Source organism: Streptomyces sp. NPDC021020 (assembly GCF_044333285.1).
Taxonomy (GTDB): domain Bacteria; phylum Actinomycetota; class Actinomycetes; order Streptomycetales; family Streptomycetaceae; genus Actinacidiphila.
Window position 1 is genome coordinate 285,269 of the sequence record NZ_JBIRQQ010000005.1, and the last position, 51,878, is coordinate 337,146.

Annotated in this window: 71 protein-coding genes (2 of these 71 running past the window's edge); 51 read left to right on the top strand and 20 right to left on the bottom strand. The window is 72.0% G+C overall.

The window, feature by feature from the left end:
• Positions 1-613, top strand: partial view of a MerR family transcriptional regulator gene (locus ACH4SL_RS16445; RefSeq protein WP_398445857.1) — the 3' portion only. 164 nt of this gene lie to the left of the window's left edge; 613 of the gene's 777 nt are visible here — the last part of the coding sequence; the start codon falls outside the window, past its left edge; its stop codon occupies positions 611-613.
• Positions 614-643: 30 nt separating this feature from the next.
• On the top strand, positions 644-847 hold the full coding sequence (locus tag ACH4SL_RS16450) for a hypothetical protein (protein ID WP_398445859.1): 204 nt from the start codon (positions 644-646) through the stop codon (positions 845-847).
• On the opposite strand, the gene ACH4SL_RS16455 is transcribed toward ACH4SL_RS16450, so the two are convergent.
• From ACH4SL_RS16455 to ACH4SL_RS16475, 5 genes are all read right to left on the bottom strand, one after another.
• On the bottom strand, positions 825-1,688 hold the full coding sequence (locus tag ACH4SL_RS16455; RefSeq protein WP_398445861.1) for a metallophosphoesterase family protein: 864 nt from the start codon (positions 1,686-1,688) through the stop codon (positions 825-827). The two genes, ACH4SL_RS16450 and ACH4SL_RS16455, sit on opposite strands and share 23 nt — an antisense overlap.
• Before the next feature lie 195 nt (positions 1,689-1,883).
• Positions 1,884-2,294 carry an SRPBCC family protein gene (locus ACH4SL_RS16460; protein WP_398445863.1) on the bottom strand — a complete coding sequence of 137 codons (411 nt, stop codon included), beginning with the start codon at positions 2,292-2,294 and terminating at the stop codon, positions 1,884-1,886.
• Positions 2,295-2,348: 54 nt separating this feature from the next.
• On the bottom strand, positions 2,349-2,726 hold the full coding sequence (locus ACH4SL_RS16465) for a hypothetical protein (RefSeq protein WP_398445865.1): 378 nt from the start codon (positions 2,724-2,726) through the stop codon (positions 2,349-2,351).
• Between the two features lie 8 nt (positions 2,727-2,734).
• On the bottom strand, positions 2,735-3,277 hold the full coding sequence (gene cpt / locus ACH4SL_RS16470) for a chloramphenicol phosphotransferase CPT (RefSeq protein ID WP_398445867.1): 543 nt from the start codon (positions 3,275-3,277) through the stop codon (positions 2,735-2,737).
• Between the two features lie 103 nt (positions 3,278-3,380).
• Complete coding sequence (locus tag ACH4SL_RS16475; protein WP_398445869.1) at positions 3,381-3,773, bottom strand: Uma2 family endonuclease; 393 nt, start codon at positions 3,771-3,773, stop codon at positions 3,381-3,383.
• A 428-nt stretch (positions 3,774-4,201) separates the two neighbouring features.
• On the opposite strand from ACH4SL_RS16475, the gene rpsJ reads away from it, so the two are divergent.
• From rpsJ to truA, 32 genes are all read left to right on the top strand, one after another.
• Positions 4,202-4,510, top strand: a complete 309-nt coding sequence (gene rpsJ / locus ACH4SL_RS16480) for a 30S ribosomal protein S10 (protein WP_073492397.1) — start codon at positions 4,202-4,204, stop codon at positions 4,508-4,510.
• 14 nt (positions 4,511-4,524) lie between these two features.
• Positions 4,525-5,169 carry a 50S ribosomal protein L3 gene (gene rplC / locus ACH4SL_RS16485; RefSeq protein ID WP_031524809.1) on the top strand — a complete coding sequence of 215 codons (645 nt, stop codon included), beginning with the start codon at positions 4,525-4,527 and terminating at the stop codon, positions 5,167-5,169.
• A gap of 8 nt (positions 5,170-5,177) precedes the next feature.
• Positions 5,178-5,837, top strand: a complete 660-nt coding sequence (gene rplD, locus ACH4SL_RS16490; RefSeq protein WP_398445872.1) for a 50S ribosomal protein L4 — start codon at positions 5,178-5,180, stop codon at positions 5,835-5,837.
• Positions 5,837-6,163: a 50S ribosomal protein L23 gene (gene rplW / locus ACH4SL_RS16495; RefSeq protein WP_398445874.1), complete on the top strand. Its 327-nt coding sequence runs from the start codon at positions 5,837-5,839 to the stop codon at positions 6,161-6,163. Before rplD ends, rplW begins: the two co-directional genes overlap by 1 nt.
• A 45-nt stretch (positions 6,164-6,208) precedes the next feature.
• Complete coding sequence (gene rplB, locus ACH4SL_RS16500; protein ID WP_031524803.1) at positions 6,209-7,045, top strand: 50S ribosomal protein L2; 837 nt, start codon at positions 6,209-6,211, stop codon at positions 7,043-7,045.
• A gap of 12 nt (positions 7,046-7,057) precedes the next feature.
• Positions 7,058-7,339 (top strand): 30S ribosomal protein S19, encoded by a 282-nt coding sequence (gene rpsS, locus ACH4SL_RS16505; RefSeq protein WP_014178772.1) that lies wholly within the window; start codon positions 7,058-7,060, stop codon positions 7,337-7,339.
• A gap of 45 nt (positions 7,340-7,384) precedes the next feature.
• Positions 7,385-7,732 (top strand): 50S ribosomal protein L22, encoded by a 348-nt coding sequence (gene rplV, locus ACH4SL_RS16510; protein WP_031524799.1) that lies wholly within the window; start codon positions 7,385-7,387, stop codon positions 7,730-7,732.
• A complete protein-coding gene (gene rpsC / locus ACH4SL_RS16515; RefSeq protein ID WP_398445876.1) occupies positions 7,732-8,565 on the top strand; it encodes a 30S ribosomal protein S3 in 834 nt (277 codons plus the stop codon). The genes rplV and rpsC overlap by 1 nt, the downstream gene beginning before the upstream one ends.
• 6 nt (positions 8,566-8,571) lie before the next feature.
• Positions 8,572-8,991 (top strand): 50S ribosomal protein L16, encoded by a 420-nt coding sequence (rplP, locus tag ACH4SL_RS16520; RefSeq protein ID WP_031524795.1) that lies wholly within the window; start codon positions 8,572-8,574, stop codon positions 8,989-8,991.
• Positions 8,991-9,224, top strand: coding sequence for a 50S ribosomal protein L29 (rpmC, locus tag ACH4SL_RS16525; RefSeq protein WP_031524793.1), 234 nt, complete (start codon positions 8,991-8,993; stop codon positions 9,222-9,224). Before rplP ends, rpmC begins: the two co-directional genes overlap by 1 nt.
• On the top strand, positions 9,224-9,508 hold the full coding sequence (gene rpsQ, locus ACH4SL_RS16530; RefSeq protein ID WP_031524791.1) for a 30S ribosomal protein S17: 285 nt from the start codon (positions 9,224-9,226) through the stop codon (positions 9,506-9,508). Before rpmC ends, rpsQ begins: the two co-directional genes overlap by 1 nt.
• A gap of 119 nt (positions 9,509-9,627) precedes the next feature.
• Positions 9,628-9,996 (top strand): 50S ribosomal protein L14, encoded by a 369-nt coding sequence (gene rplN, locus ACH4SL_RS16535; protein WP_031524788.1) that lies wholly within the window; start codon positions 9,628-9,630, stop codon positions 9,994-9,996.
• A 3-nt stretch (positions 9,997-9,999) separates the two neighbouring features.
• Positions 10,000-10,323: a 50S ribosomal protein L24 gene (gene rplX, locus ACH4SL_RS16540; protein WP_398445879.1), complete on the top strand. Its 324-nt coding sequence runs from the start codon at positions 10,000-10,002 to the stop codon at positions 10,321-10,323.
• Positions 10,323-10,880, top strand: coding sequence for a 50S ribosomal protein L5 (gene rplE / locus ACH4SL_RS16545; protein WP_398445881.1), 558 nt, complete (start codon positions 10,323-10,325; stop codon positions 10,878-10,880). Before rplX ends, rplE begins: the two co-directional genes overlap by 1 nt.
• 2 nt (positions 10,881-10,882) lie before the next feature.
• Entirely contained in the window at positions 10,883-11,068 is a 186-nt protein-coding gene (locus tag ACH4SL_RS16550; protein WP_031524782.1) for a type Z 30S ribosomal protein S14, read from the top strand.
• A 211-nt stretch (positions 11,069-11,279) separates the two neighbouring features.
• On the top strand, positions 11,280-11,678 hold the full coding sequence (rpsH, locus tag ACH4SL_RS16555; protein WP_031524780.1) for a 30S ribosomal protein S8: 399 nt from the start codon (positions 11,280-11,282) through the stop codon (positions 11,676-11,678).
• A gap of 21 nt (positions 11,679-11,699) precedes the next feature.
• Positions 11,700-12,239, top strand: a complete 540-nt coding sequence (gene rplF, locus ACH4SL_RS16560) for a 50S ribosomal protein L6 (protein ID WP_398445883.1) — start codon at positions 11,700-11,702, stop codon at positions 12,237-12,239.
• 2 nt (positions 12,240-12,241) lie between these two features.
• Entirely contained in the window at positions 12,242-12,625 is a 384-nt protein-coding gene (gene rplR, locus ACH4SL_RS16565) for a 50S ribosomal protein L18 (protein ID WP_398445885.1), read from the top strand.
• Between the two features lie 49 nt (positions 12,626-12,674).
• The gene (gene rpsE, locus ACH4SL_RS16570; RefSeq protein WP_031524774.1) at positions 12,675-13,280 is read left to right on the top strand and encodes a 30S ribosomal protein S5; all 606 of its coding nucleotides are present in this window, start codon (positions 12,675-12,677) and stop codon (positions 13,278-13,280) included.
• On the top strand, positions 13,280-13,462 hold the full coding sequence (rpmD, locus tag ACH4SL_RS16575) for a 50S ribosomal protein L30 (RefSeq protein ID WP_031524772.1): 183 nt from the start codon (positions 13,280-13,282) through the stop codon (positions 13,460-13,462). Before rpsE ends, rpmD begins: the two co-directional genes overlap by 1 nt.
• Positions 13,463-13,464: 2 nt before the next feature.
• The gene (gene rplO, locus ACH4SL_RS16580) at positions 13,465-13,917 is read left to right on the top strand and encodes a 50S ribosomal protein L15 (protein ID WP_398445888.1); all 453 of its coding nucleotides are present in this window, start codon (positions 13,465-13,467) and stop codon (positions 13,915-13,917) included.
• A 223-nt stretch (positions 13,918-14,140) separates the two neighbouring features.
• Positions 14,141-15,457 (top strand): preprotein translocase subunit SecY, encoded by a 1,317-nt coding sequence (gene secY / locus ACH4SL_RS16585; protein ID WP_398445890.1) that lies wholly within the window; start codon positions 14,141-14,143, stop codon positions 15,455-15,457.
• Positions 15,457-16,125, top strand: coding sequence for an adenylate kinase (locus ACH4SL_RS16590; protein ID WP_398445892.1), 669 nt, complete (start codon positions 15,457-15,459; stop codon positions 16,123-16,125). Before secY ends, ACH4SL_RS16590 begins: the two co-directional genes overlap by 1 nt.
• 139 nt (positions 16,126-16,264) lie before the next feature.
• A complete protein-coding gene (map, locus tag ACH4SL_RS16595; protein WP_398445894.1) occupies positions 16,265-17,101 on the top strand; it encodes a type I methionyl aminopeptidase in 837 nt (278 codons plus the stop codon).
• Between the two features lie 131 nt (positions 17,102-17,232).
• Positions 17,233-17,454 carry a translation initiation factor IF-1 gene (gene infA, locus ACH4SL_RS16600; RefSeq protein ID WP_003956442.1) on the top strand — a complete coding sequence of 74 codons (222 nt, stop codon included), beginning with the start codon at positions 17,233-17,235 and terminating at the stop codon, positions 17,452-17,454.
• A gap of 27 nt (positions 17,455-17,481) precedes the next feature.
• Positions 17,482-17,595 (top strand): 50S ribosomal protein L36, encoded by a 114-nt coding sequence (gene rpmJ / locus ACH4SL_RS16605; protein ID WP_003956441.1) that lies wholly within the window; start codon positions 17,482-17,484, stop codon positions 17,593-17,595.
• A 186-nt stretch (positions 17,596-17,781) separates the two neighbouring features.
• The gene (gene rpsM, locus ACH4SL_RS16610; RefSeq protein ID WP_398445896.1) at positions 17,782-18,162 is read left to right on the top strand and encodes a 30S ribosomal protein S13; all 381 of its coding nucleotides are present in this window, start codon (positions 17,782-17,784) and stop codon (positions 18,160-18,162) included.
• A 68-nt stretch (positions 18,163-18,230) separates the two neighbouring features.
• Positions 18,231-18,635 (top strand): 30S ribosomal protein S11, encoded by a 405-nt coding sequence (gene rpsK / locus ACH4SL_RS16615; protein WP_006376016.1) that lies wholly within the window; start codon positions 18,231-18,233, stop codon positions 18,633-18,635.
• Positions 18,636-18,661: 26 nt separating this feature from the next.
• Positions 18,662-19,288, top strand: coding sequence for a 30S ribosomal protein S4 (gene rpsD / locus ACH4SL_RS16620; protein ID WP_398445899.1), 627 nt, complete (start codon positions 18,662-18,664; stop codon positions 19,286-19,288).
• A gap of 155 nt (positions 19,289-19,443) precedes the next feature.
• Positions 19,444-20,466, top strand: coding sequence for a DNA-directed RNA polymerase subunit alpha (locus ACH4SL_RS16625; RefSeq protein WP_031524756.1), 1,023 nt, complete (start codon positions 19,444-19,446; stop codon positions 20,464-20,466).
• 402 nt (positions 20,467-20,868) lie between these two features.
• Complete coding sequence (rplQ, locus tag ACH4SL_RS16630) at positions 20,869-21,399, top strand: 50S ribosomal protein L17 (protein WP_398445902.1); 531 nt, start codon at positions 20,869-20,871, stop codon at positions 21,397-21,399.
• A gap of 79 nt (positions 21,400-21,478) precedes the next feature.
• The gene (truA, locus tag ACH4SL_RS16635) at positions 21,479-22,336 is read left to right on the top strand and encodes a tRNA pseudouridine(38-40) synthase TruA (protein ID WP_398445904.1); all 858 of its coding nucleotides are present in this window, start codon (positions 21,479-21,481) and stop codon (positions 22,334-22,336) included.
• Between the two features lie 123 nt (positions 22,337-22,459).
• On the opposite strand, the gene ACH4SL_RS16640 is transcribed toward truA, so the two are convergent.
• Positions 22,460-24,037 carry a hypothetical protein gene (locus ACH4SL_RS16640; RefSeq protein ID WP_398445906.1) on the bottom strand — a complete coding sequence of 526 codons (1,578 nt, stop codon included), beginning with the start codon at positions 24,035-24,037 and terminating at the stop codon, positions 22,460-22,462.
• A gap of 190 nt (positions 24,038-24,227) precedes the next feature.
• Between ACH4SL_RS16640 and ACH4SL_RS16645 the strand changes: the two genes are divergently transcribed.
• The 4 genes from ACH4SL_RS16645 (at position 24,228) to glmM (ending at position 28,830) form a co-directional block, all read left to right on the top strand.
• Positions 24,228-25,850, top strand: a complete 1,623-nt coding sequence (locus tag ACH4SL_RS16645) for an ABC-F family ATP-binding cassette domain-containing protein (RefSeq protein WP_398445908.1) — start codon at positions 24,228-24,230, stop codon at positions 25,848-25,850.
• Positions 25,851-26,120: 270 nt separating this feature from the next.
• Positions 26,121-26,564, top strand: coding sequence for a 50S ribosomal protein L13 (gene rplM, locus ACH4SL_RS16650; protein WP_031524745.1), 444 nt, complete (start codon positions 26,121-26,123; stop codon positions 26,562-26,564).
• 39 nt (positions 26,565-26,603) lie between these two features.
• Complete coding sequence (rpsI, locus tag ACH4SL_RS16655; protein WP_398445911.1) at positions 26,604-27,119, top strand: 30S ribosomal protein S9; 516 nt, start codon at positions 26,604-26,606, stop codon at positions 27,117-27,119.
• A 352-nt stretch (positions 27,120-27,471) separates the two neighbouring features.
• Positions 27,472-28,830: a phosphoglucosamine mutase gene (gene glmM, locus ACH4SL_RS16660; protein ID WP_398445913.1), complete on the top strand. Its 1,359-nt coding sequence runs from the start codon at positions 27,472-27,474 to the stop codon at positions 28,828-28,830.
• Positions 28,831-28,975: 145 nt separating this feature from the next.
• Here glmM and coaA read toward each other — a convergent pair whose 3' ends face one another.
• Together coaA and ACH4SL_RS16670 are read right to left on the bottom strand one after the other, a co-directional pair.
• Positions 28,976-29,956 (bottom strand): type I pantothenate kinase, encoded by a 981-nt coding sequence (coaA, locus tag ACH4SL_RS16665; RefSeq protein ID WP_398445915.1) that lies wholly within the window; start codon positions 29,954-29,956, stop codon positions 28,976-28,978.
• Between the two features lie 462 nt (positions 29,957-30,418).
• Positions 30,419-30,787: a holo-ACP synthase gene (locus ACH4SL_RS16670; RefSeq protein ID WP_398445917.1), complete on the bottom strand. Its 369-nt coding sequence runs from the start codon at positions 30,785-30,787 to the stop codon at positions 30,419-30,421.
• A gap of 75 nt (positions 30,788-30,862) precedes the next feature.
• Between ACH4SL_RS16670 and ACH4SL_RS16675 the strand changes: the two genes are divergently transcribed.
• The gene (locus ACH4SL_RS16675) at positions 30,863-32,275 is read left to right on the top strand and encodes an NAD(P)H-hydrate dehydratase (protein ID WP_398445919.1); all 1,413 of its coding nucleotides are present in this window, start codon (positions 30,863-30,865) and stop codon (positions 32,273-32,275) included.
• A gap of 141 nt (positions 32,276-32,416) precedes the next feature.
• Positions 32,417-34,375 carry a YncE family protein gene (locus ACH4SL_RS16680; RefSeq protein WP_398445921.1) on the top strand — a complete coding sequence of 653 codons (1,959 nt, stop codon included), beginning with the start codon at positions 32,417-32,419 and terminating at the stop codon, positions 34,373-34,375.
• Between the two features lie 38 nt (positions 34,376-34,413).
• Here the strand turns inward: ACH4SL_RS16680 and ACH4SL_RS16685 are convergent, their stop codons facing one another.
• Positions 34,414-34,893 (bottom strand): MarR family winged helix-turn-helix transcriptional regulator, encoded by a 480-nt coding sequence (locus ACH4SL_RS16685; protein ID WP_398445923.1) that lies wholly within the window; start codon positions 34,891-34,893, stop codon positions 34,414-34,416.
• On the bottom strand, positions 34,890-35,312 hold the full coding sequence (locus tag ACH4SL_RS16690) for an SRPBCC family protein (protein ID WP_398445925.1): 423 nt from the start codon (positions 35,310-35,312) through the stop codon (positions 34,890-34,892). Before ACH4SL_RS16690 ends, ACH4SL_RS16685 begins: the two co-directional genes overlap by 4 nt.
• A 71-nt stretch (positions 35,313-35,383) precedes the next feature.
• Here ACH4SL_RS16690 and alr point away from each other — a divergent pair, with 71 nt between their 5' ends.
• From alr to ACH4SL_RS16710, 4 genes are all read left to right on the top strand, one after another.
• Positions 35,384-36,535, top strand: coding sequence for an alanine racemase (gene alr / locus ACH4SL_RS16695; protein WP_398445927.1), 1,152 nt, complete (start codon positions 35,384-35,386; stop codon positions 36,533-36,535).
• Positions 36,528-37,745 carry an alpha/beta fold hydrolase gene (locus ACH4SL_RS16700; protein WP_398445930.1) on the top strand — a complete coding sequence of 406 codons (1,218 nt, stop codon included), beginning with the start codon at positions 36,528-36,530 and terminating at the stop codon, positions 37,743-37,745. The genes alr and ACH4SL_RS16700 overlap by 8 nt, the downstream gene beginning before the upstream one ends.
• Positions 37,746-37,788: 43 nt before the next feature.
• The gene (gene tsaE / locus ACH4SL_RS16705) at positions 37,789-38,334 is read left to right on the top strand and encodes a tRNA (adenosine(37)-N6)-threonylcarbamoyltransferase complex ATPase subunit type 1 TsaE (RefSeq protein ID WP_398445932.1); all 546 of its coding nucleotides are present in this window, start codon (positions 37,789-37,791) and stop codon (positions 38,332-38,334) included.
• Between the two features lie 231 nt (positions 38,335-38,565).
• Positions 38,566-38,712 (top strand): hypothetical protein, encoded by a 147-nt coding sequence (locus ACH4SL_RS16710; protein WP_398445934.1) that lies wholly within the window; start codon positions 38,566-38,568, stop codon positions 38,710-38,712.
• 310 nt (positions 38,713-39,022) lie between these two features.
• Here the strand turns inward: ACH4SL_RS16710 and ACH4SL_RS16715 are convergent, their stop codons facing one another.
• The gene (locus tag ACH4SL_RS16715) at positions 39,023-39,562 is read right to left on the bottom strand and encodes a hypothetical protein (protein WP_398445936.1); all 540 of its coding nucleotides are present in this window, start codon (positions 39,560-39,562) and stop codon (positions 39,023-39,025) included.
• A 101-nt stretch (positions 39,563-39,663) separates the two neighbouring features.
• Here ACH4SL_RS16715 and tsaB point away from each other — a divergent pair, with 101 nt between their 5' ends.
• The 6 genes from tsaB to ACH4SL_RS16745 all read left to right on the top strand — a co-directional run bounded on the left by tsaB (position 39,664) and on the right by ACH4SL_RS16745 (position 43,416).
• A complete protein-coding gene (gene tsaB, locus ACH4SL_RS16720; RefSeq protein ID WP_398445938.1) occupies positions 39,664-40,329 on the top strand; it encodes a tRNA (adenosine(37)-N6)-threonylcarbamoyltransferase complex dimerization subunit type 1 TsaB in 666 nt (221 codons plus the stop codon).
• 50 nt (positions 40,330-40,379) lie between these two features.
• A complete protein-coding gene (rimI, locus tag ACH4SL_RS16725; RefSeq protein WP_398446644.1) occupies positions 40,380-40,844 on the top strand; it encodes a ribosomal protein S18-alanine N-acetyltransferase in 465 nt (154 codons plus the stop codon).
• A gap of 11 nt (positions 40,845-40,855) precedes the next feature.
• A complete protein-coding gene (gene tsaD, locus ACH4SL_RS16730) occupies positions 40,856-41,947 on the top strand; it encodes a tRNA (adenosine(37)-N6)-threonylcarbamoyltransferase complex transferase subunit TsaD (RefSeq protein WP_398445940.1) in 1,092 nt (363 codons plus the stop codon).
• A 2-nt stretch (positions 41,948-41,949) separates the two neighbouring features.
• Positions 41,950-42,207 (top strand): hypothetical protein, encoded by a 258-nt coding sequence (locus ACH4SL_RS16735; protein WP_398445942.1) that lies wholly within the window; start codon positions 41,950-41,952, stop codon positions 42,205-42,207.
• Between the two features lie 67 nt (positions 42,208-42,274).
• Complete coding sequence (locus tag ACH4SL_RS16740; protein ID WP_398445944.1) at positions 42,275-42,793, top strand: hypothetical protein; 519 nt, start codon at positions 42,275-42,277, stop codon at positions 42,791-42,793.
• On the top strand, positions 42,787-43,416 hold the full coding sequence (locus ACH4SL_RS16745) for a hypothetical protein (protein ID WP_398445947.1): 630 nt from the start codon (positions 42,787-42,789) through the stop codon (positions 43,414-43,416). The genes ACH4SL_RS16740 and ACH4SL_RS16745 overlap by 7 nt, the downstream gene beginning before the upstream one ends.
• On the opposite strand, the gene ACH4SL_RS16750 is transcribed toward ACH4SL_RS16745, so the two are convergent.
• Together ACH4SL_RS16750 and ACH4SL_RS16755 are read right to left on the bottom strand one after the other, a co-directional pair.
• Positions 43,413-44,579, bottom strand: coding sequence for a methyltransferase domain-containing protein (locus ACH4SL_RS16750; protein ID WP_398445949.1), 1,167 nt, complete (start codon positions 44,577-44,579; stop codon positions 43,413-43,415). The two genes, ACH4SL_RS16745 and ACH4SL_RS16750, sit on opposite strands and share 4 nt — an antisense overlap.
• Before the next feature lie 20 nt (positions 44,580-44,599).
• The gene (locus tag ACH4SL_RS16755) at positions 44,600-45,208 is read right to left on the bottom strand and encodes an ABATE domain-containing protein (RefSeq protein ID WP_398445951.1); all 609 of its coding nucleotides are present in this window, start codon (positions 45,206-45,208) and stop codon (positions 44,600-44,602) included.
• 96 nt (positions 45,209-45,304) lie between these two features.
• On the opposite strand from ACH4SL_RS16755, the gene ACH4SL_RS16760 reads away from it, so the two are divergent.
• On the top strand, positions 45,305-46,096 hold the full coding sequence (locus ACH4SL_RS16760; RefSeq protein WP_398445954.1) for an MBL fold metallo-hydrolase: 792 nt from the start codon (positions 45,305-45,307) through the stop codon (positions 46,094-46,096).
• A gap of 27 nt (positions 46,097-46,123) precedes the next feature.
• Here ACH4SL_RS16760 and ACH4SL_RS16765 read toward each other — a convergent pair whose 3' ends face one another.
• From ACH4SL_RS16765 to ACH4SL_RS16795, 7 genes are all read right to left on the bottom strand, one after another.
• Entirely contained in the window at positions 46,124-46,879 is a 756-nt protein-coding gene (locus ACH4SL_RS16765; RefSeq protein WP_398445956.1) for an HAD family hydrolase, read from the bottom strand.
• Positions 46,880-47,116: 237 nt separating this feature from the next.
• Positions 47,117-48,742, bottom strand: a complete 1,626-nt coding sequence (gene groL / locus ACH4SL_RS16770) for a chaperonin GroEL (RefSeq protein ID WP_398445958.1) — start codon at positions 48,740-48,742, stop codon at positions 47,117-47,119.
• A 135-nt stretch (positions 48,743-48,877) separates the two neighbouring features.
• The gene (gene groES / locus ACH4SL_RS16775; protein WP_031516465.1) at positions 48,878-49,186 is read right to left on the bottom strand and encodes a co-chaperone GroES; all 309 of its coding nucleotides are present in this window, start codon (positions 49,184-49,186) and stop codon (positions 48,878-48,880) included.
• 213 nt (positions 49,187-49,399) lie between these two features.
• On the bottom strand, positions 49,400-50,182 hold the full coding sequence (locus ACH4SL_RS16780; RefSeq protein ID WP_398445961.1) for an SDR family NAD(P)-dependent oxidoreductase: 783 nt from the start codon (positions 50,180-50,182) through the stop codon (positions 49,400-49,402).
• A gap of 30 nt (positions 50,183-50,212) precedes the next feature.
• Entirely contained in the window at positions 50,213-50,866 is a 654-nt protein-coding gene (locus tag ACH4SL_RS16785; protein ID WP_398445963.1) for an MOSC domain-containing protein, read from the bottom strand.
• Between the two features lie 72 nt (positions 50,867-50,938).
• The gene (locus tag ACH4SL_RS16790) at positions 50,939-51,742 is read right to left on the bottom strand and encodes a GNAT family N-acetyltransferase (RefSeq protein ID WP_398445966.1); all 804 of its coding nucleotides are present in this window, start codon (positions 51,740-51,742) and stop codon (positions 50,939-50,941) included.
• Positions 51,743-51,852: 110 nt separating this feature from the next.
• Positions 51,853-51,878 carry the 3' portion of a hypothetical protein gene (locus ACH4SL_RS16795; RefSeq protein ID WP_398445968.1) on the bottom strand. The gene runs 856 nt beyond the window's last position, so only the last 26 of its 882 coding nucleotides appear in the window; its start codon lies off the right edge, out of view; its stop codon occupies positions 51,853-51,855.

Here is a 51,878-nt window from a genome sequence, read left to right on the forward strand (position 1 = left end):
CCTCGGGCGGCTCTACGCGGTGCTGGCGTTGCGCAGCCTCGGGCTGGGGCTGGAGACGATCGCGGTGTGCCTGGACGCCGGGGTGGAGCCGGGGCGGCTCGTGCGGGACCACCTTGCCGGGGTGGACGCGGAGATCGCCGCGCTCGGGGCGCTGCGGGAGCGGCTGGTGCGGCTGGGGGAGGAGCTGGCCGCCGAACGGGAGCCGGACGCCGCGGATCTGCTCGGGGCGCTGCGGGCGATCGGCTCGGCGGGGCCGGAGGGGCGGGAGGTGCTGGGGCGGCACCTGGACGCCGACCAGCTGACGGTGCTGCGCGCGCGGGGAGCCGCGCTCGGGCCCGCCGCGCACTACCTGCTCGACGTCGAATGGCCCGAGCTCTACCGGCGGGCCGAGGCGCTGCGGGCGGGCGGCGTCCCGCCGGGGGATTCGCGGGTGCGGCGGATCGCGGCCCGCATGGACGAGCTGAGCGCGCTCTTCAGCGGCGGCGACGCCGGGATCTCCGCGGGGGTGCGGGCCGCGTGGCGGGACGACCCCGCCGCGATGTCCGGCGAGCCCGCCGCTCCCGTCGGCGAGTGGCGCGACCTCGCCGACTACCTCGACCGGGCCCGGTCCTGAGCACCCCTACCGCTACCGAAGGAGTACGCCGTGAACCGCACCGCCCGTACCCGTATCGCCCTCGCCCAGACCCTGCCGCTGCTCCTCACCCTCCCGCTGCTGAGCCTGCTCGCCGCTTTCGGCGCGGTGCCGTGGGATGTGCTGGTCGCGGTGCCGATCGCGCTCGCCGTGCAGGCCGCGACCGCGTACGTACGGCTGCGGCCCCGCCGCGTCACGGCCCGAGGCGGGCGATGACCTCGCTCATCTCGGGGGCGTCGGCCTCGTAGACGGTCGCGCCCATGCGCGGGTCGCGCGCGTGCAGGGTGTGCAGGAGCGGGCCGTACGGGGCCGCGAGGTCGACGAGGGTCGCGGACGGGCCGTGGACCGCGCGCTCGGTGCCGGGCGGGGCGGTGAGGTCGATACGGGTCACGACGCCGGGTGTGACCCACACGGTCGCCTGCGCGAGGCGGCCCGTGAGCTGGAGGTGGAAGTGGCCGCACAGGATCAGCCGGACGTCCGTCCCGTCGATCGCGTCGGCCAGCTCCGCGGCGTTGTGCAGCCCGAAGACGCGCTGCACCTCGACGCCGGGCAGCGCGAGGGGCGGGTGGTGGAAGGCCAGCACCGTGCCGTGCGGGGCGGGCGTGGTGAGCACGCCGCGCAGCCAGCCGAGCTGGCCCGCGGACAGGTGGCCGTAGCCCTTGCCGGGCACGAGCGAGTCGAGGGTGACCAGCCGGTGCCCGTCCACCGTGCTGGCCGCCGCGCGCTCGCCCGCCGGGCCGTCGTACACCGCGTCGGGCGCGGTGTGCCCGCTGCCCAGCACGTCCGCGAAGGCGGCGCGGTCGTCGTGGTTGCCCGTCGCGTAGAACACCCGCGCCCCGCGCGGCGCCGCGTACGCGCCGAGCAGCTCGTGCGTGCGCGCGTACGCCTCGCGCGACCCGTCGTCCGCGATGTCGCCCGTGACGACGACCGCGCCGACCCCGTCCAGGTGCTCCACCTCGCGGAGCAGCAGCCGCAACGCGGCCGTCCCGTCGGCCCCGTCGTCATCGGGGGCGCCGTGCCGGTCCAGGTGGGTGTCCGAGAGGTGCAGTATCCGCATGACGCGACGGTAGCCACGCGGGACCCCGGGCGGCGAGGGGAATTCCCGCCGCGCGGCACCCGCCGGGAGGCCGGGACCCGCGGGCGCCCGGACCCGCCGAGCGGTACACCCCCGGCGCCCCCGCGCAGCCCCGGCACGGCCCCTTCCCGGGCGCCGGCCGGGGTGGGAATTGCGCCAACTGCGCCCGTCGGCGCCTCAGTTGTCCTCCAGCAGACTCCGCAGCCGCTCCAGGTCCGCGGTCACCGTGGCGGCGTCGCGCGCGAACTCCGGCTCCGGGATGCCGGGGAGGCGGCGGAGGGTGAAGACGACCTCGCTCGCGGTGTCGCCGTCGGGGAGGACGCGGACGGGGTTGTGGACGGTCTCGCCGGAGGGGAGGGTCACGTCGTGGTCGAGGACGCCGAAGTCGTTGCGGGGGGCGAAGGCGACGGTCACCCGGCCCATGGGGGAGTCGGCGACCCACACCTCGCCCTCGCGGTGGATCGCGCCGCTGAGGCCGTGGGCCCAGGCGGGCAGGTGGGTGGGGTCGGCGGCGTACGCGTAGACGTCCGCGGCGGGGCGGGCGATGCGGACGGCGATGTGGCGGGACTCGTGCGAAGGGCTGCTCATACCGGCGACGCTAGTGCGGGCCGCCCGCGCCGGGCTTGAACGCAACGGACGTCGTCACGCCGTGCGGGCGCGGACGGCGGTGAAGAGGGTCCAGCCGTCGAGGAGCAGCGGGGACGGGGCGTCGGGGTCCCAGCCGCGGGACAGGGCCTCGTCGAGGAGGGCGCGGGCGGTGCCGGGCTCGTGGAGGTTGAGGAAGCCCTCGTCCGTGCCGACGGCGCCGGAGTGCACGATGCCGTCCGGGACGTAGCGGCCGGGGCCGCCCGCGAAGCTGACGCACGCCGCGCCGCGGGCGCCGTCGCGGCGCAGCATCACGGCCTCCGTGCAGCCCTCGTAGCCGCCCGCGTCCGGGACGCGGTGCCGGTGCCGTACCGACCAGCGGTACGCCGTCCCGCCGACCAGCAGGCGGCGGGACTTCCCGCTCCTGCGTGACATGCCTCTCCTTACGCTCCGCGCCCGGCCGCGTGCTCCGCGACGGCGCGGGCGCACTCCGCCGGGGAGGCGGACGTCGTGTCGACCTCCAGGTCGTACGGCACGCCCTCGTGGACGAGCGCGGCCTGCTTCGCCGCCATGCCGGGGACGCGGTCGCCGCGGGCGGCCTCGCGGGCGACCGCGGCCTCGGGGGAGCAGCGGACGCCGACCCACAGGACGTCGAGGCCGGTGAGGGCGCGGGACCAGCGGGAGCGGGAGCGGGGGCCGCCGAGGAAGACGTCGTCGACGACGACGTGGGCGCCCGCGCGGGCCATCGCGGCGATCCCGGCGAGCCAGGCCCCGTCCAGCTCGTCGAAGGCGGGGCCGGTGGCCACCTCGCCGTCCGGGCCGATGACCAGCCCGTCCCCGCCCTCCCGCAGCCGCGGCGGCAGCGCGTCCACGAACGTGTCGACGCTCACCCCCAGCCACGCCTCGGGCAGGATCTCCTGAAGGCACCGGGCGATGCTGGACTTCCCGGAACTGGACCCGCCGTTGAGCACGATGACCTGGGGCATGGGCCGCTTCCTCCGGTACGACACGGGCGAACCCGGCGACCCTACGACGGGGCCCGCGCACCGGCGACGGGATTTCCGCCGATGACGGCCCGTCCAGGTCCGGTCAGCGCGCGAGGTCCGCGGGGACGATGTCCACGGGGAAGGGCACGCGTGCTTTCAGCTGCTCGCGGTGGACGCCCGTGGGGACGTAGGCGCCGGTCGTGTCGTCGCGCTCGTAGGTGTGGATCACCGGCAGCCCCTGCTCGTCCTCGATACGCCACAGGTGCCGGATGCCGGCCTCGGCGTAGAGCGTGGGCTTGTAGCGCCGGTCGCGGTCCTCGGACTCGGCGGAGACCACCTCGACGACGAGTGCGACGTCCGCCGGGAGGAAGCTGGTGCGATCCGGGTCGTACGGAACGAGCGCCGCGACCACATCGGGCTCGGGGCGGGTCCTGCGGCCCAGCGTGACGGTCATCTGGGCCTCGACCGTCCATCCCGCGGGCCCGCAACGAAGCACCCTGCACATTGCAGGGTGGCCTGCCCGCCGGGGAGCGGCGTCCGCACCCGCGTTTGCGTACCGGTCACCGAGGGGTAAGCTACCCGGCCCGATTGGCGCCCCTTGTGGGGCGTATGGCAGACTACTCAAGTTGCTCGGTCGAGCGCCGATGCTGCGCGCCTCCCGTCGGGGGGACCGGAAGCGAGTCCCACGGTACTCGTCGCTCCAACTGCCCAGGTGGCAGCGCTGGGGCGGACGTACGGGAATCTTCCGGGAAGTGTCAGTGCGGAGCAGACCAGGCATCCGGTGGGTGACTTCTCCCACGCAAACCCCTTGATCAGGGATTCCGCTTGCGGAAAACCCTGTGCGAGGGGCGCGACACGCCCGACCGCGTGGGTCGGAGCAAGCGGATGCCGGAGCTGAGAAGAGACAAGGACTACGGAGTAGCCATGGCGGGACAGAAGATCCGCATTCGGCTCAAGGCCTACGACCACGAGGTCATCGACTCCTCGGCGAAGAAGATCGTCGAGACGGTGACCCGTACCGGTGCGCAGGTCGCGGGCCCGGTGCCGCTGCCCACTGAGAAGAACGTGTACTGCGTCATCAAGTCGCCGCACAAGTACAAGGACGCGCGCGAGCACTTCGAGATGCGCACGCACAAGCGCCTGATCGACATCCTCGACCCGACGCCCAAGACCGTTGACTCGTTGATGCGCCTGGACCTGCCGGCCGGCGTCGACATCGAGATCAAGCTCTGAGAGGCGCGGAGAAGATGACCAAGCAGATCAAGGGCATCCTGGGCGAAAAGCTCGGCATGACTCAGGTCTGGGACGAGAACAACCGTGTCGTCCCGGTGACCGTCGTCAAGGCCGGCCCGAACGTCGTGACCCAGGTCCGCACCAACGACACCGACGGCTACGAGTCGGTGCAGATCGCCTTCGGCGAGATCGACCCGCGCAAGGTGAACAAGCCCCTCAAGGGCCACTTCGCCAAGGCGGACGTCACCCCGCGCCGTCACCTCGTCGAGCTGCGCACGTCCGACGCCGCCGAGTACACGCTCGGCCAGGAGATCACCGCCACGGTGTTCGAGGCCGGTGTCAAGGTCGACGTGACCGGCAAGAGCAAGGGCAAGGGCTTCGCCGGTGTCATGAAGCGCCACAACTTCAAGGGCCTCGGCGCCGGCCACGGTGTGCAGCGCAAGCACCGCTCCCCGGGCTCCATCGGCGGCTGCGCCACCCCGGGTCGCGTGTTCAAGGGCCTGCGCATGGCGGGCCGCATGGGCAACGAGCGGGTCACCACCCAGAACCTGACCGTCCACGCCGTTGACGCGGAGAAGGGCCTGCTCCTGATCAAGGGCGCGGTTCCTGGTCCGAACGGCGGCCTCGTCCTGGTCCGCACCGCGGCCAAGGGGGCCTGAGGTAACCGATGAGCACCATTGACATTCTGTCGCCGTCCGGCGACACCGCCGGGACCGTAGAGCTCCCGGCCGAGATCTTCGAGGCCAAGATCAGCATCCCGCTGATCCACCAGGTCGTCGTCGCGCAGCTGGCCGCCGCCCGTCAGGGCACGCACAAGGTCAAGACGCGTGGCGAGGTCCGCGGTGGTGGCAAGAAGCCGTACCGCCAGAAGGGCACCGGCCGCGCCCGTCAGGGCTCGACCCGCGCGCCGCAGTTCGCCGGCGGTGGCGTCGTCCACGGCCCCGTGCCGCGTGACTACTCGCAGCGCACGCCCAAGAAGATGATCAAGGCCGCGCTGCGCGGGGCCCTGAGCGACCGGGCGCAGCACAACCGGATCCACGTCGTCTCCGGCGTGGTCGAGGGCGAGGCGCCGTCCACCAAGGCCGCCAGGACGCTGCTCGGCAAGATCAGCGAGCGCAAGAACGTGCTCCTGGTCATCGAGCGTTCGGACGAGGCCGCCTGGCTGTCCGCCCGCAACCTGCCCCAGGTGCACATCCTGGAGGCCGGCCAGCTGAACACGTACGACGTGCTCGTCTCGGACGACGTGGTCTTCACCAAGGGCGCGTTCGACCGCTTCACCGGTGCCGGTGCCGCGGACGAGGCCGAGCTGGAAGGGAGCGACGCCTGATGGCCGAGCAGACCGTGATCACCAGCAAGACCTTCACGGACCCCCGTGACCTGCTGATCAAGCCCGTGGTCTCCGAGAAGAGCTACGCGCTGCTGGACGACAACAAGTACACCTTCGTCGTCGACCCGCGCGCCAACAAGACCCAGATCAAGCAGGCCGTCGAGACGGTCTTCCAGGTCAAGGTCACCGGGGTCAACACGATCAACCGGCAGGGCAAGCGCAAGCGCACCCGCACCGGTTTCGGCAAGCGCGCGAACACCAAGCGCGCCATCGTGACCCTCGCCGAGGGCGACCGTATCGACATCTTCGGCGGCCCGGTCTCCTAACGGGGACCGGCCGATTGAAGTCCGGAATATTCCGAGGACTGAGAAATGGGTATCCGCAAGTACAAGCCGACGACCCCGGGCCGTCGTGGCTCCAGCGTCGCCGACTTCGTCGAGATCACGCGGTCCACGCCGGAGAAGTCGCTGGTCCGCCCGCTGCACAGCAAGGGCGGCCGTAACAACGCCGGTCGTGTGACCGTCCGCCACCAGGGCGGTGGCCACAAGCGCGCCTACCGTGTCATCGACTTCCGTCGGCACGACAAGGACGGCGTGCCCGCCAAGGTCGCGCACATCGAGTACGACCCCAACCGCACCGCGCGCATCGCGCTGCTGCACTACGCGGACGGCGAGAAGCGCTACATCCTCGCCCCCGCGAAGCTCCAGCAGGGTGACCGGGTGGAGAACGGCGCCAACGCCGACATCAAGCCCGGCAACAACCTGCCGCTGCGCAACATCCCGGTCGGTACCACGATCCACGCGATCGAGCTGCGTCCCGGTGGCGGCGCGAAGATCTCCCGCTCCGCGGGCGCTTCGGTCCAGCTGCTGGCGAAGGAGGGCACCATGGCCACCCTTCGCATGCCCTCCGGCGAGGTCCGGATGGTCGACGTCCGCTGCCGCGCCACGATCGGCGAGGTCGGCAACGCCGAGCAGTCGAACATCAACTGGGGCAAGGCCGGCCGTATGCGCTGGAAGGGCGTCCGCCCGACCGTCCGCGGTGTCGCCATGAACCCGGTGGACCACCCGCACGGTGGTGGTGAGGGCAAGACCTCCGGTGGCCGCCACCCGGTCTCGCCGTGGGGTCAGAAGGAAGGACGTACGCGTTCGCCGAAGAAGGCGAGCAGCAAGTACATCGTCCGCCGCCGCAAGACGAACAAGAAGCGCTAGGAGCGGGTTTAGATGCCGCGCAGTCTCAAGAAGGGGCCCTTCGTCGACGACCACCTGATCAAGAAGGTGGACGTCCAGAACGAAGCAGGCACCAAGAACGTCATCAAGACCTGGTCCCGCCGCTCGATGATCGTCCCGGCGATGCTGGGCCACACGATCGCGGTGCACGACGGCCGCAAGCACGTCCCGGTGTTCGTCACCGAGTCGATGGTCGGCCACAAGCTCGGCGAGTTCGCCCCGACCCGCACCTTCCGCGGGCACGAGAAGGACGACCGCAAGTCGCGGCGTCGCTGAGCGGGCTGAATCGTGACGACGAAGACAGACACTGAAGGGACGACCATGGAAGCCAGGGCCCAGGCACGGTACATCCGTGTCACGCCCATGAAGGCCCGCCGGGTGGTGGACCTGATCCGTGGCATGGATGCCACGGAGGCTCAGGCGGTCCTGCGATTCACCCCGCAGGCCGCCAGCGTGCCGGTCGGCAAGGTGCTGGACAGCGCCATCGCCAACGCCGCGCACAACTACGACCACACGGACGCGGGCTCGCTGTACATCAGCGAGGCGTATGTCGACGAGGGTCCGACCCTGAAGCGGTTCCGGCCGCGCGCCCAGGGCCGTGCCTACCGGATCCGCAAGCGCACCAGCCACATCACCGTGGTCGTCGCCAGCAAGGAAGGTTCCCGGTAATGGGCCAGAAGGTTAACCCGTACGGGTTCCGGCTCGGCATCACCACGGACTTCAAGTCCCGGTGGTACGCCGACAAGCTGTACAAGGACTACGTCAAGGAAGACGTCGCCATCCGCCGGATGATGACGCAGGGCATGGAGCGGGCCGGCATCTCCAAGGTGGAGATCGAGCGCACCCGCGACCGCGTCCGCGTCGACATCCACACCGCCCGCCCGGGCATCGTCATCGGGCGCCGCGGCGCGGAGGCCGACCGTATCCGCGGCGACCTGGAGAAGCTGACCGGCAAGCAGGTCCAGCTGAACATCCTCGAGGTCAAGAACCCGGAGATGGACGCTCAGCTGGTGGCCCAGGCCGTCGCCGAGCAGCTGTCCTCCCGCGTCTCCTTCCGCCGTGCCATGCGCAAGAGCATGCAGGGCACGCTGAAGGCCGGCGCCAAGGGCATCAAGATCCAGTGCGGTGGCCGTCTCGGCGGCGCCGAGATGTCCCGGTCCGAGTTCTACCGCGAGGGCCGTGTGCCGCTGCACACCCTGCGCGCGAACGTGGACTACGGCTTCTTCGAGGCCAAGACCACCTTCGGCCGTATCGGTGTGAAGGTCTGGATCTACAAGGGCGACGTCAAGAACATCGCCGAGGTCCGCGCCGACAACGCGGCCGCCCGTGCGGGCAACCGCCCGGCGCGCGGTGGCGGCAACGAGCGTCCGCAGCGTCGCGGTGGCGAGCGCGGTGGCCGCGGCCGTCGTCCTCAGACGGAAGGCGCCCAGTCGGCCCCCAAGGCCGCCGAGGCTCCCGTCGCTGAGGCTCCGGCGGCGGAGACCCCCGGAACGGAAGGCTGAGTAACAATGCTGATCCCCCGCAGGGTCAAGCACCGCAAGCAGCACCACCCCAAGCGTGACGGCATGGCCAAGGGCGGCACCGAGCTGGCCTTCGGCGAGTACGGCCTGCAGGCCGTGACCCCGGCCTACGTGACCAACCGGCAGATCGAGTCCGCTCGTATCTCCATCACGCGCCACATCAAGCGCGGCGGCAAGGTCTGGATCAACATCTACCCGGACCGCCCGCTGACCAAGAAGCCCGCCGAGACCCGCATGGGTTCCGGCAAGGGCTCGCCCGAGTGGTGGGTGGCGAACGTCAAGCCCGGTCGGGTGATGTTCGAGCTGTCTTTCCCGAACGAGAAGACTGCGCGCGAGGCGCTCACCCGCGCCGCGCACAAGCTTCCGATGAAGTGCCGCATCGTGCGGCGCGAGGCAGGTGAGGCGTGATGGCCGCCGGTACCAAGGTGACCGAGCTGCGCCAGCTCGGCGACGAGGAGCTCGTCGCGAAGCTGCGTGAGGCCAAGGAGGAGCTGTTCAACCTCCGCTTCCAGGCGGCCACCGGGCAGCTTGAGAACAACAGCCGGCTCAGGGTCGTTCGCAAGGACATCGCCCGGATCTACACCCTCATGCGTGAGCGCGAGCTGGGCATCGAGACGGTGGAGACGGTGGAGAGCGCCTGATGAGCGAGAAGAATGTGACTGAGAGCAGCGAGCAGCGGGGCTTCCGCAAGACCCGTGAGGGTCTGGTCGTCAGCGACAAGATGGACAAGACCGTCGTCGTCGCCGTCGAGGACCGCGTCAAGCACGCCCTGTACGGCAAGGTCATCCGCCGCACCAACAAGCTGAAGGCCCACGACGAGCAGAACGCCGCAGGCGTCGGCGACCGCGTCCTCCTGATGGAGACCCGGCCGCTGTCCGCCACCAAGCGGTGGCGCGTCGTGGAGATCCTTGAGAAGGCCAAGTAAGGCCGAGTAATCCCTGAGCGGGCGCACCCGCTCAGGACCGTTCCGTCAGGCTCGGCGGCGCCGCACGAGGCAACTCGTGCGGCCCGCCGGGAACCGACGCGACACTTCAGGAGTAAGACGTGATCCAGCAGGAGTCGCGACTGCGTGTCGCCGACAACACTGGTGCCAAGGAGATCCTTTGCATCCGTGTTCTCGGTGGCTCGGGTCGCCGCTACGCGGGAATCGGTGACGTCATCGTCGCCACCGTCAAGGACGCGATCCCCGGTGGCAACGTGAAGAAGGGCGAGGTCGTCAAGGCGGTCATCGTCCGGACCGTCAAGGAGCGCCGTCGCGCCGACGGCTCGTACATCCGGTTCGACGAGAACGCCGCCGTCATCCTCAAGAACGACGGCGACCCCCGCGGCACCCGTATCTTCGGCCCCGTCGGCCGTGAGCTGCGCGAGAAGAAGTTCATGAAGATCGTCTCGCTCGCGCCGGAGGTGCTGTAACCGATGAAGATCAAGAAGGGCGACCTGGTCCAGGTCATCACCGGTAAGGACAAGGGCAAGCAGGGCAAGGTCATCGTGGCCTACCCCGCTCAGGACCGGGTCCTCGTCGAGGGTGTCAACCGGGTCAAGAAGCACACCAAGGCCGGCCAGACCGACCGTGGTTCGCAGACCGGCGGCATCATCACCACCGAGGCCCCCATCCACGTCAGCAACGTGTCGCTGGTGGTGGAGAAGGACGGCAAGAAGGTCGTGACCCGCGTCGGCTACCGCTTCGACGACGAGGGCAACAAGATCCGCGTTGCCAAGCGGACCGGTGAGGACATCTGATGACTGCCACCACTGCGCCGCGTCTCAAGACGCGCTACCGCGAGGAGATCGCGGGCAAGCTGCGTGACGAGTTCACCTACGAGAACGTCATGCAGATCCCCGGCCTGACCAAGATCGTGGTCAACATGGGTGTGGGCGACGCCGCCCGCGACTCCAAGCTGATCGAGGGCGCCATCCGCGACCTCGCCACGATCACCGGCCAGAAGCCGCAGGTCACCAAGGCCCGCAAGTCCATCGCGCAGTTCAAGCTGCGTGAGGGCCAGCCGATCGGCGCGCACGTCACGCTGCGCGGCGACCGCATGTGGGAGTTCCTGGACCGGCTGCTGTCGCTCGCGCTGCCGCGTATCCGCGACTTCCGCGGTCTGTCGCCCAAGCAGTTCGACGGCCGCGGCAACTACACCTTCGGTCTCACGGAGCAGGTCATGTTCCACGAGATCGACCAGGACAAGATCGACCGGGTCCGGGGTATGGACATCACCGTGGTCACCACGGCGGTCAACGACGCCGAGGGCCGTGCCCTGCTGCGTCACCTCGGCTTCCCGTTCAAGGAGAACTGACCGTGGCTAAGAAGGCACTGATCTCCAAGGCCTCGCGCAAGCCCAAGTTCGCGGTGCGCGCGTACAACCGCTGCCAGCGCTGCGGCCGGCCGCACTCCGTCTACCGCAAGTTCGGCCTGTGCCGCGTGTGCCTTCGTGAGATGGCCCACCGTGGCGAGCTGCCGGGCGTGACCAAGAGCTCCTGGTAGATCCGGTTCCCCGGATCACCAGGAACTCTCGGTAAGCAGTTGGGCCGGTGAGCGCCCCGCTCTTCTTCCCGTAAGGTAGAAGGGTTGGGCGTTCGCCGCCCGCATCGACTTACTACGCCGTAGGTCCACCGCATCGCACCCGTCCCCGCACAGCCGGGGGAGAGGGACGTCGCACCAGGAAACCCCGGCGAGAGAGGCCCAGGGCCACTTCATGACCATGACCGACCCCATCGCAGACATGCTGACCCGTCTGCGTAACGCGAACTCGGCGTACCACGACGACGTCGTGATGCCGCACAGCAAGATCAAGTCGCACATCGCGGAGATCCTCCAGCAGGAGGGCTACATCACCGGCTGGAAGGTCGAGGACGCCGAGGTCGGCAAGAACCTCGTCCTGGAGCTGAAGTTCGGCCCCAACCGCGAGCGCTCGATCGCCGGCATCAAGCGGATCAGCAAGCCGGGTCTGCGGGTCTACGCAAAGTCCACCAATCTGCCGAAGGTGCTCGGCGGTCTCGGCGTGGCGATCATCTCCACGTCGCACGGGCTGCTCACCGGCCAGCAGGCTCAGAAGAAGGGCGTGGGTGGGGAAGTCCTCGCCTACGTCTGGTAACCGGGAAAGCGAGGTATAGCAATGTCGCGCATCGGCAAGCTGCCCATCTCGGTTCCCGCCGGAGTGGACGTCACCATCGACGGCCGCACGGTGCAGGTGAAGGGCCCCAAGGGCACGCTCACCCACACCGTCGCATCGCCGATCGACATCGCCAAGGGCGAGGACGGCACTCTGCTGGTCACCCGCCCCAACGACGAGCGTGTCTCGAAGGCCCTGCACGGCCTGTCCCGCACGCTGGTGGCGAACATGATCACCGGCGTGACCGCGGGCTACAGCAAGCAGCTCGAAATCAGCGGTGTCGGCTACCGCGTCCAGGCGAAGGGCTCCAACCTGGAGTTCGCGCTGGGCTACAGCCACCCGATTCTCGTCGAGGCCCCCGAGGGCATCGCCTTCAAGGTCGAGTCCCCGGTGAAGTTCTCCGTCGAGGGCATCGACAAGCAGAAGGTGGGCGAGGTCGCGGCGAACATCCGCAAGCTGCGCAAGCCCGACCCGTACAAGGCCAAGGGCGTCAAGTACGCCGGCGAGGTCATCCGCCGCAAGGTCGGAAAGGCTGGTAAGTAGCCATGGCATACGGTGTGAAGATCGCCAAGGGCAAGGCGTACAAGGGCGCTGCGATCAAGCGTCGCCACATCCGGGTCCGCAAGCGCATCTCGGGTACGCCCGAGCGCCCGCGCCTGGTGGTGACGCGTTCCAACCGCGGCATCGTCGCCCAGGTCATCGACGACCTCGCGGGCCACACGCTCGCGTCGGCGTCGACCCTCGACGCGTCCATCCGCGGCGGCGACGGCGACAAGAGCGCCAAGGCGAAGCAGGTCGGCCAGCTCGTGGCCGAGCGTGCGAAGGCCCAGGGCGTCGAGGCTGTCGTGTTCGACCGTGGCGGCAACCAGTACGCGGGGCGCATCGCCGCCCTCGCGGACGCCGCCCGTGAAGCCGGCCTGAAGTTCTAGCCGTCCGTCACCAGCGGAGAAACGCTAAAAGGATCGAGAGGTAATACCAATGGCTGGACCCCAGCGCCGCGGAAGCGGTGCCGGTGGCGGCGAGCGGCGGGACCGTAAGGACAGGCGGGACGGCGGCCAGCAGGCCGAGAAGACCGCTTACGTCGAGCGGGTCGTCGCGATCAACCGCGTCGCCAAGGTTGTGAAGGGTGGTCGTCGCTTCAGCTTCACCGCGCTGGTCGTGGTGGGCGACGGTGACGGCACCGTCGGTGTCGGCTACGGCAAGGCCAAGGAGGTGCCGGCCGCCATCGCCAAGGGTGTGGAGGAGGCCAAGAAGCACTTCTTCAAGGTCCCCCGTATCCAGGGCACCATCCCGCACCCCATCCAGGGCGAGAAGGCCGCGGGCGTCGTCCTGCTCAAGCCGGCTTCCCCCGGTACCGGTGTGATCGCCGGTGGCCCGGTGCGCGCCGTGCTGGAGTGCGCGGGCATCCACGACGTGCTGTCCAAGAGCCTCGGCTCGGACAACGCGATCAACATCGTGCACGCCACGGTGGCCGCGCTCCAGGGGCTGCAGCGCCCCGAGGAGATCGCCGCCCGCCGCGGTCTGCCGATCGAGGACGTCGCGCCCGCCGCCCTGCTGCGGGCTCGTGCCGGGGTGGGTGTCTGATGGCGCGCCTCAAGGTCACGCAGACCAAGTCCTACATCGGCAGCAAGCAGAACCACCGTGACACCCTGCGTTCGCTCGGGCTCAAGCGCCTGCACGACGTCGTGGTCAAGGAGGACCGCCCGGAGATCCGCGGCATGGTCCACACCGTCCGCCACCTCGTCACGGTCGAGGAGGTCGACTGATCATGGGTGACAACCCGATCAAGATCCACAACCTCCGTCCGGCTCCGGGCGCCAAGACCGCGAAGACCCGTGTGGGTCGCGGTGAGGCGTCCAAGGGCAAGACGGCCGGTCGTGGCACCAAGGGCACCAAGGCCCGCTACCAGGTTCCGGAGCGCTTCGAGGGCGGGCAGATGCCCCTCCACATGCGCCTCCCGAAGCTCAAGGGCTTCAAGAACCCGTTCCGTACCGAGTACCAGGTCGTCAACCTGGACAAGCTCGCGGCCCTCTACCCCGAGGGTGGCGAGGTGACGGTGGCCGGCCTGGTCGCCAAGGGTGCGGTGCGCAAGAACGAACTCGTCAAGGTGCTCGGCACCGGCGAGGTCTCCGTGGCGCTGCAGGTGACCGTGGACGCGGTCTCCGGCTCCGCCAAGGAGAAGATCGCCGCTGCCGGCGGCACGGTCACCGAGCTCGTCTGAGCCCGATGCCCACCACGACCGGGGACGCTCTGACACACCAGAGCGTCCCCGGTCGTGCGTTCCTGTGATTTTCCTTCCCCGGTTGGTCATTCCTTGCGGGGCTACGTCGCCGGTAGGCTGACCGACGCTGCTGTCATCTTCGTGCTACCGCCAGACCCCGTCAGAGTCGTCAGATACCTCAAAACCGTCCGCCCGCGCTGTCGCGGGGGGTGCAGGAGGCACCGTGCTCACCGCGTTCGCACGGGCGTTCAGGACGCCCGACCTGCGCAAGAAGCTGCTGTTCACGTTGGGCATCGTGGTGATCTATCGCCTCGGGGCACACATCCCGGTACCAGGCGTCGACTACACGATCGTCAACAAGTGTGTGAGCGAGACGAAGGGCAACAACAGCCTCTTCGGTCTCGTGAACATGTTCAGCGGTGGGGCGCTGCTCCAGCTGACGATCTTCGCGCTCGGGATCATGCCGTACATCACGGCGAGCATCATCCTGCAGCTGCTGACCGTCGTCATCCCGCGCCTTGAGGCCCTGAAGAAGGAGGGCCAGGCCGGTACCACGAAGATCACGCAGTACACGCGGTACCTGACCGTCGCCCTCGCGGTGCTCCAGGGCACCGGCCTGGTCGCCACCGCCCGCTCCGGCAGCCTGTTCTCCGGCTGCAACGAGGCCGGCGGCATCGTGCCCAACCAGTCGATCTTCACCACCATCACCATGGTCACGACGATGACCGCGGGCACCGTGGTGATCATGTGGCTGGGCGAGATGGTGACCGACCGCGGCATCGGCAACGGCATGTCGATCCTGATGTTCGTCTCCATCGCGGCGGGCTTCCCCGGCAACCTGTGGGCGATCAAGGTCTCCGGCACCATCGCCGGCGGCTGGGTCGAGTTCCTCGCCGTCATCGCGGTCGGACTGGCGATCGTCGGCCTGGTGGTCTTCGTCGAACAGGCCCAGCGCCGTATCCCGGTGCAGTACGCCAAGCGCATGATCGGCCGGCGGTCGTACGGCGGCACGTCCACGTACATCCCCCTGAAGGTCAACCAGGCCGGTGTCATCCCGGTCATCTTCGCCTCGTCGCTGCTGTACATCCCGGCGCTGATCGTGCAGTTCTCCGGATCCACGGCCGGGTGGGCGCAGTGGATCAGCCGGAACTTCACCAAGGGCGACCACCCGATCTACATGGCGGCCTACTTCCTGCTGATCGTGTTCTTCGCCTTCTTCTACGTCGCGATCTCCTTCAACCCCGAGGAAGTCGCCGACAACATGAAGAAGTATGGTGGGTTCATTCCGGGCATCCGGGCCGGTCGCCCCACCGCCGAATACCTGAGCTACGTGCTGAACCGCATCACGTGGCCGGGGTCGCTGTACCTGGGTCTCATCGCACTCGTGCCGACGGTCGCCATCGCGATCTTCAACGGGAGCAACGGCAACTTCCCCCTGGGTGGCACCAGCATCCTGATCATCGTGGGTGTGGGTCTGGAAACCGTGAAGCAGATCGAGAGCCAGCTCCAGCAGCGTAACTACGAAGGGTTCCTCCGCTGATGCGTATCGTCCTGGTCGGGCCGCCCGGCGCGGGCAAGGGGACACAGGCTGAGGTCCTCACCAAGAACCTGTCGATCCCGCACATCTCCACGGGCGACCTCTTCCGCGCCAACATCAGCCAGGGCACCGACCTCGGCAAGCAGGCGAAGGCCTACATGGACGCGGGCGACCTGGTCCCGGACGAGGTCACCATCGGCATGGCCGAGGACCGCATGGACGCGCCCGACGCCGCCGAGGGCTTCCTGCTCGACGGCTTCCCGCGCAACGAGCACCAGGCGCAGGCGCTCGACGCCTACCTCGCCGGGCACGGACTCGCGCTGGACGGCGTGCTCGACCTGGAGGTCCCCGAGGACGAGGTGGTCAAGCGCATCGCCGGCCGCCGGGTGTGCCGCAACAACAGCGCGCACGTCTTCCACGTCGAGTACAAGAAGCCCCAGGCCGAGGGCGTGTGCGACGTGTGCGGCGGCGAGCTGTACCAGCGCAGCGACGACGCCGAGGACAAGGTGCGCAACCGCCTCGACGTCTACCACCGCGAGACCGAGCCGATCATCGACTACTACAAGCGGCAGAACCTGGTGGTCACGATCTCCGCGCTCGGCTCCGTCGAGGAGGTCACCGCCCGCGCGATGGCCGCCCTGAAGGACCGCAGGACGGACGGCGCCGCCTAGGCGCGAGTCGGCAGCAGTGTGACGTACGGCCGTGGTGCCCGCCCGGGCACCACGGCCGTATCGTTGATGGAGCCCCTTTTACGCAACCGGCCCCGACGGGCCCCAGCACCCCCCACGACCCGAGGAAGGCGTCAGCCGCATGGTGGAGATCAAGACCCCCGAGCAGATCGCCACGATGCGGCGGGCCGGACTGGTCGTCGCGGCGATCCATGAGGCGACCCGCGCCGCGGCCGTGCCCGGCGCGACCACCAAGGACCTCGACGAGGTCGCGGCCAAGGTCATCGCCGACCACGGCGCCAAGCCGAACTTCCTCGGCTACGGCGGCTTCCCCGGCAACATCTGCACCTCGGTCAACGACGTCGTCGTCCACGGCATCCCGGACCGCGCGACCGTGCTCAAGGACGGCGACATCATCGCCATCGACGCCGGCGCGATCGTCGACGGCTGGCACGGCGACGCCGCCTTCACCACCCTCGTCGGCACCGGCCACGCCCCCGAGCTCGCCGAGCTGAGCCGGGTGACGGAGGAGTCGATGTGGGCCGGCATCGCGGCCTTCCGCAAGGGCAACCGGCTGGAGGACATCTCCAAGGCCGTCGAGGGCTACATCCGCCGCCAGCCGCGTCCGGCCTCCGGCAAGTACGGCATCGTCGAGGAGTACGGCGGCCACGGCATCGGCACCGCCATGCACATGGAGCCGCACGTGCTGAACTACGTGACGAAGAAGCGCGGCCGCGGCATCAAGCTCGTCCCCGGGCTGTGCCTGGCGATCGAGCCCATGGTGACGCTCGGCACACCGCGCACCCATGTGCTGGAGGACGAGTGGACGGTGAAGTCCGACGACGGCTCGTGGTCCTCGCACTGGGAGCACACCATCGCCCTCACCGAGGAGGGCCCGCTGGTGCTGACCGCCCCGGACTGCGGCCGCGCCAAGCTCGCCGAGTACGGCATCACGACCGCTCCCGACCCCGTGGCGTAATGATCACCGTGTCCGGGCATACACAGTGGATTCGTCTTTCTTCGAACCGTGTCGTAGACTGACACGTCGGCTCGCGCATGCCTTCCGGCATGCCCGCAGTCGACCAAGGTAGCCGATCCCGAAAGCAGGACATGGCCAAAAAGCAAGGCGCCATCGAAATCGAGGGCACCGTGATCGAGTCTCTGCCGAACGCGATGTTCAAGGTGGAGCTGCAGAACGGTCACAAGGTCCTCGCGCACATCAGCGGCAAGATGCGGATGCACTACATCCGTATCCTCCCGGATGACCGGGTCGTCGTGGAGCTGTCTCCCTACGACCTGACGCGCGGACGGATCGTCTACCGCTACAAGTAGATCTCACGACCCGGAGAACCTGATCCCATGAAGGTCAAGCCGAGCGTCAAGAAGATCTGCGACAAGTGCAAGGTGATCCGCCGCCACGGTCGGGTCATGGTCATCTGCGACAACCTGCGCCACAAGCAGCGCCAGGGCTGACGCACGACCTCCACCTTCTGCACCCCGCAGAAATTCGCGCGACGCACATCCGTACATACGCAGTGCCCGTCCCCTGCTCCAAGGGCGACGACACCCCCGGCGGAGGCCGGGGACCCGGTCGGTACCTGACACGGCCGCCGGGAACAGGCCCTGCGGAAGACCTCCGAATCACCAGGAGCCAGACACATGGCACGCCTTTCAGGCGTTGACCTCCCGCGCGAGAAGCGCGTGGAGATCGCCCTCACCTACGTCTTCGGCGTCGGGCGCTCCCGCGCCCAGGAGATCCTGAAGAACACCGGTGTGAGCCCCGACATCCGCGTGCGCGACCTTCCCGAGGAAGACCTCGTCAAGATCGCCAAGTACGTGGACGACAACTACACGACCGAGGGTGACCTCCGTCGTTCCATCCAGGCCGACATCCGCCGCAAGGTCGAGATCGGCTGCTACCAGGGTCTGCGCCACCGCCGCGGCCTTCCGGTCCACGGCCAGCGCACTCACACCAACGCCCGCACCCGCAAGGGCCCGCGTCGCGCGATCGCCGGCAAGAAGAAGCCGGGCAAGAAGTAGTCCGCAAGCAGGACCCCATCCGCGGTCTTCGCTTCGTAGGACCGACCACCTCACCGGAAAGATGACACATGCCTCCTAAGGGCCGTCAGGGTGCAGCCAAGAAGGTGCGCCGCAAGGAAAAGAAGAACGTCGCTCACGGTCACGCGCACATCAAGAGCACGTTCAACAACACGATCGTCTCGATCACCGACCCCGCGGGCAACGTGATCTCCTGGGCCTCCGCCGGCCACGTCGGCTTCAAGGGCTCGCGCAAGTCCACCCCCTTCGCCGCGCAGATGGCCGCCGAGTCGGCCGCGCGTCGGGCGCAGGAGCACGGCATGCGCAAGGTGGACGTCTTCGTGAAGGGTCCCGGCTCCGGCCGCGAGACCGCGATCCGCTCCCTCCAGGCCACCGGCCTCGAGGTCGGCTCGATCCAGGACGTCACCCCGACCCCGCACAACGGCTGCCGCCCGCCGAAGCGCCGCCGCGTCTGACCAGCTGACTCAGGAGATACAAGACAATGGCGCGTTACACCGGGGCCGACTGCAAGCGTTGCCGTCGGGAAAAGCAGAAGCTCTTCCTCAAGGGAGCTAAGTGCGAGAGCGCGAAGTGCCCGATCGAGATCCGTCCTTACCCCCCGGGTGAGCACGGACGCGGGCGCACCAAGGACAGCGAGTACCTGCTTCAGCTGCGTGAGAAGCAGAAGTGCGCGCGTATCTACGGTGTCCTCGAGAAGCAGTTCGTGAACTACTACAAGGAGGCGAACCAGAAGTCCGGCAAGACCGGTGAGAACCTTCTGCGCATCCTTGAGACCCGCCTCGACAACGTGGTCTACCGGGCCGGCTTCGCCAAGTCCCGCGACCACGCCCGTCAGCTGGTCCGTCACGGACACATCACCGTCAACGGCCGCAAGAACGACATCCCGTCGGCGCGCGTGGCCGTGAACGACATCGTCGAGGTCCGTGAGTCGTCCCGCTCCCTCACCCCCTTCCAGGTGGCGCAGGGCGAGGCCGGCGACAAGACCGTGCCGGCGTGGCTCCAGGCCAACGCGGGCCGGCTGCGGATCCTCGTGCACAGCCTGCCCGAGCGCCAGGTGATCGACACCCAGGTGCAGGAGCAGCTGATCGTCGAGCTGTACTCGAAGTAGTCGCCGGCTCTCACAGCCGCTCTACTTTCTTCGGGAAAGCTTGCGGTCACGGGCGGTGCGGCCGCCGTCACCCGACGGTTTCGCCGCGCCGCCCGTACCCTCGTAGTACAGGGGGCGTCAAATAGCGGGCGCCCACGACAGAAGGACCTCAGAACATGCTGATCGCTCAGCGACCCTCGTTGACCGAAGAGGTCGTCGACGAATTCCGCTCCCGGTTCGTGATCGAGCCGCTGGAGCCGGGCTTCGGCTACACCCTCGGCAACTCCCTGCGCCGTACGCTCCTCTCCTCGATCCCGGGTGCCGCGGTCACCTCGATCCGGGTCGACGGCGTCCTGCACGAGTTCACCACCGTGCCGGGTGTCAAGGAGGACGTCACCGACCTCATCCTCAACATCAAGCAGCTCGTCGTCTCCTCGGAGCACGACGAGCCCGTCGTGATGTACCTGCGCAAGCAGGGCCCGGGTGTCGTCACCGCCGCCGACATCGCGCCGCCGGCCGGTGTCGAGGTGCACAACCCGGACCTCGTCCTGGCGACGCTCAACGCCAAGGGCAAGCTGGAGATGGAGCTGACCGTCGAGCGCGGTCGCGGTTACGTCTCCGCGGTCCAGAACAAGCAGCAGGGCCAGGAGATCGGCCGTATCCCGGTCGACTCCATCTACAGCCCGGTGCTCAAGGTCACCTACAAGGTCGAGGCGACCCGAGTCGAGCAGCGCACCGACTTCGACAAGCTCATCGTCGACGTCGAGACCAAGCAGGCCATGCGCCCGCGCGACGCCATGGCGTCCGCCGGCAAGACCCTGGTCGAGCTGTTCGGCCTGGCCCGCGAGCTGAACGTCGACGCCGAGGGCATCGACATGGGCCCGTCCCCCACGGACGCCGCCCTGGCCGCGGACCTCGCCCTGCCGATCGAGGAGCTGGAACTCACCGTCCGCTCCTACAACTGCCTCAAGCGCGAGGGCATCCACTCGGTGGGCGAGCTCGTCGCCCGCTCCGAGGCGGACCTGCTCGACATCCGCAACTTCGGCGCGAAGTCGATCGACGAGGTCAAGGCGAAGCTGGCCGGCATGGGCCTGGCCCTCAAGGACAGCCCGCCCGGATTCGACCCCACCGCTGCGGCTGACGCGTTCGGCGCGGACGACGACGTGGACGCGGGCTTCGTCGAGACCGAGCAGTACTAGCCCCTGCGGGGTGCGTTTTCCGCGCCCCGTTCCGGGCGGGCGTTTCCCTGCCGCGCAGGGTGAGCGTTTCTGCCGCTGCCGCGGCGGGGCGTTCCCGCTGCCGCGGGGGGTGAGCGTTTTTGGGGGCGCGGGGAACTGCGCGCGCAACCGGCCACCGGCCGGTGGTCCGGTACGGACCGGACTGCCCCTTTGGGGCGGTGGCGACCTGCCGGGTGCGCTGTGGCTGAGCGCGCAGTTCCCCGCGCCCCTGGTGGTTGCCCCTCGGGGCAGAATGGAACCTCCCAGGGCGGCAGCCCTGGGGACTCCGGGGCTCGGCCCCGGGACATACGAGCCGGCGGCCAGCCGGTTCGCACTGACATCGGTACCTGATACGGCCGGTGCAGCGGAGAAGGAGAAAGACCCATGCCTCAGCCCGCCAAGGGTGCCCGTCTGGGCGGCAGCGCCGCGCACGAGAAGCTGCTCCTCGCGAACCTCGCGAAGTCGCTCTTCGAGCACGGCCGCATCACCACCACCGAGGCCAAGGCGCGCCGGCTGCGCCCGGTCGCGGAGCGCCTGATCACCAAGGCGAAGAAGGGCGACATCCACAACCGTCGCCAGGTCCTGCAGGTCATCACGGACAAGAGCATCGTGCACACGCTCTTCACCGAGATCGGCCCGCGGTACGAGAACCGCCCGGGTGGTTACACCCGCATCACCAAGATCGGTCCCCGTCGCGGCGACAACGCCCCGATGGCGGTCATCGAGCTGGTCGAGGCCCTGACCGTCCAGCAGTCCGCCGTGGGCGAGGCCGAGGCCGCGACCAAGCGTTCCGCGAAGGACAAGGCCAAGGACGCGGCCGGCGACGCCGCCCTCGCCGAGGTCAAGAACGACACGGTCGAGGACACCGAGGACGCGAAGCCGTCCGAGGAGTCGGACGACACCAAGGACGCCTGAGGCGTCCGGTAGGTCGACGGAACGGACCCGCACCCTCCCGGGGGTGCGGGTCCGTTCCCCGTTTCGAGGAGGACTGATCGTGAGCGACGAGCCCGCACCCGGCTTCGTACGGGTCCGGCTGGACCTGGCGTACGACGGGGCCGACTTCTCCGGGTGGGCCAAGCAGCGGGAGCGGCGGACCGTCCAGGGGGAGCTGGAGGACGCGATCCGCACGGTGCTGCGGCTCGCGGAGCCCGTCGAGCTGACCGTCGCCGGGCGGACGGACGCGGGCGTGCACGCGCGGGGGCAGGTCGCGCACGTCGACCTGCCGGGCGAGGTGTGGGACGCCGAGCGCGACAAGCTGCGGCGCCGCCTCGCCGGACGGCTCCCGTGGGACGTCCGGGTCTTCGGCGTCGAGCAGGCCCCCGCGGGCTTCGACGCGCGCTTCTCGGCGATCTGGCGGCGGTACGCCTACCGGGTGGGGGACCACCCCGGCGGGGTGGACCCGCTGCTGCGCGGGCACGTCCTGTGGCACGACCGGCCCGTCGACGTCGCCGCCATGAACGAGGCCGGGCAGCTGCTGCTTGGCGAGCACGACTTCGCCGCGTACTGCAAGAAGCGCGAGGGCGCGACGACGATCCGCCGGCTGCTCCAGGTCAGCTGGGAGCGGCGGGAGGACGACGGGGTGGCCGTCGCCACGGTGAAGGCCGACGCCTTCTGCCACAACATGGTGCGGGCGCTCGTCGGGGCGATGATCCTCGTCGGCGACGGGCACAAGCACGTCGGCTTCCCCGCGGAGGTCCTTGCCGGACGGGTCCGCCACTCCGCCGTCAACGTCGTCCGCCCGCACGGCCTCACCCTGGAGGAGGTCGGCTACCCCCCGGCCCACCTCCTGGCCCAGCGCAACGCCGAATCCCGCAACCTCAGGACCCTCACCCCGCGGGGTACCTGCGCGTAAGGGGGAGCGGTTTTAGGGGCGCGGGGAACTGCGCGATCAGCCCACCACCGGCGGACGGTCGCGATGCCCACCGCAAGGGGCAGCCCGGGGCGTGCGCCGCCGGGCCACCCCCCGCCGCGGGGGCTACTGGCGAGAGGGATCCGCAGCGGCAGCGTCCTTGCCGCGCTGGACGATGCGCGTGAACGCGAAATCACTCGCATCGTTCGCCGCCTGCTTGCCCACCGTGTCGTTCGCGGCCAGCGTCGTGCCGTTCCTGAAGCCGGAGATCGCGAAGTAGGCGTAGCGGCCGACCGCGTTGGAGGTCATCTGGCAGCGGACGGCGCGGCAGAAGGAGGGGGCGGCGCCGCCGTTGAGGGGGGCGACGTACTGCGAGACGGCCTGGACCTTCTTCGCGTGGGCGGCGTCCTGGAAGACGGCCACGCCGACGGTGACGGCGAGGTCGCCGTTCGTGTACGTCGCGCGGATCAGCTTCTGGCAGCCGTTGGCGTGCAGCGCCGTCGCGAGGGCGGCGCGGGCGTTCGCGGCGCAGGAGGTCGTGACGTCGGTCTTCTGCTTGGCGTACGTACGGCCCTCCCACACGAACTGCTTGCCGGGGAAGAGGCTGTCCGGGGTGAGCGGCGCCTTGTCCTTCGCGGCGGTGCCGATGTAGTCGAGCGGGTTCGCGGGGGGCGGCGGGGCGACGGAGGAGAAGGAGGGGGCGGGCGGCAGCGGCTCCTGGCTCGCGGACGTGCTGCCGGACGCGGACGGGGACGCGACGGGCTTGTCGTCGCCGCTCTTGCCGGACATCACCACGGCCGTGGCGACACCTCCGGCGATCACGGCGACGGCGACGATCCCGCCGGTGAGCATCATGACCCGCTTGCGGCGGGCGCCGGAAGCTTCCTGCTGCTCGGCGAGCGCGGTCCAGTCGGGGGTGCTCCCGCTGTCGCCGCCGCGGTCCGCCCGCGAGGCGGGGGCTGGGGCGGGGGAGGGCGCGGGAGCGGGCGCCGGGGCCTGCTGCTGACGCGGGACGGCCGGCTGCTGCGGGGCGGGTGCGGGGGCAGGTGCGGGCGCCGGGGCCGGTGCGGGGGCCTGCTGCTGGGGCTGGGCCCCGTACGGCTGCGTCGGGACGTAGTGCGACGGCGGCTGCTGCGCGGCGGGCGCGGGCGCGGGAGCCGGGGCCTGCCCTTGCGCCGCGTACGGCTGCTGCTGCGGGCCCGCGTACGGCGGCGGCTCGACCGGCGTCTGCTGCGTCGCCGCGTACGCCTGCTGCGGCTGCGCGGGAGCGGGTCCGGGCGCCGGGGCGGGCGCGGGCTCACCGGCGTACGCGGGGCGCTCGACGGGCGCCGGGCCCTGCTGCTGCTCGGGGCCGCGGTGGCGCGGCACCGGGCGGATGACTTGCGTCGACGGGTCCGTGTCGCGCGGCGGCGCGTCCTGCGCGGGCGGCTGCTGTCCGCCCGCGCCGGGGCCGGGGGCCCAGGGCGTGCCCGGCTGCGGCTCGGCGGGCGGCGCGGCCTGCGCACCGGCGTCGGGCTGCGGGGACCACGCCGGGCCGGGCTCGGGAGCCTGCGGGGGCGGGGTCTGCTGCTGCCGGAACTGCGCGCGCGGGTCCGCGGTGTTCTGGCGGGAGGGGATGACGCGTCCCTCCAGGACTTCGCGCTCGCCGTCTGCGGCGTTGCGGCGCGGTTCCTGCGGTGGCTGCTGCCCGGGGCCATCGGTCATGTCGCGCATCATATTGCCGCGCCGCCCACCGGCCTACCGCCGCCCGCCCCGCTCCCGCCTTGCCCCGCCCCGCCCCCGCGGCCGTACCCGGGGCTGTGTACGCGGCGGTGTCCGCGGCCCGCGCGCCGGGCTCCTGTGAGCGGCAAAAACGGGTTGGGAGGCATCCGGCCGGGCAGGGACAATCGGCTGCATGGGACATGTGGAAGCAGCGCACCTGGAGTATTACCTGCCGGACGGGCGGGCGCTGCTCGGCGACGTCTCCTTCCGCGTCGGGGAGGGCGCGGCCGTCGCGCTCGTCGGGGCGAACGGCGCGGGGAAGACCACCTTGCTGCGGCTGATCTCCGGCGAGATCGCCCCGCACGGCGGCGCCGTCACGTTCAGCGGCGGGCTCGGCGTGATGCGGCAGTTCGTCGGCAGCGTGCGCGACGACTCGACCGTCCGCGACCTGCTGGTCTCCGTCGCCCACCCGCGTATCCGGGCCGCCGCCGCGGCCGTCGACGCGGCCGAGCTGGCGATCATGGCGCAGGACGACGAGCCCGCGCAGATGGCGTACGCGCACGCGCTCGGCGACTGGGCGGAGGCGCGCGGCTACGAGGCCGAGACGCTGTGGGACATGTGCACGACGGCCGCGCTCGGTGTCCCGTACGAGCGGGCCCAGTGGCGCGAGGTGCGGACGCTGTCCGGCGGTGAGCAGAAGCGGCTGGTGCTCGAAGCGCTGCTGCGCGGCCCCGACGAGGTGCTGCTGCTGGACGAGCCGGACAACTATCTGGACGTGCCGGGCAAGCGCTGGCTGGAGGAGCAGATCGCGCAGACCCGCAAGACGGTCCTGTTCGTCAGCCACGACCGCGAGCTGCTGTCGCGTACCGCCGAGAAGATCGTCAGCGTCGAGACCGGCCCGACCGGCGCCACCGCGTGGGTGCACGGCGGCGGCTTCGACACCTTCCACGCCGCCCGCAAGGAGCGCTTCGCCCGCTTCGAGGAGCTGCGCCGCCGCTGGGACGAGGAGCACGCCAAGCTCAAGGCGCTCGTGCTGCGGCTGCGGCAGCAGGCGGCGATCAGCCCCGACATGGCCTCCCGCTACCACGCGGCCCAGACCCGGCTGAAGCGCTTCGAGGACGCGGGCGCCCCGCAGGAGCCGCCGCGCGAGCAGGAGATCAGCATGCGGCTCAAGGGCGGCCGCACCGGGGTCCGCGCGGTCACCTGCGCGCAGCTCGGCCTCACGGGCCTGATGAAACCCTTCGACCTGGAGGTCTTCTACGGCGAGCGGGTCGCGGTGCTCGGCTCCAACGGCTCCGGCAAGTCGCACTTCCTGCGGCTGCTCGCGGGGGACGACGGCGTGGCGCACACCGGCGACTTCAGGCTCGGCGCGCGCGTCGTGCCCGGCCACTTCGCCCAGACGCACGCCCACCCCGAGCTGGCCGGCCGCACCCTCGTCGACATCCTGTGGAGCGAGCACGCGCGCGACCGCGGCCGCGCGATGTCGGTGCTGCGCCGCTACGAGCTGGAGCGGCAGGGCGACCAGCCCTTCGACAAGCTGTCCGGCGGGCAGCAGGCCCGCTTCCAGATCCTGCTCATGGAGCTCCAGGGCACCACGGCCCTGCTGCTGGACGAGCCCACCGACAACCTGGACCTGGAATCCGCCGAGGCCCTCCAGGAGGGCCTGGAGTCCTACGACGGCACGGTGCTCGCGGTGACGCACGACCGCTGGTTCGCCCGCACCTTCGACCGCTTCCTGCTCTTCGCGGCGGACGGCACCGTACGCGAGACGAGGGAGCCGGTGTGGGACGAGCCGCGGGTCGTGCGGGAGCGATGAGGGGCCCGTCACCCGAAGGGGCGCGTTTTGACCCTGCCGGGGGCGCCCGGGTATCCTCTTGCTTTGTTATGCGTATTGGCTTGCTCTATCTCACGTGAGGGGCCCTTACGCCGGTCCGCCGGGCCGATGACCAGCGGCAGGGACACGGTTGCGTCGCCGTGTGCCGCCATGGCTGTCGTGATCGTCCGGGTGGCCTTGTCAGGACCCTTCTTCCGCGGCCTGCGGGCGAGCGGGAGAAACCACTACTGAGAAGAAGCGAAGGCTACGACCGTGCGTACGTACAGCCCCAAGCCCGGCGACGTTCAGCGCCAGTGGCACGTCATCGACGCGCAGGATGTTGTCCTGGGCCGTCTGGCGACCCAGGCCGCGACCCTCCTGCGGGGCAAGCACAAGCCCATTTACGCGCCCCACGTGGACACCGGCGACTTCGTCATCGTCATCAACGCCGACAAGATCCACCTCTCGGGCAACAAGCGCACCCAGAAGATGGCCTACCGCCACTCCGGTTACCCGGGCGGTCTGCGGTCGGTGCGCTACGACGAGCTGCTTGCCAAGGCTCCGGAGAAGGCGATCGAGAAGGCCGTCAAGGGCATGCTCCCCAAGAACACCCTGGGCCGTCAGATGCTCTCCAAGCTCAAGGTCTACTCGGGCGACCAGCACCCGCACGCTGCCCAGCAGCCGGTGCCGTTCGAGATCACCCAGGTCGCGCAGTAGTTCCGGCCACCAGCTACCAGAAGGAATCAGAGGAGAGTCGTGGCTGAGACCACTGCCGAGAACGTCGTCGAGGGCGAAGAGTCCTACGAGGAGATCACCACCTTCGAGTCCGAGGCCGTCGAGGGGGAGTACACCTCCGAGTCCCTCGCCTCGCGTTTCGGCGACCCGCAGCCGGCTGCCGGCACCGGCCGCCGCAAGCGTTCCATCGCCCGCGTCCGGATCGTCCCGGGCAGCGGCAAGTGGAAGATCAACGGTCGCACCCTTGAGGGCTACTTCCCGAACAAGGTGCACCAGCAGGAAGTCAACGAGCCCTTCAAGGTGCTCGAACTCGACAACCGCTACGACGTGATCGCCCGCATCGGCGGCGGCGGCATCTCCGGCCAGGCCGGTGCGCTGCGCCTGGGCGTCGCCCGCGCGCTCAACGAGGCGGACGTCGACAACAACCGCGGCCCGCTCAAGAAGGCCGGCTTCCTGACCCGTGACGACCGCGCGGTCGAGCGGAAGAAGGCCGGTCTGAAGAAGGCCCGCAAGGCGCCGCAGTTCAGCAAGCGCTGATCGCCGGCCCCTCGGCTGGGCCATACGCGCGGGTCGCCGTCACCGGCGGCACGCCGCAGCCGTATCGCAACGCCCCGGAGGCACACCATGGCCTCCGGGGCGTTCGCATGGGGCGCCGCACGCGTATAAATCGGGTTGTAGGACGTCCGCTTGTGCGACATCGGGTTGTACGACTGATACAACCAAAGACAGGGCGTCGGGCGTCAAAGAGCTGCCAGACCTGTACCGGGACGGCACAGGCGGCACCGGACGGCGCGCAGGGCCCGTCCAGCACGACGCGCCGCGGGCGCGCCGCAGGCGCAGCACACCGCCGAGACGGCAGCGCAGCTGCAACACATCGGAGGACACAACAGTGGGACGACTCTTCGGTACCGACGGGGTGCGGGGCATCGCCAACGCGGATCTCACCGCCGAGATGGCTCTCGGCCTGTCGGTCGCCGCGGCGCACGTACTCGCCGAGGCCGGCAGCTTCGCCGGGCACCGGCCCGTCGCGGTGGTCGGGCGCGATCCACGCGCCTCCGGCGAATTCCTGGAGGCCGCCGTCGTCGCGGGCCTCGCGAGCGCGGGTGTGGACGTCCTGCGGGTCGGTGTGCTGCCCACCCCGGCGGTGGCGTATCTCACCGGCGCGCTGGGCGCCGACCTCGGCGTCATGCTGTCCGCGAGCCACAACGCCATGCCCGACAACGGGGTGAAGTTCCTCGCCCGCGGTGGCCACAAGCTCGACGACGACCTCGAAGAGCGCATCGAGACGATGTACGAGGAGCACCGCACCGGCGCGCCCTGGGTGCGCCCCACCGGCGCCGGCGTCGGCCGCGTCCGCGACTACGACGAGGGCTTCGACCAGTACGTCGCCCACCTCATCGGCGTCCTGCCCAACCGCCTCGACGGCCTCAAGGTCGTCCTCGACGAGGCGCACGGCGCCGCGTCCCGCGTGTCGCCCGAGGCCTTCTCCCGGGCCGGCGCCGAGGTCGTCACGATCGGCGCCCGCCCCGACGGCCTCAACATCAACGACGGCTGCGGCTCCACCCACCTGGAGCCGCTCAAGGCCGCCGTCCTCGAACACGGCGCGCACTTCGGCATCGCGCACGACGGCGACGCCGACCGCTGCCTCGCCGTCGACGGCAACGGCGAGGAGGTCGACGGCGACCAGATCCTCTCCATCCTCGCGCTCGCGCTGCGCGAGCACGGCCGGCTGCGGCACGACACCGTCGTCGGCACGGTCATGTCCAACCTGGGCTTCAAACTCGCCATGGAGCGCGAGGGCATCACCCTCGTGCAGACCGCGGTCGGCGACCGCTACGTCCTGGAGTCCATGAAGGAGCACGGCTTCGCGCTCGGCGGCGAGCAGTCCGGCCACGTCATCGTCCTCGACCACGCCACGACCGGCGACGGCACGCTGACCGGCCTGCTGCTCGCCGCCCGCGTCGTCGAGACCGGCCGCTCGCTGGCCGACCTCGCGTCCGCCATGCAGCGCCTGCCGCAGGTGCTCGTGAACGTCCCCGACGTCGACAAGAGCCGCGTCGCCACCTCCCCGGACCTCGCCGCCGCCGTCGCCGAGGCGGAGGCCGAGCTCGGCGACACCGGGCGCGTGCTGCTGCGCTCGTCCGGCACGGAGCCGCTGGTGCGCGTCATGGTCGAGGCCGCGGACATCGACCACGCGCGCGCGGTGGCCGGGCGGCTCGCGGACGCGGTGAAGTCGGCGCTCGGCTAGCCGCGGGGGCTTTTCCGGGGGGCTTCCCCGGGTTCGGGCGGGCCGCGCCCGGCGGGGGCTTTCACCCTCGCCGGGCGCGGCTGCTTCTCCGCCGGGCGCGGCCGCTTCTGGGGCCGGGGCCGGCCTCCGGGGCCCGCACTGCTCCCTAGAGCTTGCGCAGCGACAGGCGCTGGACCTTGTGGACCTCGTTCTTGCGCAGCACCAGGGTCGCGCGGCCGCGGGTGGGGAGGACGTTCTCCTCCAGGTTCGGGCGGTTGATCGTGCGCCAGATCATCCGCGCGTAGTCCATCGCCTCGGGCTCCGCCACCCGGGTGTACTTCGTGAAGTAGGAGTCCGGGTTCTGGAACGCCGTCTCCCGCAGCTTCCGGAAGCGGCCGAGATACCACTGCTCGATGTCCTCGGTGCGGGCATCGACGTACACGCTGAAGTCGAAGTAGTCCGCGAGGCCCGCGCGGGTGCGGCCGTCCCTGCCGGGCAGCGCGGGCTGCAGCACGTTCAGCCCCTCGACGATCAGGATGTCCGGGCGGCGCACCACCAGCCGCTCGCCGGGCACGATGTCGTACGACAGGTGCGAGTACACCGGGGCGGTGACCTCCGACGCGCCGGACTTCACGTCCGCGACGAACCGGGTCAGCGCGCGCCGGTCGTACGACTCCGGGAAGCCCTTGCGCGACATCAGCCCGCGGCGCTCCAGCTCGGCGTTCGGGTGGAGGAAGCCGTCGGTCGTGACCAGCTCCACCCGCGGGTGCTCCGGCCACCGGGCGAGCAGCGCCTGCAGGAGGCGGGCCGTCGTCGACTTCCCGACCGCGACGCTGCCGGCCACCCCTATCACGAAGGGCGTCCCCGGCTGCGGCGCGCCGCCGTCCCCCGCGGTGCCCGCGAGGAAGGTGTTGAGGGCGCCGCGCAGGCCGCTGTGGGCGGCGATGTACAGATTGAGCAGGCGGGAGAGCGGGAGGTAGACCTCCTCGACCTCCGCGAGGTCGATGACGTCGCCGAGGCCGCGCAGCTTCTCCACTTCCGTGGCGGTGAGCGGAAGCGGGGTGCGGTCGCGCAGGGCGCTCCACTGCTGCCGGGTGAGGTCGACGAATGGCCCTGCGGCCTGCTGGGTGGGTGAGGGGGTGGGCACGTACGCATTTTCGCAGCGGCGTGCGGTGCGGGTTCCCCCCGGGGGGGGCTGGTCCCGTCCGTGCCGGGACGTTGCGGTGGGTGGGTGGTTGCTCGCGCAGTTCCTCGCGCCCCTGGTGTACCCGGCGGGGCATCGCGCGCTGCGTGCGGGGATGGGGTCGGGTGCCGGCACGGGGCACCTCCTCGGAATGCGCGTGTGACCTCGTGCCGTGGGTGGCGGGTCTTGCGTGCGCATTCCTGCGGGGGCACCCCGCACCGTCCCCCTCCCGGCCGGAATGGCGGCTGCCTGCCGGTGGGGGAGATGTCCCAGGGACTGCGGTTCGCCGCCGATGGTGAGTCACCCCCACAGGGGGGCGTGCACCCGCCCACTATCTGCACGGGTGGTGCGGGTGGGAAACACCCCGCGCCGTTAGGCGCGGGCACCCTCCCGCGGCGGGAAGCCGCTAAGCGGCCCCCGCCGGGGTCAGGCCTCGGCGATGACCACCGCGGAGGCGACGCCCGCGTCGTGGCTGAGGGAGAGGTGCCAGGCGCGGACGCCGAGCGTGGCGGCGCGAGCGGCGACGGTGCCCTGGACGGTGAGGCGAGGACGGCCCGAGTCCTCGGTGACTACTTCCGCGTCGAGCCAGCTCAGGCCCGCAGGGGCCCCGAGGGATTTCGCAAGCGCTTCCTTCGCGGCGAAGCGGGCGGCGAGGGAGGCGATGCCGCGGTCCTCCCCGGAGGGGAGCTTGAGCTCGTTCGGGGTGAAGAGGCGTTCGGCGAGCCCGGGGGTGCGGTCGAGAGCCGCGCCGAAGCGTTCGATCTCCGCGACGTCGATGCCCACTCCGATGATCACGGGCAGCAGTTTAGAGGTGCTGGGGGCGGGCGGCGTCCGTATGGTCGGAGGAAAGGCGGACGGGAGGGTTTCCGGATGAGGTACGCGCATACGGTGCAGGCCGTGCGGGACGCCGAGGCAGTGCTCATGGCGCGGTTGCCGGAGGGGGCGCTCATGCAGCGGGCCGCCGCCGGGCTCGCGGCGGTGGGGGCGGACGTACTGGGGCGGGTGTACGGGCGGCGGGTCGCGGTGCTCGCCGGGAGCGGCAGCAACGGGGGTGACGCCCTCTTCGCCGCGGCCCGGCTGGCCCGGCGGGGGGCGGGGGTGACGGCGGTGCTGCTCGCGCCGGAGCGGGCGCACGCGGAGGGGCTGGCCGCGCTGCTCGCCGCGGGCGGGCGGGTGGCGGAGGGCGCGGGCGCGTTGCGGCGGGCCGACCTCGTGTTCGACGGGATCGTCGGGATCGGGGGCAAGGGCGCGCTGCGGGAGAACGCCGCCGAGCTGATGGACGCGGTGCGGGGCGCGGTGGTGGCGGTCGACCTGCCCAGCGGGGTCGACGCGGACACGGGCGAGGTCGCGGGTGCGGCCGTACGGGCCGATGCGACGGTGACCTTCGGGACGTACAAGCCCGGTCTGCTCGTCGACCCGGGAGCCGGACACGCCGGGGCGCTGCGGCTCGTCGACATCGGGCTGGAGCTCGGCGCGCCGGAGCTGGAGGCGCTGCAGCACGCCGACCTCGCGCGGCTGCTGCCGCGGCCGGGCGGGGAGAGCGACAAGTACCGGCGCGGGGTGGTCGGTGTGGTGGCCGGGTCCGACCGGTATCCCGGGGCGGCCGTGCTCGCCGTCTCGGGGGCGCTGCGGGGCGGGGCCGGGGCTGTGCGGTACGTCGGCGGGGGTGGCGCGGCGGTGCTGGCGCGGCACCCGGAGGTACTGGTGTCGACCGGTTCGCCGCACGCCGCGGGGCGGGTGCAGGCGTGGGTCGTCGGGCCGGGGCTGGGGGACGACGCGGAGGCGCGGGCGGCGGTGGCGGAGGTGCTGGCCGCGGACGTACCCGTGCTCGTCGACGCGGACGGGTTGCGGCTGATGGACCGGGAGACGGTACGGGCGCGTAGCGCCCCCACGCTGCTCACCCCGCACGCGGGGGAGGCGGCGGCGCTGCTCGGGCGGGCCCGGGAGGACGTCGAGGCGTCGCGGCTGGCCGCGGTGCGGGAGCTGGCCGGGCACTTCGGGGCGACCGTGCTGCTCAAGGGCTCGACCACGCTGGTGGCGGCGCCCGGCAGGGGAGCGGTGCGGGTGAACGCCACCGGGACGGCGTGGCTGGCCACCGCCGGGAGCGGTGACGTCCTCTCCGGCCTCGCCGGCTCCCTGCTGGCCGGCGGTCTCCCGGCCCTCGACGCGGCCTCCGCCGCCGCCTATCTGCACGGCCTCGCCGCGCGCCTGGCGGGCGGGCCGCTCTCGGCGATGGACGTTGCCGACACCTTGCCCACCGCGTGGCGCTCCACAACGTCCTGACCTGCGGTTTCAGCTCCTCCGGGGGAAGTGGGCGGGTGCCGCGCGGAATGTCGTACTCCTGCCCTATTCTTCACTCACCGGCCACCTGGCCGACACAGGCCGCACACAGCGGCCGCATGTTTTGGGGGGTTCAAAAACATCGTGCGTAAGCGCACACTTCCGGCTGCCATCGTCACGGCGGCCCTCTTCGGCTCCGTGGTGCTCACCGCCGTCCCGGCGGCGGCCGACGCCAACGCGACCCTTTTCGCCATCGGCACCGTGACCGACACCGTCGTCGACGGCGCCCACCAGCACATCTACCTCAGCACCGACGGCGCGATCTGCGTCACCGACACCACCGGCAGGATTCTCAGCAGGCTCACCGGCCTGCCGGGGGTGACCGACCTCCAGCTGAGCCCGGACGGCGGCACGCTGTACGCCGCCGTCACCGGCGCGGACAAGATCGTCGCCTTCGACACCGCGACGCTCGCGCAGACCGCCGAGTACCCGACCGGCGCCGGCACAGCGCCGCGCCGGATCGCCCTCACCGAGGGGCGGATCTGGTTCGGCTACGGCGACCAGTGGGATTCCGGGCTCGGCGAGGTGGACCTGACCGCCGCCCCGGCGACGGTGACGCTCGACCTCGCGGGCGACCACGACTTCGCCAGCACGCCGATGCTCTACGCCGACCCGGCGAACCCGGACACCCTGGTCGCCCTGGACGGCGGCATCAGCACCGGGCCGATCGTCGTCTACGACGTGTCGTCCGGCACCCCGGTCATCCGCGTCACCGCGAACGAGGGCGGCTTCTACCGGGACGCCGATTTCACACCGGACGGGCAGTCGATCGTCGTCGCCGGGCCGCGGCGGGACGCGGTCACCGAATTCCGGCTCTCCGACCTCCAGGCGGTGCACCAGTACCCGGTCGCCGAGGAGGCCGAGTCGGTCAGCGTCGCCCCGGACGGCACGGTCGCGGCGACCACCTTCGACAGCGCCGACACCGGCGACACGTACGTCTTCCCCGGCGGCGCCGACGCCCCGGCGAGCGTGCGCAACCTGTCGGCGGAGACCATGCCGCGCTTCGGGCACGAGCTGTCCTGGTCGGCGGACGGTGCGCAGCTCTACGTGCTGACCGGCAATTCCGTCCCCATGCGGTTCCAGACCCTGACCAGCCCGCGGACGTACGTCACCAAGCTCACCGTCGACGCCCCGGCGTCGGCGACGCGCGCCAAGACGCTCACGGTCAAGGGCACCCTCACCGCCGGTCTGGTGCCGCCCGCGGGCACGCCGCTGACCGTGGTGCGCACCGACATGCTGTCCCCGGGCGGCAAGTCCCTCGGCACCAGGCCGCTGGGCGCCAACGGCACCTTCTCCTTCACCGACGTGCCCCCGGCGGGCAGCACCGTGCGCTACACGGTGACGTACGCCGGGGACGCCGCGCACAACGCGGTGTCCGCGTCGGACACCGTCGCCGTCTCGCGTGCCACGCCCGCCCTGACGCTCAGCAACGCGGGCAAGACGTACGACTACGGCAAGAACGTCTCCTTCACCGCCCACCTCGGCAGCACGTACACCAACCGCACGGTGGAGATCTGGGCCGACCCGTACGGCTCGGACAAGCCGAACAAGCTGGTGCGGACGGCCAAGGTCGACTCCAAGGGCAACGTGTACGGCACCGTCGGCCTCACCCGCGACACCGATGTGACGGTCGTCTTCCGCGGTGACGCGCAGTACGCGCCGCGGACGGTCAAGTCCCGCGTCTACACCCGGGTGAAGATCACCAGCTGGATGACCAAGTACTACAAGACGGGCAAGATCGGCAAGACCAAGTACTACTACTTCCACAAGAACAAGGACGCCGTCGTGAACACCGCGATGACGTACTACAAGGGCCGCAAGGAGCGGCTCGACCTCCAGATCTACTACAAGGGCAAGTGGTACACGACCGCGTCGGAGTACTTCCCGCTCAGCACCAGCGGCAGGTGCAACGTCGACCTGGGGCACCCGGGGAAGTCCGGCGTCCGCGCCCGGGTGCGCGCCGCGTACCTCGACACCAGGTCGGGCGACATCATGAACACCACGACGTACGGCGCCTGGCAGTACATCTACTTCACCAACTGACCGGCTCCGTACGACGGTCACACCCTGCGCCCGGCGGCTCAGCCCGCCGGGCGCAGGGCGCGCAGGGCCCGCGTGAAGGCGGGGGCCGCCGCCGCGAGCGGCGCGAAGAAGGCGGCGTCGCACGCCTCGGCGGCGGCGACCGCCGCGTTCGCGAGGGAGCGCCCCTCCGGGGTGACGGAGAGGGTGCGGGCGCGGGCGTCGTGCGGGTGGGGCCCGCGGGTGAGCAGGCCGCGGGCCTCCAGGGCGCGCAGGACCTGCGAGGTCATCATGGGGTCCGTCGCCGCGTGGTCGGCGAGGCGGCGCTGCGTCACGGGCGCGGGCGCCTCCGCAGCCTGGAGGTAGGTCAGCGACGCGAGCAGTACGAACTGCACGTGCGTGAGCCCGTACGGCTTGAGCGCGGCGCGCTGCGCGGCCTGCCACCGGTTGGTGACCTGCCACAGCAGCAGCCCGGTGCTCTCCTCGGCGGACGCGTGCCCGGTGGCGAGCCCCTCGCTCGGCTCGGCGGCGCCCGAGGTCACGCGCCCTCCGCGGCGGCGCGGAGACGGTCCAGGTCGGGCTGGAGGGAGGCGGCGATCCCCTTCCCCAGCGCGAGGTTCCAGATCCGCGCCAGCGGCCCCCGCATCGTCACGGTGACGTCCACCCGGGTGGACCCCTCACCCGTGACGGAGACGAGGTGGCGGAAGGTGAGCCGCGCGCCGAGCAGCTTGGAGACGTCCGTGAACTCCCGGCCGGGCACGAGCGCCGTGACGACGAACGGCACCTTCGGCGCGCCCTTGGGCTTCAGTTCGCCCTTGGCGCCCTTGACGAAGGGGCCCTTGAGCCGCACCCACTCGGTGTCGGTGTTCCACTCGGGCCAGGTCTCCATGTCGGCCCAGCGGGCGAAGAAGGCCTCGGGGGACGCGGAGGACGTGATCTGTGCGGTAGCCAGCGTGATCATGCGATTAGTATGCGCGCATACTAATCTCCCGTCAAGGGCAGCCGGCGTGCGCGCCTGACACACTGACCTGGATGAACGACATGGTGAACCAGCGCGCATGGGCCCGCATCGACCTCGCCGCCCTGCGGGCGAACGTCGCCGCGCTGCGGGCGAAGGCCCCCGGCGCGGCCTTCATGGCGGTCGTGAAGGCCGACGCGTACGGCCACGGCGCGGTGCCGTGCGCGCGCGCCGCGCTGGAGGCGGGCGCGGGCTGGCTGGGCGTGGCGACACCCGAGGAGGCGCTCGCGCTGCGCGCCGCGGGCATCGGGCCGGAGCAGGCCCGCGTGCTGTGCTGGCTGTGGACGCCCGGCGGGCCGTGGCGCGCGTGCGTCGAGGCCGACGTCGACGTGACCGTCAGCGCGCAGTGGGCGCTCGCCGAGGCCGTGGCGGCGGCGCAGGCCGCGGGCCGCCCCGCGCGCGTCCAGCTCAAGATCGACGCGGGGCTCGGCCGCAACGGGGCGCAGCCCGCCCAGTGGCCCGCGCTGACCGCGGCGGCGCGGGCGGCGGAGAAGGCCGGGCTCGTCCAGGTCACGGGCGTGTGGGCGCATTTCAGCTGCGCGGACGAGCCGGGGCACCCGTCGATCGCCCGGGAGCTCGCGGTCTTCCGGCGGGCCGTCGAGCAGGCCGCGGACGCCGGTCTCGAGCCCGAGGTGCGGCACATGGCGAACTCGCCGGCCACCCTGACGCTGCCCGAGTCGCACTTCGACCTCGTCCGGCTGGGCGTCGCGATGTACGGGATCTCGCCGGTGCCGCAGGTGGGCGGCCCCGCCGACTTCGGGCTGCGGCCGGTGATGACGCTGGCCGCGCGGCTGGCGAACGTCAAGGACGTGCCGGGCGGCCACGGCGTCAGCTACGGCCACCACTACGTCACACCGGGCCCGACGACGCTTGCGCTGGTCCCCGTGGGGTACGGGGACGGTGTGCCGCGGCACGCGTCCGGCGCCGGGCCGGTCCTGGTGGCGGGTAAGTGGCGGACGGTGGCCGGGCGGGTGGCGATGGACCAGTTCGTGGTGGACCTCGGCGGAGACGCCGCGTCCGCGGGCGACGAGGCGCTGCTGTTCGGCCCCGGCGACCGGGGCGAGCCCACCGCGGAGGACTGGGCGCGCGCGTGCGGCACGATCGCGTACGAGATCGTCACACGCATCGGCCCGCGCGTCCCGCGGGTGTACGACGGGTGTGCCTGAGCCGGTGGGAGACGGCGTGAAGTGGGAGCGGGCCGGGCTGGTCGGCGCGGCCATCGGCGTGGTGGCCGCGGGCGCGGCCGCCGGGGTGGCCATCGAGCGGGTCACGGTCGGGCGCAGCGTCCGCCGCAAGGCGCAGCTGGCGCTGGACGCCGCGGGCCCGTACGGCAGCCTGCGCGGGCAGCCGGGCACGGCCGTCGCCGAGGACGGCACCGAGCTGTACTACGAGACGGACGAGCCGGCCGAGCCCGTGCCCGAGCCCGCCCGGCGCGGCTGGCGCAGGCGGCGCGAGGCCGCGGCGGAGCCCGCGCCGCTCACCGTGGTCTTCTGCCACGGCTACTGCCTCAACCAGGACGCCTGGCACTTCCAGCGGGCCGTGCTGCGCGGCACCGTACGGGCCGTCTACTGGGACCAGCGCAGCCACGGCCGCAGCGAGCGCGGCCGCGACCAGGCCGCGGGCGGCCCGGTCACCATCGACCAGCTCGGCCGCGACCTGAAGGCGGTGCTGGACGCGGCTGTGCCGCAGGGCCCGGTCGTGCTCGTCGGGCACTCGATGGGCGGCATGACGGTGATGGCCTTCGCCGACCAGTACCCGGAGTACGTGCGCGAGCGCGTCGCGGGCGCCGGCTTCCTCTCGACCTCGTCCGGCAAGCTCGCCGCCGTCACCCTCGGGCTGCCCGCGGTCGGCGCGCGGGCCTTCCGGGCGGTCGCGCCGGGCCTGCTGAGGATCATGGGCAGCCAGGCCGAGCTGGTGGAGCGCGCCCGGAAGGCGACCGCCGAGCTGTTCGCGGGCGTCATCAAGCGCTACTCGTTCGGCTCGGACGTCGAGCCCGGCGTCGAGCGCTTCGCCGAGCGGCTCATCGAGTCCACGCCGATCGACGTCGTCGCCGAGTTCTACCCCGCCTTCACCGAGCACGAGAAGGGCGAGGCGCTCGCCGTCCTCGACGGGCTGCCCGCGCTCGTGCTCGCCGGTGACAAGGACCTGCTCACGCCGAGCGCCCACAGCACCGAGATCGCCGAGCGGCTGCCGGCGGCCGAGGTCCTGATCGTCCCCGGCGCGGGCCACCTGGTGACCTTCGAGCGCCCCGACGTCGTCAACCCGGCGCTCGCCCGGCTCATAGCGCACGCCGCCGACTCCGTCCGCGCGCCGGTCGGCGACGGGTTGCGCGAACTGGCCGCAGCGGGTGATGCACAGCCCGTGTACGGCGGGTGACGTGCGGCGGATCGGGGGCGTACGGCGCGTAGGCTTCCCGTACATGGGCACACCGCACGACGACCGCCACCCGACGGGCACGCAGGACCGCCTCCCCCCCGCGGTCCGCGTCACCGTACGCACCCCCGAGCGCATGCGCGACCTGGGCCGGCGGCTCGCCGCCCTGCTCGGGCCCGGCGACCTGGTCCTGCTCAACGGGGAGTTGGGCGCGGGCAAGACCACGCTGACCCGCGGGCTCGGCGAGGGCCTCGGCGTCCGCGGCGCCGTCACGTCCCCGACCTTCGTCATCGCCCGCGTCCACCCCTCGCTGACCGGCGGCCCCGCGCTGGTCCACGTCGACGCGTACCGCCTGGGCGGCGGGCTCGACGAGATGGAGGACCTCGATCTCGACGTCTCGCTGCCGGAGTCGGTGGTGGTCGTCGAATGGGGCGAGGGCAAGGTCGAGGAGCTGTCGGAGGCGCGGCTCCAGGTCGTCATCGAGCGCACGGTCGGCTCCGCGCCGGACGCGGACGACGACGCGCGCATCGTGACGGTGAGCGGCATCGGGCCGCGCTGGGCGGCTGTGGAGCTTTCGCCGCTCGTCCCGTAGCGCGTGACGCTCCGTGGCCGCGGTGTCGCGGGGCGCGGGCGTACGGGAGCACGGGGCGGCGTGCGCCGCGGGGGGCGTGTGCGCCGGGCGCGCTCGCGTGCGCCGGGGCGCCCGGGGGGCATGAACCGACAGGCTGTCGGGAAGTTGTTGCGTACGGGGCCGGACCGTGATGTCCTGGTTCCGGTACCCTTTGTTAGGGCTGCCTAACTTCCACCGTTCGGGGAGGTCACGATGCCTGTGCCTGCGGCGCCTGAGTTCAAGGACGTGCTGGCCTCGGCGGAGGCCGCGCGCCTCGTCTCCACGCCGCCCCCACCCCCGCCGGCCGCGCCCGCGGAGCCCGCGCCCGCGGAGGTCCCCCCGTCCCGGGACGCGGCGTAACCCTTCCGGGTTCGGGTGAGCCCTCCAGGCTGCCACTTGCGCCTGTACCGGGACCTTCCCCCGGTGGTGGGTTGCGCGCGCAGTTCCCCGCGCCCCTAAAAACGCTCACCCTGCGCGGTAAGAGTTCGCGTCTGCCGCGCAGGGCAACAAACCAGGGGCGCGAGGAACTGCGCGACAAGCCACGACGGCGGGAAGATCGCGGACTCCACCGCAAGGGGCAGCCCCGCGCGAAAAGGGGCGCGGGGAACTGCGCGCTCAGCCCCCACCGGCAGAAGGTCGCGCGGGCCACCGCGAGGGGCAGCCCGGCGCGTCACGCCATCACATTGATCGCAAGACCCATCGTCGCGAACTGCCAGAGCGCCGTCGTGTCGGCGCGTCCCGCGCGGATCGCGGAGCTGTGGGCGCCCGGCTTCGGGAGGGAACCGTCCACCGCGGCGCTGAAGCCGATGTTCGCCACCCCGCGGGTAGCGAACAGCACGGTGTGCTCGACCTGCTTGCCGTCGCCGCCCGTACCGAGGTCGCGGCGGAAGAAGACGTGGTGGATGCCCTTCGTGGGCTTCACGTCACCCGCGACGACCGCGTACGTGCGCTGCACCTTGTTGCCGTCGTCGACGAGCCACACCCGCTGCTGGCCGATGCTGTAGACGACCCGCTTGCCTATGCCCGAGTGCGGCGGCAGCGGGTACGACTTCGGGGTCGGCTTGACGGTCGCGGACTTCTTCGGCGGCGGAGCCGAGTGCGCCGCGGGCGTCTTGGGGGCGGAGCCCGACGCCTGGGCCGCGAGGACCGCGATGATCGCGATCGCGCCCGCGGTCAACCCGGAGACCAGGGTGCCGGCCTTGACTGCCACGGGTGTCCTCCACTCCGGTTGCGCGCTCGCTCCCCGTTGACGGTAGCAGCCGCGGTGACCGGCGGAACGGGGCCGCGGGCGCTGCCCGTACCCTGGGGGGCGTGCTGCTGCTTGCCTTCGACACCGCCACGCCCGCCGTGACCGCCGCCCTGCACGACGGGGAGCGGGTGCTCGCCGAGTCCACGGTCGTCGACGCGCGCCGGCACGGCGAGCTGCTCGTGCCCGCCGTCGACCGGGTGCTGACCGCCGCGGGGCGCGCGCTGGACGAGGTCACCGGCCTGGTCGTCGGCGTCGGCCCGGGCCCGTACACGGGTCTGCGCGTCGGCCTGGTCACCGCCGCCTCCTTCGGCGACGCCCTCGGCGTACCCGTGCACGGCGTGTGCACGCTCGACGGGCTCGCGTGGGCCGCGGGGGAGGCCGGGCTCGAAGGGCCCTTCACCGTCGCGACCGACGCGCGCCGCAAAGAGGTGTACTGGGCGCGCTACGACGGCCCCGCCGCGCGCGTCACGGAGCCCGCCGTGGACCGCGCCGCCGACCTGCCGGAGGACGTCCGCGCGCTGCCCGCGGTCGGCGCGGGCGCCGCGCTCTACCCCGACGCCTTCCCGGACCGCCGCCCCGACCCCGCGCACCAGTCCGCCGGCGCGCTCGCGGCGCTCGCCGCGCACCGGCTCGCGACCGGCGCGGACTTCCTGCCGCCGCTGCCGCTCTACCTGCGCCGCCCGGACGCGCAGGTGCCGGCCGGCTACAAGGCGGTCCTGCCGACGTGAGCACGGCCCCTCGTACGGCTCCCGACGCGGCGGCGGTGCTGCTGCGGGACATGCGCTGGTGGGACCTGGACCGCGTCATCGGCCTCGAACACGACCTCTTCCCCGACGACGCCTGGTCGCGCGGCATGTTCTGGTCCGAGCTGGCCGACGCCCGGCACCCGGCGGCCACCCGCACGTACCTCGTCGCGGAGACGTCCGAGGGACGTGTCGTCGGCTACGCGGGGCTCGCCGCGGTCGCCGGGACGGGTGACGTGCAGACCATCGCCGTCGCCCGCGACCACTGGGGCACCGGGCTCGGCGCCCGGCTGCTCGGGGCGCTGCTCCAGGCCGCGACGGACGCGGAATGCCACGAGGTGCTGCTGGAGGTGCGGGTCGACAACCCGCGCGCGCAGCGGCTCTACGAGCGGTTCGGCTTCGAGCCGATCGGCTTCCGCAAGGGCTACTACCAGCCGGGCAACATCGACGCGCTCGTGATGCGCCGCGCCGACCCGGCAATGAACATCGACAACGGCTGAGGAACGAACCCATGGCTGACGAACCCCTCGTACTCGGCATCGAGACCTCGTGCGACGAGACCGGCGTCGGAATCGTGCGCGGGCACACGCTGCTCGCCGACGCGGTCGCCTCCAGCGTGGACGAGCACGCCCGCTACGGCGGCGTCGTCCCCGAGGTCGCCAGCCGCGCCCACCTGGAGGCGATGGTTCCGACGATCCAGCGGGCCCTGAAGCAGGCCGGGATCAGCGCCCGCGACCTCGACGGCATCGCGGTGACCGCCGGACCCGGCCTCGCGGGCGCGCTGCTCGTCGGCGTGTCGGCGGCGAAGGCGTACGCGTACGCGCTCGGCAAGCCGCTCTACGGCGTCAACCACCTCGCGTCGCACATCTGCGTCGACCAGCTCGAACACGGCGCGCTGCCCGAGCCGACGATGGCCCTGCTGGTCTCCGGCGGCCACTCCTCGCTGCTGCTCGCCCCGGACATCACCTCCGACGTGCGGCCGCTGGGCTCGACCATCGACGACGCGGCCGGCGAGGCCTTCGACAAGGTCGCCCGCGTCCTCGGCCTCGGCTTCCCCGGCGGCCCCGCGATCGACCGGCACGCCCGCGAGGGCGACCCCGCCGCGATCGCCTTCCCCCGCGGCCTCACCGGCGGCCGCGACCCGCTCTACGACTTCTCCTTCTCCGGCCTGAAGACCGCCGTGGCCCGCTGGGTCGAGGCCCGCCGCCGCGACGGCCAGGACGTGCCGGTCGCGGACGTGGCCGCGTCCTTCCAGGAGGCCGTCGTGGACGTCCTGACCCGCAAGGCGATCCGCGCGTGCCGGGACAACGGCGTCGACCATCTGATGATCGGCGGCGGTGTCGCCGCGAACTCCCGGCTGCGCTCGCTCGCCATGGAGCGCTGCGAGGCCGCCGGGATCCGGCTGCGCGTCCCCCGCCCCGGCCTGTGCACGGACAACGGCGCGATGGTCGCCGCCCTCGGCGCCGAGATGGTCGCCCGCGGCCGCGCCGCCTCCACCCTCGACCTCCCGGCCGACTCCTCCCTCCCCGTCACGGAGGTCTCCGTCCCCGGCCACACCCACGAGCACGTCCACGAGGTCTCCGCCGAGAACCTCTACGGCTGAGCATGCCTTTGACGTCGATGTGGGAGGCCGCCGCCGCCCCCGGCGCCGGCCCCGCCCTCCTGGCCTGGGCCCGCGCCGCCGCCCCGCCCGGCCCGTACCTGCGCCGCGAGTTCTTCACCGCGCCGGGCGACCGCGTCCTCGTCCTGACCTGGTGGCCGTCCGCGGACGACGCGGTGGAGCTGCCCTCCCCGCCGGAGGAGCTGACCCGCCGCGAGGTCCACCGCTGGCGCTTCACGTCGGTGGCGGTGGAGGAGCCGTAACCCGGTGGTGGCCGCGCCGGGCGGTGTGCGAGCCTGCTGCTCCCAGCCGCCGACCGGGGGACCTCGGATGACCCGCGACGAAGCGCTCAAGCAGCTCGACACGATAGGCCGCGAGCAGGCGTTCGGCCGGTACACCGGCTCCGACCGGCTCATCCAGGCAGGTCTGGACGCCCTCCTCGCCGACGTCGACGCCCCGTCCCTCGCCCTGCTGGCCGGCCTCCTGAAGCGGGAGGAGCCCGAGGCCCACGCGCTCTTCGACGACGTCCTGGACGAGCTGGGCCTCCGCTTCCACCCGCCCGCCGACCCCGTCGCCGCGCAGTGGGCGCTGGCCACCTGGACCGCCGCCCGCATCGCCGAGGGCTCGCTCGACCCCGCCGCCGGTGCGTACGACATCTGGACCGTCGCCACGGAACTCGGCTACCCCGAGGAGCTGCAAGAGCTGGTGATCTGCGCGAACAACCTCGACGACTGGAGCGACAGCTGGGACGTCTCCCACGACCACTTCCTCGCGGAGGCGGTCGAGGCGGCCCGCCGCTACCTGGCCGGACGGCCCCCGGAGGAGCTGAGGGAGGCGACGGGGTGCTGATCGTCGAGCCCGTGCTGGAGACCCCGGAGGTCCGCGACTTCCCCTTCTGGCCGGTGGCCGGCTTCCCGCCGTACCAGTTCGCGCCGCTGTCGGGCCGGATGACGGCGGAGGAGGTGGGCAGCGCGCTGGCGATGCTCGCCGACTACAACGCGCGGGCGGGCGACGGCGACTACCCCACGGACGCGGAGGGCCTGATACGCGGCCTGGCGGAGGCGGAGAAGATCCTCGCCCCGGGCGGCCTGCGCTTCCACGACACCGCGACCGGCACCACCGTCACCCCCGGCTGCTGCTGCGGCCTGGAAGACTGGCGCGAATGGCTCGACGTCCCGGCCGGCGAATCCCTGTGGCTCGGCCACGCCCCGTCCCCCCGCTTCGAACACCACCCCGGCGCCGTCCACCTCTGGCCCGACGGCGCCGAAGCCCCCGAGCCCCCCTCATGCCCCCCGGTGCGGATCCCCCTGCCCACCCTCCCCTCGATCCTCCACACCGCCCAGCAAGACCTCCTCGCCTTCCTCACCCTGACCCACGAGTGGGCCACCCCCCGCTTCCCGCCCCTCGCGGACGCCCTGGTGACGGCCCTGGACAAGGGCCTGACCGTCAGCGAGCCGCTGCCGCGCGGCTAACCCGCCGGGTGCCCCAGGAGCATCGTGGGGGCCCCCGCCACCCGCGTCAGGAAGACGGTCGCCGCGTTCGGGCCCTGGGGGCGGATGCGGCGGCGGAGGTCTTCGGGGTCGACCGCGGAGCCGCGCTTCTTCACCGTCAGGGTTCCGACCTCGCGTTCGCGGAGGAGGGCCTTGAGGCGCTTGAGGTGGAAGGGGAGGACGTCGGTGATCTCGTACGCGGTGGCGTACGGGGTCGGGCGCAGCTCGTCCGCGGTGATGTAGGCGATGGTCGGATCGACGAGGCCGCCGTCCAGCTCCTCCGCGGCCTCGGCGACGAGGTGGGCGCGGATGACGGCGCCGTCCGGCTCGTACAGGTAGCGGGCGACGGGGCGGACCTGCGGGTCGGGGAGGCCGCGGCCGGTGAGGGTGGCGCCGGAGGGGAGCAGGGTCGCCCGCCTGGAGACGCCGGGGGCGCCGAACCACAGCACCGCCTCCTTGACGTCGCCGCCGTCCGAGATCCATTCGGCCTCCGCGCCCGGCGGCACCGCCTCGTGCGGGATGCCCGGCGCGACCTTCACCGCGCCCGGCGCGCCCTTCGCGGCGGCCTCCAGCGCCCAGGACAGGGGCGGTGAATACGCCTCGGGGTCGAAGACGCGGCCGCGGGCGGTGCGGCGGGCGGGGTCGACGAAGACGCCGTCGTGGTCGCCGGGGCCGACGTCCGCGACGTCCGCGCACACGACCTCCAGCCGCTCGCCGAGCCCCAGCGCGTCGGCGTTCGCCCGTACGACGGCGCAGGTCAGCGGGTCGCGGTCGACCGCGGTGACCGCCAGGCCCGCGCGCAGCAGGGCGAGCGCGTCCCCGCCCACCCCGCAGCACAGGTCGAGGACGCCGCCGGCGCCGGACGCGGCGAACCGCCGGGCGCGGTGGTCGGCGACGGCCGCGCGCGTGGACTGCTCCAGGCCGTGCGGCGTGAAGTACATGCGCTCGGCGTCGGCCCCGAACTTCGCGGCGCCGCGCTGCCGCAGCCGCGTCTGCGTGAGGGCCGCGGCGACGAGCGGGGCCTCGTACGTCCGCCGCAGCCGGGTCGCGACGGCGAGGTCGTCGGCGGGGTCGTGCCCGCGCAGGGCCGCAAGCAGCTCCTGTCCGCCGGGCGCCAGCAGTATGTCCAGGTCCTCGGGCGTCACCCGCCCATTCTCCCCCGCCGTCAGCCGGAGGCGGCGCCGCGCTGGGCGTACGCGCGGGCGGCGCGGGCGCGGTCGCCGCAGCGGGTGGAGCACCAGTGGCGGCGGCCGTGGGTGCGCAGCAGGAAGCGGTCGCAGGGGGCGGAGCCGCAGGCGGCGAGGATGCCGGCGTCGGGGCCGGTGAGCAGGTCGGCGGCGTCGGCGGCGAGGGCGGCCAGCACGTGGTTGACGGCCTCGTCGGTGGGGTGCTCCTGGACGCGGTGCGGGCCCTCGGCCTCGCCCCAGGCGAGCAGGGGCGCGGTGGGGACGGCCGTGAGCGCCGTGTTGAGCGCGTGCAGGGACGCCTCGGGCGGGGCGGTGCCCTCGACGCGGGCGGCGAAGAGGGCGCGTACGTGCGTGCGCAGCGTGCGCATCCGCTGCGTGCAGATCTCGTAGACCCGCACGTCCGGGCCGATCAGGTCGTGCGCGGTGAGCCAGATCGTGGCGGACGCGGGGGTCGCGAGCTGGTCGTAGCTCTGCCCGGCGGGCAGGTGCGCGGCGGTGTCGGCGAAGTCCAGGGAGCGGTACCGGTCGGCGCCGGGCGCCGGGGGCAGGGCGGGCTGCGCGGTGCCGGTGGCCGGGGTGTCGTCCATGCCTCTCATGGTAGCGCTTGCGTTTTTCCGTGATGCTTGCCTAGGCTGACTTCACGGAAAACGAGGCGTTTTCACGTGAGAAACGAGGGAGACGTGATGTCCCAGCCCACCGCCGACCAGTTCCCCGTCCGTACGTTCGGCGGCCCGACCGCCGCGTTCGAGTACGGCGGCCTGCGGTTCCTGACCGACCCGACGTTCGACGGCCCCGGCGACTACAGCCGCCCCGGCCGCCCGGTCCTGACCAAGACCGCCCCCGCCAGCGGCACCCCCGCCGACCTCGGCCGCGTCGACGTCGTCCTGCTCTCCCACGACGAGCACGCCGACAACCTCGACGACTCCGGCCGCGCCCTGCTCGCCGACGTCCCCCTCACCCTGACCACCCCCGGTGGCGGCGAGCGCCTCGGCGGGAGCGCCAGGGGCCTGGCCGACTGGGAGACGGTCGAGCTGGAGCGCCCGGACGGCGGCGCCGTCACCGTCACGGCCGTGCCCGCCATCCACGGCCCCGGCCCGCGCGAGCAGGTCGAGCCGTCCACCGGCCAGGTCGTCGGCTTCGTCCTGACCGGGGAGGGCCTGCCCACGGTCTACGTCAGCGGCGACAACGCCTCCCTGGACGCCGTCCGGGAGATCGCCGCGCGCTTCGCCCCGGTGGACACCGCCGTCCTCTTCGCGGGAGCCCCCCGCTTCCCCGCGCTCTTCGACGGCGCCCCCCTCGTCCTGGACAGCGCCCAGGCCGCCGAAGCCACCCGCATCCTCGCCGCCCGCCGCGTCGTCCCGGCCCACCACGACAGCTGGGCCCACTTCACCGAGGGCCGCGCCGACCTGCTCACCGCCTTCGCGGCGGCGGGCCTGACCGACCGCCTGGACAAGGACTGGTCGCGCCGCGCCTGAGCCCGCGGGCCGCTCCGGTCGTAAGAGTCAGCAGGCCGCCCCCGGCCCGGGCCGGGGGACGAGGCTGTCCGAGACCCGCTGCGTGAAGTCCCGGAGGTCGGCCAGGACGACGTCCGCTCCGGCCGCGCGCAGTTCCTCCACCGTGCTGCCGCCGGTCGCGACCGCCACGGCCAGCGCGTCGGCGTCCCGCGCCCCGCGGACGTCGTGCGGGGTGTCGCCGACGACGACGGTCAGGTGGCCGGAGAAGTCCTGGCCGTACTTCGCGGAGGCCCGTCCGCGGGCCAGGCGCACCAGGTCGGCGCGGTCGCTGCCGTCGTCGCCGTAGCCGCCCACCGTGAAGTCGAGGGCGTCGCCGAGGCCGAACGCGCCGAGTTTGATGACGGCGATCGGCCGTATGTTGCCGGTGACGGCGCTCTGGACCGCGTGGTGCGCGGCGCAGGTGAACAGCGCTTCCCGGGCGCCGGGCAGAACGGTACCGACCTCCCGCATCCGGTCCACCCGGTGCTCGGCGGCCACCGCGAGGGCGGCATAGAAGTCAGGGGCGAGGGTTTCCGGTTCGGGCACGCCGTTGAGCCGCAGGGTCTCCGCGGTGATCGCCCGATCAGTACGGCCGGCCATGTCGGCCAGCGGACCGAGCGGGCGCCCCGTCACGCGCTCGAACGCCTCGGCGTAGACAGCCCGGCTGAAGCCGTCGCCGATGCTGACCAGGGTGTGGTCCACGTCCCAGAGGACGAGGCGTCGAGCGACAGGAACCTGGCCGGGAGCGGGACCGTCGGCAGACATGGCGGAAGGGTACGGCGCGGGCTCCCGCGCGTGCCAGGTGCGCAGACGGCTACGACTTGCGCGGCTACGGCCGCTCCATGAGCGTCGCGAGGAGGCAGCGCGGACGGCGCTGTCGGTGGCTGGGCCACGTAGCCCTGGGCGGAAGGCTGCGGGTGCGGGATCTTCTGCGACGGGCCGGAACGGCGGACGCCCGCCACCCCGGTGAAGGGGGTGGCGGGCGTCAGGGCCCGGAAGGGGTCAGTGGGAGTGGCCGTGGCTGTGGCCGCCCGCGGCCTCGGGCTCCTCTTCCTTCTTCTCGACGACCAGGGTCTCGGTCGTCAGGAGGAGGGAGGCGATCGACGCGGCGTTCTCCAGCGCGGAGCGGGTGACCTTGACCGGGTCGATGACGCCGGCCTTGACCAGGTCGCCGTACTCGCCGGTCGCGGCGTTGAAGCCGTGGCCCTTGTCGAGCTCGGCGACCTTGGAGGTGATGACGTAGCCCTCCAGGCCGGCGTTCTCGGCGATCCAGCGCAGCGGCTCGACGGCGGCGCGGCGGACGACGGCGACGCCGGTGGCCTCGTCGCCCTCCTTGCCCAGGTTCTCGCCGAGCACCTTGACGGCGTGGACGAGCGCGGAGCCACCGCCGGAGACGATGCCCTCCTCGACGGCCGCGCGGGTCGCGGAGATCGCGTCCTCCAGGCGGTGCTTCTTCTCCTTCAGCTCGACCTCGGTGGCCGCGCCGACACGGATGACGCACACGCCGCCCGCGAGCTTCGCCAGGCGCTCCTGGAGCTTCTCGCGGTCCCAGTCGGAGTCGGTGGTGGCGATCTCCGCCTTGATCTGGGAGACGCGGCCCTCGATCTCGGACTTGTCGCCGGCACCGTCGACGATGGTGGTCTCGTCCTTGGTGATGGTGGCGCGGCGCGCGGAGCCGAGCAGGTCCAGACCGGCCTGGTCGAGCTTGAGGCCGACCTCCTCGGCGATGACGGTCGCACCGGTGAGGGTCGCGATGTCGCCGAGCATGGCCTTGCGGCGGTCACCGAAGCCGGGCGCCTTGACCGCGACGGCGTTGAACGTGCCGCGGATCTTGTTGACGACCAGGGTGGAGAGCGCCTCGCCCTCGACGTCCTCGGCGATGATCAGCAGCGGCTTGGAGCCACCCGCCTGGATGACCTTCTCCAGCAGCGGCAGCAGGTCCTGGATCGAGGAGATCTTGCCCTGGTGGATGAGGATGTACGGGTCGTCGAGGACGGCCTCCATCCGCTCCTGGTCGGTGACGAAGTACGGCGAGAGGTAGCCCTTGTCGAAGGCCATGCCCTCGGTGAACTCCAGGTCCAGCCCGAAGGTGTTGGACTCCTCGACGGTGATGACACCGTCCTTGCCGACCTTGTCCATCGCCTCGGCGATCAGCTCGCCGACCTGCTTGTCCTGCGCCGACAGCGCGGCGACGGCGGCGATGTCGTCCTTGCCCTCGATCGCGCGCGCGGTGGCCAGCAGCTCGTCGGAGACGGCCTTGACCGCGGCGTCGATGCCCTTCTTCAGGGAGGCGGGGGACGCGCCGGCGGCGACGTTGCGCAGGCCCTCGCGGACCAGCGCCTGGGCCAGCACGGTCGCGGTGGTGGTGCCGTCACCCGCGATGTCGTTGGTCTTGGTCGCCACCTCCTTGACGAGCTGGGCGCCCAGGTTCTCGTACGGGTCCTCCAGCTCGACCTCACGGGCGATCGTCACGCCGTCGTTGGTGATGGTCGGCGCACCGAACTTCTTGTCGATGACGACATTGCGGCCCTTGGGGCCGATGGTCACCTTCACGGTGTCGGCGAGCTTGTTGACGCCGCGCTCCAGGGCGCGACGGGCGTCCTCGTCGAACTTCAGAATCTTGGCCATGCCTGCGAACTACCTCGTCTACTCGTCTAACACGTCGTCACGGACGATCAGGACGGCGGAACAACCCCGCCCCGGGGACCCTGCCGCAAGGCTGGGACACCCGGGGCGGGATCAAGGGCTTGTGCAGCCGGGGACTTACTTCTCGACGATCGCGAGAACGTCGCGCGCCGAGAGGACGAGGTACTCCTCGCCGTTGTACTTCACCTCGGTGCCGCCGTACTTGCTGTACAGCACGACGTCGCCGACGGCGACGTCGAGGGGCAGCCGCTGGCCGTCCTCGAAGCGGCCCGGACCCACGGCCAGGACGACGCCCTCCTGGGGCTTCTCCTTGGCGGTGTCCGGAATGACCAGGCCCGAGGCCGTGGTCTGCTCGGCGTCGAGCGGCTGGACCACGATGCGGTCCTCAAGCGGCTTGATGGCAACCTTGGTGCTGGCGGTCGTCACGATCCGACCTCCCCCTTCAAAGGGCTCACGGGAGTGTCTGTCAGGGTCGGCGACCTGGTAGGCCCGTCGTCGCGGGTGCCGGACCTGCCTCGTCGCTGAGTTCTGGCACTCAGGCTCGCTGAGTGCCAGAAGTGAGCGTAGGCCGCTCTTAGCACTCGGTCAAGCGGAGTGCCAGCCGTGAGCGTGGCGGAGGAACGTACGACCGAGCGCCGTTCACCCGCGCTTGGGGTCGTAGCGGCGTCCCGCGGTCGTCGAGGCGGCGCCGAAAAGGCGGGAGGGGACGTGCCGGGCCAGCGCCACCGCGGCCTTGTAGCGGACGTCGGGGACGCTCACGACGCGGCCGCGGGCCAGGTCGCGCAGCGCCGCGGAGACCACCGCGTCCGCGTCCAGCCAGGCGAAGCGCGGCAGGCGGGTCGCGTCCATGCCCGCCCGCTCGTGGAATTCGGTACGCACGAAGCCCGGGCACAGCGCGAGGAGGCGGATGCCGGAGCCGCGCAGGTCGAGGGCGGCGCCCTCGGTGAAGCGGACGACCCACGCCTTGCTCGCCGCGTACGTGCCGCGCGGCATGAACGCCGCGACCGACGCCACGTTGACGACGAAGCCGCGCTCGCGCTCGCGCATGCCCTCGGCCGCGGCCGCGGTGAGCCGCAGCACCGCCTCGCAGTGCAGCCTGAGCATGCGCAGCTCGTCGGCCATCGGGGCGTCGGGGAAGCGGCCGCTCTGGCCGAAGCCCGCGTTGTTGACCAGGACGTCCACCGGCGGCAGGACGGGGCTGCGCAGCCGCTCCTCGACCGCCGCGATGCCGCCGTCCGCGGCGAGGTCGGCCTGCAGCACCTCGACGTCGACGCCGTACCGCCCGCGCAGCTCCTCGGCGCGCTCGGTGAGCCGTACGGCGTCGCGCGCGACCAGCACCAGGCCGTGCCCGTCGGCGGCGAGGCGCCGGGCGAAGGCCGCGCCGATGCCGGCCGTCGCGCCCGTGATGAGGGAAGTCGTCATACGGGGCAGCGTACGGGGCGCCCGCCCCGCTCAGCCCAGGCGTTTGCGGACCGCCGCCAGGTCCTCCGGCGGCAGCGCGTCCGCGTCCAGCAGGCGGGGCAGCAGCTCGGGTTCCGTGGTGAAGGCGCGGAAGGAGACGCTCACCGTCACCTCGTGGTCCGGGCGCCGGACGACCTCCAGCCTGTCGCCCGCGGCCAGCTCGCCCGGCTCGACGACCCGCAGGTACGGGCCGGGCCGCGCGTCCTGCGTGAAGCGCTTCATCCAGCCCCGCTCGCCGAGCCACCCGGCGAAGGTCACGCACGGGATGCGCGGGCAGGACACCTCCGGGAGCGGGCCGCCGGGCCCGCCGATGCGCCAGCGCTCGCCGATCAGGGCCTCGTTGACGTCGTAGCCCGCGGTCGTCAGGTTCTCCCCGAAGGAGCCGCTGGGCAGGTCGCGGCCGAACACGTCCGCCCAGCGGTCCAGGTCCTCGCGCGCGAAGGCGTAGACGGCCTGGTGGGTGCCCCCGTGGTGCTTGACGTCGTACACCCGGTCCCCGGCCAGGCCCACCGCGCCCGTGCCCTTGGGACCGGGCGCGGTGACGGCGACCGGCCCGGCGACCGGCTGCTTGTCGATGCCGGTGGCCTCCAGCCCCTTCCACGGATTCGGCTGCGGCCGCCCGACGTTGACGCTCAGTACGTGCACGGGCTGTGCCTCCTGGTGGGGGGACGGAGAGGGGTACGCGGGCGGGCCGGGCGCGCCTACGCGGGGGGCGCCCTACGCGGGAGCCGTGATCAGGTACGGCGTCGTGACGCTCAGCGCCGCGAAGCCGAGGCGCTGGAGGATCGGGCGGCTCTGGTCGGACGCGTCGACCTGGAGGTAGCCGTAGCCCGCGGCCTGCGCGAGGCGCGCGCGGTGGGCGACCAGGGCGCGGTAGATGCCCTTGCCACGCCAGCGCTCGACGGTGCCGCCGCCCCACAGCCCGGCGAATTCCGTGCCGGGGCAGAACTCCATGCGGGCCGCGCACACCGGCTCGTCGCCGGCCATCGCGACCACGATGCTGACGGTGTCGCCGCGCTCGGCGATCTGGTCGAGCATGCGCGCCCGCAGCCGCTCCGCGCTCGTACCGAAGGCCTGCTCGTGGACGGCCGCCGCGAGGTCGACGCCCGCGGCGTCGGTGACCGGCTCCAGCCGGACGCCCGCGGGGAGCGCCGCGCCCTCGGTGCGGGCGATGACCTCGGCGATGTCGCCGACCATGAGCGTCTCGGCGGGCTCGGGCGTGAAACCGGCCGCGCGCAGCCGCTCGCCGAGGTCGGCGGGGCGGTCGTGCGCGTAGGTCTTCCACTCGAACTCCCGCTCCGCCGCCTCGGCGGTGCCCAGCCACTCCAGCTGCGCGCCGATGGCCGCGTCCGCGGTCGTCTCGTCCAGGTCGGACCACAGGACGCCGCACCATTCGTGGGGCCCGGTGCCGACCTGCCGTACGACCCCGTCGAGGCGGTCGACGCGGGTGGTGGGGCTCTCCGGCGGGGCGTCGCGGCGCATCTGGCGGTCGAAGAGCGCGAGTACGTGGTTGTTGTCCATTGACGGCATTCCACCACCGGCCACTGCCCCGGCCAACCGTATTTCCGCAGGCCTGGCACCGGCCTGGCACCGGCCTGGCACCGGCCGGGCGCTGGCCGGGAGCGGCCCGGTCAGCCCGTGTCGGAGGTGCGGCGGG

Bases quoted from the DNA above. Each gene is read 5' to 3' on its own strand.
- ACH4SL_RS16760 (WP_398445954.1), top strand. From the start codon at position 45,305: ATGTCCCAGCCCACCGCCGACCAGTTCCCCGTCCGTACGTTCGGCGGC.
- rpsD (WP_398445899.1), top strand. From the start codon at position 18,662: ATGGCGCGTTACACCGGGGCCGACTGCAAGCGTTGCCGTCGGGAAAAG.
- rpmD (WP_031524772.1), top strand. From the start codon at position 13,280: ATGGCGCGCCTCAAGGTCACGCAGACCAAGTCCTACATCGGCAGCAAG.
- ACH4SL_RS16690 (WP_398445925.1), bottom strand. From the start codon at position 35,312: ATGATCACGCTGGCTACCGCACAGATCACGTCCTCCGCGTCCCCCGAG.
- tsaE (WP_398445932.1), top strand. From the start codon at position 37,789: ATGGGCACACCGCACGACGACCGCCACCCGACGGGCACGCAGGACCGC.
- ACH4SL_RS16640 (WP_398445906.1), bottom strand. From the start codon at position 24,037: ATGACCGATGGCCCCGGGCAGCAGCCACCGCAGGAACCGCGCCGCAAC.
- ACH4SL_RS16755 (WP_398445951.1), bottom strand. From the start codon at position 45,208: ATGGACGACACCCCGGCCACCGGCACCGCGCAGCCCGCCCTGCCCCCG.
- ACH4SL_RS16765 (WP_398445956.1), bottom strand. From the start codon at position 46,879: ATGTCTGCCGACGGTCCCGCTCCCGGCCAGGTTCCTGTCGCTCGACGC.
- ACH4SL_RS16790 (WP_398445966.1), bottom strand. From the start codon at position 51,742: ATGGACAACAACCACGTACTCGCGCTCTTCGACCGCCAGATGCGCCGC.
- rplR (WP_398445885.1), top strand. From the start codon at position 12,242: ATGGCATACGGTGTGAAGATCGCCAAGGGCAAGGCGTACAAGGGCGCT.
- rplE (WP_398445881.1), top strand. From the start codon at position 10,323: ATGACTGCCACCACTGCGCCGCGTCTCAAGACGCGCTACCGCGAGGAG.
- rplW (WP_398445874.1), top strand. From the start codon at position 5,837: ATGGCCGAGCAGACCGTGATCACCAGCAAGACCTTCACGGACCCCCGT.
- rplO (WP_398445888.1), top strand. From the start codon at position 13,465: ATGGGTGACAACCCGATCAAGATCCACAACCTCCGTCCGGCTCCGGGC.
- ACH4SL_RS16625 (WP_031524756.1), top strand. From the start codon at position 19,444: ATGCTGATCGCTCAGCGACCCTCGTTGACCGAAGAGGTCGTCGACGAA.
- rimI (WP_398446644.1), top strand. From the start codon at position 40,380: ATGCGCTGGTGGGACCTGGACCGCGTCATCGGCCTCGAACACGACCTC.
- ACH4SL_RS16645 (WP_398445908.1), top strand. From the start codon at position 24,228: ATGGGACATGTGGAAGCAGCGCACCTGGAGTATTACCTGCCGGACGGG.
- ACH4SL_RS16590 (WP_398445892.1), top strand. From the start codon at position 15,457: ATGCGTATCGTCCTGGTCGGGCCGCCCGGCGCGGGCAAGGGGACACAG.
- alr (WP_398445927.1), top strand. From the start codon at position 35,384: ATGAACGACATGGTGAACCAGCGCGCATGGGCCCGCATCGACCTCGCC.
- rpsH (WP_031524780.1), top strand. From the start codon at position 11,280: ATGACCATGACCGACCCCATCGCAGACATGCTGACCCGTCTGCGTAAC.
- ACH4SL_RS16675 (WP_398445919.1), top strand. From the start codon at position 30,863: ATGAGGTACGCGCATACGGTGCAGGCCGTGCGGGACGCCGAGGCAGTG.
- rplQ (WP_398445902.1), top strand. From the start codon at position 20,869: ATGCCTCAGCCCGCCAAGGGTGCCCGTCTGGGCGGCAGCGCCGCGCAC.
- rplP (WP_031524795.1), top strand. From the start codon at position 8,572: ATGCTGATCCCCCGCAGGGTCAAGCACCGCAAGCAGCACCACCCCAAG.
- ACH4SL_RS16740 (WP_398445944.1), top strand. From the start codon at position 42,275: ATGACCCGCGACGAAGCGCTCAAGCAGCTCGACACGATAGGCCGCGAG.
- rpsK (WP_006376016.1), top strand. From the start codon at position 18,231: ATGCCTCCTAAGGGCCGTCAGGGTGCAGCCAAGAAGGTGCGCCGCAAG.
- rpsC (WP_398445876.1), top strand. From the start codon at position 7,732: ATGGGCCAGAAGGTTAACCCGTACGGGTTCCGGCTCGGCATCACCACG.
- rplD (WP_398445872.1), top strand. From the start codon at position 5,178: ATGAGCACCATTGACATTCTGTCGCCGTCCGGCGACACCGCCGGGACC.
- cpt (WP_398445867.1), bottom strand. From the start codon at position 3,277: ATGCCCCAGGTCATCGTGCTCAACGGCGGGTCCAGTTCCGGGAAGTCC.
- rplV (WP_031524799.1), top strand. From the start codon at position 7,385: ATGGAAGCCAGGGCCCAGGCACGGTACATCCGTGTCACGCCCATGAAG.
- groL (WP_398445958.1), bottom strand. From the start codon at position 48,742: ATGGCCAAGATTCTGAAGTTCGACGAGGACGCCCGTCGCGCCCTGGAG.
- rplF (WP_398445883.1), top strand. From the start codon at position 11,700: ATGTCGCGCATCGGCAAGCTGCCCATCTCGGTTCCCGCCGGAGTGGAC.
- rplC (WP_031524809.1), top strand. From the start codon at position 4,525: ATGACCAAGCAGATCAAGGGCATCCTGGGCGAAAAGCTCGGCATGACT.
- rplB (WP_031524803.1), top strand. From the start codon at position 6,209: ATGGGTATCCGCAAGTACAAGCCGACGACCCCGGGCCGTCGTGGCTCC.
- ACH4SL_RS16460 (WP_398445863.1), bottom strand. From the start codon at position 2,294: ATGAGCAGCCCTTCGCACGAGTCCCGCCACATCGCCGTCCGCATCGCC.
- ACH4SL_RS16465 (WP_398445865.1), bottom strand. From the start codon at position 2,726: ATGTCACGCAGGAGCGGGAAGTCCCGCCGCCTGCTGGTCGGCGGGACG.
- ACH4SL_RS16735 (WP_398445942.1), top strand. From the start codon at position 41,950: ATGCCTTTGACGTCGATGTGGGAGGCCGCCGCCGCCCCCGGCGCCGGC.
- rpmC (WP_031524793.1), top strand. From the start codon at position 8,991: ATGGCCGCCGGTACCAAGGTGACCGAGCTGCGCCAGCTCGGCGACGAG.
- rpmJ (WP_003956441.1), top strand. From the start codon at position 17,482: ATGAAGGTCAAGCCGAGCGTCAAGAAGATCTGCGACAAGTGCAAGGTG.
- tsaD (WP_398445940.1), top strand. From the start codon at position 40,856: ATGGCTGACGAACCCCTCGTACTCGGCATCGAGACCTCGTGCGACGAG.
- rpsJ (WP_073492397.1), top strand. From the start codon at position 4,202: ATGGCGGGACAGAAGATCCGCATTCGGCTCAAGGCCTACGACCACGAG.
- rpsM (WP_398445896.1), top strand. From the start codon at position 17,782: ATGGCACGCCTTTCAGGCGTTGACCTCCCGCGCGAGAAGCGCGTGGAG.
- map (WP_398445894.1), top strand. From the start codon at position 16,265: ATGGTGGAGATCAAGACCCCCGAGCAGATCGCCACGATGCGGCGGGCC.
- rpsQ (WP_031524791.1), top strand. From the start codon at position 9,224: ATGAGCGAGAAGAATGTGACTGAGAGCAGCGAGCAGCGGGGCTTCCGC.
- infA (WP_003956442.1), top strand. From the start codon at position 17,233: ATGGCCAAAAAGCAAGGCGCCATCGAAATCGAGGGCACCGTGATCGAG.
- ACH4SL_RS16780 (WP_398445961.1), bottom strand. From the start codon at position 50,182: ATGACGACTTCCCTCATCACGGGCGCGACGGCCGGCATCGGCGCGGCC.
- ACH4SL_RS16455 (WP_398445861.1), bottom strand. From the start codon at position 1,688: ATGCGGATACTGCACCTCTCGGACACCCACCTGGACCGGCACGGCGCC.
- rpsS (WP_014178772.1), top strand. From the start codon at position 7,058: ATGCCGCGCAGTCTCAAGAAGGGGCCCTTCGTCGACGACCACCTGATC.
- rplX (WP_398445879.1), top strand. From the start codon at position 10,000: ATGAAGATCAAGAAGGGCGACCTGGTCCAGGTCATCACCGGTAAGGAC.
- ACH4SL_RS16710 (WP_398445934.1), top strand. From the start codon at position 38,566: ATGCCTGTGCCTGCGGCGCCTGAGTTCAAGGACGTGCTGGCCTCGGCG.
- rpsE (WP_031524774.1), top strand. From the start codon at position 12,675: ATGGCTGGACCCCAGCGCCGCGGAAGCGGTGCCGGTGGCGGCGAGCGG.